The following is a 55,273-nucleotide window of genomic DNA, read 5'->3' as shown; positions in this document are numbered from 1 at the left end:
CGGTATCCACCTCTGTGTAAATTTTATTTAGTGGAAATCTTCCCATTGGCATTTCAATGGGAAGATTTCTGGCTTCTATAGTGTGATTTTCACTACGTTTGGCGCAGACGGTGTTGCAGGAAGCTAGTCGAAGGAGGCCACATCGCAAATCAATGAGTTAGACCGCATAATACGCCCGGTTCCAAGTAATGGCATACACAATCACTTGAACGAGAGGAATGAGCATGACGATCAACACAGGAAAATATGTAGCTCGTCATCACGAGTGGATATAGCGTAATGAGCGCACCAGCGAGTGGTACGGCATAGTACATGCTTACGTAAGAGGCTCGGCTCGCTTTTTGTGTAATGGTTTTCTCTCGTTCGTCGGTTTCTTCAATCTCTGCCGGGAGCCATACCGACTTACGGTATGGGATTTTTTTCGCCCTTGCGATGAAAAACTGGACGGCTGCGAAAATTGCAATCAAAACAATAGGCATCAAGTCTAATGAAGCGGAAGCTGCGAGTGATGGTTGTTGAATGGAGCCTACAAATTCGTGGACAAAGTTAAAGATGGCAACCAAGCTCCAGCCGAACAAAAATAACGTTACAAATGAACAAACGAGTCCCCAAACAATCTTCATGTCGTTTCCTCCTCTTTTTCCAATGTAAATATTTGTTCAACGGGTAATTCGAACACTTCTGCAATTCGCATCGCCAAGATGAGCGAAGGGGTGTAATTGTCTTTTTCTAAAGCGACGATCGTTTGGCGTGTCACGCCAACGGCCTGTGCTAAATCTCCTTGCGTGAATTGGTCTCTGGCACGGAGCTCTTTCACTCGATTTCGAATTTTCATCGTATCACCTAATTATTAATGTATGGTTAACTTTACTTTTTGTCAAGTTCATTATACATTTATTTTTTAAAAATGATATACTAGGAATACGTGAAAGGGTGGGGCCGTTGAATCCGTTATTGCTTGATTTTCCGCAACAATTTGAGACCGACCGGCTGTTGCTTCGTCTACCGCTGCCCGGGGATGGTGAAGCTGTTTACGATGCGATACGTGCTTCAAAATCAGAACTAAAACGTTGGCTACCGTTTGCACAAAAGGAGTGTACGCTGGAGGATGTTGAGCTTGATCTCCGAGAAGCGCACATCAATTTTTTGAAAAGGGAAGACTTGCGATTTCTACTATTTAGAAAAGATACGAGCCGACTTGTAGGTGTATCAGGACTACATCGGATTGATTGGGCTGTCCGGAAGTTTGAAATCGGCTATTGGGTCGATACAAGGCAACGTGGACAAGGGTACATATCAGAGGCCGTTGCTGGGATTACGCAATTTGCGTTCGACCAACTCCGTGCGAGAAGAGTTGAAATTCGCTGTGACCGAATCAATCAAAGAAGTCGCGCTATTCCGGAGAAGGCAGGGTTTATGCTGGAAGGAATCTTAAGAAATGACGACACTGCCGCCTTTGACCCCCGTGAAATGAGAGATACGTGTGTGTATGCAAAGATTTCGAAAGAGGTGGAAGTTTGAAACCGCAAAAAAGAAACCCTTACCCGTTACAAGGAAAGACCGTACTCATTACAGGTGTGAGTCGTAGAGCTGGCATTGGTTATGCGATTGCAAAGCAGTGTGCCGCTTACGGAGCATCCATTATAATTCAACATTTTCGCACTCACGATGAAGAGCAAGCGTGGGGTGCAGATCATCTCGAGGCAGTGGTTGCAGGAATTCAACAAGAGATGATCCCTAGTGCGCGGTTCGGCCATTATCATAGCAATTTCCTCCAGGAAGACAGCGCAGAAACGCTCATTAAAACGGTCGTCAAAGAGCATGGTGCTATTGACGCGATCGTCTGTAATCATGCACGGTCAGGTGGAGATGGCCCACTCGGCAATCTTACGGCGCAGATGCTAGACAATCACTGGAAAGTGAATACGAGATCATCCGTATTGTTGGCGCAGGCGTTTGCCGAGCAATACGATCCGACGAGAGGCCGAGGGAAGATCATTTTCATGACCTCAGGTCAACGACAAGGACCGATGCCCGGTGAAGTTGCCTATGCACTCGCCAAAGGAGCGCTTGCAGACATTACACTCACGCTCGCTGACCAACTCGCCGACCAGAACATTTGCGTGAACACGGTGAACCCAGGACCGGTCAATACCGGCTATCTGAACGATCAGTTGTGGGAGGAAACACGCACGAAGTTCTCATTTGACCGATTCGGTGAACCCGAAGACCCGGCACGGCTTATCTCCTGGCTTCTCACGGAAGAGGCGTCATGGATCACCGGTCAGATTATGAACACCGAAGGCGGATTTGCTCGGTGGCGGTCATGATGGAGGGGGTACGTTGAACTGGAGAAATACAGTAAAAGGGATGATGATGGGCGTCGTTGAGACCGTTCCAGGAGTGAGTAGCAGCACCATTGCTATGCTGTTAGGCATCTATGAAAACGTGATCCACGCCATTCACACCCTCACAACGAACGAATATAAGAGAGCGATTCGCTTTCTTTTGCCAATCGGGGTCGGCATTCTTGTCGGACTTGGTTTAACGATTTCCGTTATTAGCTATCTATTAGAGCATTTTCCGATACCGATCGGTTTTCTATTTATCGGGCTGATCGTTGGAATGTTGCCATTTATTTGGCGGGACGGGCTCGCTTCAGTGAGGCAGCAAGTGTACAGCTTTCCCCAGGTGATGCTCATGATCGGCTGTATCCTTTTTCTCGTTATGTTGAATGGGGTCGTCGGGGCAGACGCACGAGTCATGATGGAACTTACCTTCAGTGATTACGTGTATTTATTTATTGCCGGTTGGTTTGCGAGTACGGCGCTTGTGTTGCCAGGGATGAGTGGTGCGCTCATTCTCGTCATTTTAGGCGTGTATGAAACGGCACTGTTGGCGCTCACAACGTTTGAGCTACCGGTTGTTATCGCGATCGGTTCGGGGGTCGTCGTTGGCATTCTCATCATGGGCAAAGTGGTCCGATTTATTCTTACTCGGTACCGAAGAACAACCTATGCTGCCATTTTTGGTTTGTTGAGCGGCTCGGTGTTTATCGTTTTTCCGGGACTGCCCGTCACAGTGATGGAGTGGGTCGTGAGTAGCTGTCTGTTCGTAGGTGGATCGGTGTTTACATTTCAAGTAAGTTCAAAAAAGGGTTAATTGTATGAATAAAGGGTATGCGAGTATTACTACTTGCAAAAGGAGACGATACCCGATGCGATGGATAACTCTTCCGTTGCTTACCCTGATGCTCACAGGCTGCGCTACAGCGGGTGAAGACCCAGTAGCTGAAATTAACGAACAAATTGAAGAAAGCGAATTTAACGCAACCATTGCTGAACATGACCAGTTTGAGATTTTATCTGCGTATATCCAAGGGTCTGAAAGCTTTGATACGCTTTCGATCAACTACGGGGAGCCTGATTCCGATGAGCCTGCACCTGAGTTTCCAGAGACGAATGAATTTGAGAGTTTGTATGAAGGGTTCGTTGGGGAAACCGCAATTCAAGTCCAAATTCAAGAGTTTGAAACAGCGCTAACCGAAAGCGAAGAGATAGAGATTGCCGGCCATTCGGTTTCTGTCGGTGAATTTGGGCCCGACAATTATACGAACCACCTTGTAAACATGAATGATCATGGGTGGATCATCTTCTATTTCGACACAGACATCAGCGATGAAGAGATGCTTGGCTTTACTGAACAATTGATCGAAAGGAACGAGTAAAGCTTGTGGTTACGGTGAGAAAGTTAGACCGTGTTTCTCTCTCTATGCTTTCTCTGTTAGTCGATGAAAGCCAACGAGAGGGGTTTCGGTTCATTAGACGGTTACTGCGTGATTATGAAGAAGGAACAAACCGGTTTGACCAGCTCGGCGAATGTTTAGTCGGGGCTTATGCGAGTGACGGTCAGCTCATCGCCATTGCCGGCCTGAATACCGACCCTTATTGCGACGCAACAAGGGTCGGTCGGTTGCGCCGTTTTTACGTGTCTCGGCCGTATCGGAGGAAAGGCACAGGCACACTGATGCTCGAGTCAATCATTCAGTATGCAAAGCCAAACTATGACGTTCTGACGCTGTATACCGATTCAAAAAAAGCCGATCGATTTTACACTTCGTTTGGGTTTTCTCGTCTTGCACAGCATCGCTCCACGAATACGAGCCATTATCTGTATTTGTGATAGGAACACTTCGACATGCCGTTCCCCGCCTGGGGTGGCTCTGCGAGTGTCGCACCGATAGCATTTTCGCACTTCGAAATCGGGGGCATTGGGCAGGGAGACGTGCCCTATTCTGCGCGCGAGTTTACCCATTCTGCGAGCAAGTTTGCTCATTTTAGCGATTTTAGTGCTGATTTTGCGAAACTAGAGCGCAGTTTGTCCCAACTTGCGCGCAGATTTGCTGACGTCTCAACACCCTCTGGTATGCTGTCCCCGCCTGGCCCTGCGCGAGTCGCTCCGATGTCGGAACTTATCTCCGCGCAATAATAAGGTAAGCAGGGTCTCCACCCATTCTGAAGTCGAGGGGTAGTTGCTCAACGATTTCAAAGCCAGCAGCCATGATGGCAGATGACATTTGCTCAGACGATACCCGTGGTCCAGAGGATGAAGAGGTGTGTTCCAGCTCTAAGCAGAGGAACTGTCCGTCATTTTGTAGAACACGGTGAATCTCTTTCAATACGTCGGGCAATTGTTGGGTCTCATGAAGCGAGATGGAAGCGAGCGTTGTATCCACCGTTTCATCTCCAAGAGGGATGGATGTGAAATCGCCCGTTATTGGGGTAATATTATGATGGTTTTGTTCCTTTGCCTTTTGCGAAAGGTAGGCTAGAATGTTTTCATCACGGTCAAGGGCATATACTGTACCAGCTGTACGATCCGCAACCGGTAGTGTTAAGTAGCCAGTGCCCGCTCCGAGGTCAAGGATGTTTGCCGCAGGCTTGATGTGCAAACGGTCCAATAACTGGTCGGCAGGCAGCTTTTGTGTTCTGTCTTGATTTTCAAGTGCTTCAATCTTTCTTTGTAAACGTTCATGATGTGAATGCAATTGTCGGTCTCCTTTATTGTAGATATATAGAGTCTTTAATATCTTTGATGTAACTGAAGAAAAATAAAGTGTCAAACTACAAATTTGGTATAATGAGTACAATGACGCTATGTTGGAGGTTCATGTATGGAAACAGATGTGGCACTAAAGTTTTATTCTAATCAACATGAGAAAAAATTAAACGAATTTGAACTTCCGTCTGAGCAAGAGAAGTTTACATCTTTACCTTCTGCAATGGGTGAGGTTCAGAAAGGTCAGTATCGTATTGTCATTTTACAAGATAATGAACCTGTCGGTTTCTTCTTATTGCACGCCACAAAGAGAGTGCAAGAATACACCGATAATCCTCATGCGATGTTACTTACAGCTTTGTCCATTGATTACAAACAGCAAGGCAAAGGTATCGCGAAGAAGAGCATGAACCAATTGCCAGCGTTTGTTCGAGAAGAGTTCCCAGGGTGTGACCAAGTAGTACTAGCTGTAAATCATCGAAATATTGCAGCACAAATGGTATACAAACGCGTTGGATTTACAGATTCTGAACGTCGGATCGAAGGACCGATCGGAGAACAATATGTGTACGTCAAAAACATATAAACGATTCGGTTTGATTATACTCTGTAGAGTGAAGTTATCGAAACGGGGGAATGGATGTGAATCAGTTACAAGGGAGAACAGCGCTAATTACAGGGGCAGCAAATGGCTTAGGTTGGGAGATCGCCAATCGGTTCGCTGATGCGGGTGCGAACGTCGTGTTGACTGACCGCAATGAGTCGTTACTTCATGATCGAGCTAAGCAGTTGCGAGGGAGAGGCAAGGACGTGCTTGCATTAGTATGTGATGTGCAGGATGAATCGGAGATTGAGCAGACGGTTCAGCAAACAGTAGAGCGGTTCGGACGGTTGGATATACTGCTGAATAATGCAGGCATGCAACACGTATCTCCGGTTGAAACGTTTCCAACGAAAACATTTGAAACGATGATTGATGTGATGCTTACGGGTCCGTTTCGATTGACGAAGGCAGTACTGCCAATGATGAAGCAGCAACAGTACGGCCGCATCATTAACATGGCGAGCATTAATGGTCTCATAGGGTATGCGGGCAAATCAGCATACAATAGTGCAAAGCACGGGCTCGTCGGTTTGACGAAAGTGACGGCGCTAGAGTGTGCGGCAGAAGGAATTACCGTGAACGCCTTTGCCCTGGGTATGTTCGAACCGATCTCGTACAAAAGCAACTCGATGACCTTGCTAGTGAAATGAACGTTTCAGAAGAAGAAGTACTCGAGAAAAAGTTTTACCCGTTAATTCCGCAGCAACGATTACTCCAACCCAAAGAGATCGCCCATTACGCACTGTTCTTAGCGGATGAAGCGTCACAAGGAATTACAGGTCAAACGAATGTGATGGATGGCGGCTACACCTAAAATGAGAAATTTCTATTTTACGGTGTTTTTTAGCGCAATTGGGACGGTTCGTGTCTTGTGACGCCTCACGACGAGGAAGCGGAGCACTTTGGAAGGTGTTTACTACCCGTACTTTTTTTGGTGTTCGTGCTTCAACTGCAAATACTCTTCGTCTTCCCGCACTGAGACCCATTTTTTCTCAAAAATAGCCGCTGCGGCTGCTTTTTCCTCATCAATTTTTCTCTCGTTCACTTCGCCATTCTTGCTATACTTCTTGCCTCCTGGATAATTGGCGTACCGTCGGGCGCGTGTGTAGCCATTTGTAAAAACTTTCTCGCCATATCCATTCCGACAAAATCGCCTGCTTTTTTGTACTGGGCGTATTGCTCATATATCTTCTCCGACGACTCCTCGGCAATGGGCACGCTTTTAAATCGCCAATTTGGCAAGATTTCACTTTTATAAGGCTCGACAAGAAGCACACCTTGCTCGCCCCTGCCGACCCGGTAACGTTCCGGATGTTTACGGAAATCGGTATTGTGGAAATCGATGTCATCATAAAATTTACTCATCCTGCAACCCTCCTATGATTTTACATTACCTCAAGCCGTGCTTGTCCAAACCTACGGTTGCACGCAATCGTAAACGTTTGCGCGCAACAATAAAGTTACCAAGAGGGTTTGCCGGTCATCTTGTCGTAAGGGGGCTGCTTCGGACGTTTCTCGATCACGAGAATGCTGTCGTAATAGCTCATCGACCACGCAGATCTAGAAAAATCAGTCACAGCTAAACGTGAGTCCCTTGAGTACCACGCATGCAATTGATCAATGAACGGCTTTGAATATTCAATGAAATTGTTTGGGTTTTCATATCCTCCGCCGTATTCCTCCATGTAACTTGTGTGCAAGTCTTCGATGAGGAAGACGCCATTTGCAGACAACAATGGATACATTTCTTCAAAGGTGATGATCTGTTGGTGCATGAAGTGCCCGCCGTCATCAATAATGATGTCCATTTCCGGTAAGGTAGGCTTAATGGATTGCCAAAAGGTGCGATTGCCTTGGTCGCCAATAATAATGTTCACTTGCTCTTCTTCAAAGGATTTGCACACGGGGTTAATGTCTAGTCCGTAGATGGTGGCACCTTTTCCGAAGTATTCTTTCCACATTTGAAGCGACCCCCCGTGTGACACACCGACTTCCAAAATGTTAACGTCTGTTCCGACAAAACGATCAAAATGGCGCTCATAAATGTCAAAGTAATGGATCCATTTATGAATTAATCGTCCGTCATTCGATTCAAAGTACTTGTGTAGCTTATTCATTCGAACCTCCTTATGACGAGGATTTCTTTTATTTATACGCTAAGAAAATTGGAAAATGTGTTCGGGGCATGGCCGAATTTATGAACGTAAAAAACCGCCCACGTACGGGCGGCCGGTCATTACGTTTGCAGCGGCTGGAGTTTTGCTTCAATTTCCTTTCGGTTGGGTTCAAGAAAGTCAGGGAGAGAAAGAGATTTTCCTAATTGATCAACGGGTTCGTCGATTGCAAAGCCTGGTCCATCCGTCGCCAGTTCGTACAGAATACCGTTGGGTTCTCTGAAATAGAGAGAACGGAAATAATACCTGTCGACAAAGCCTGACGTTTGAAAGCCTTCATCTTCAATTCGTTTTACCCACTGCTGGAGTTCTTCTTCGGTTTCTACTCGAAATGCGACGTGGTGCACACTGCCTCTTCCTTCTCTTGCTTTTGGTGAGGTCTTATCTTCTTCGACATGTACTTGTCCTGATAAACCTGCCTGGTCTGCTTCAAATACAAAAACTCGATGCTCACCGTTTTTATATTCGCCTTTTTTCGTGAAGCCGAGCACGTCAGTTAATACGTCGCTCGTCGGCTCTACGTATTGAACTTTCAAGCGCACAGGACCTAGCCTAAGATGTTGTAGTCATCCGGGATCTCTTCAGGTGAAGACGATTCCCGTTTGTCGTCCAAGTCGCTGTCGGCAACGAGAAGCATCTTGTGCCTTCAGGGTCTTGAAAAGGAAGTACAGCGGTGTCGTTCATCGTTTGGACTTCATTGTGCGTCACTTGGTACCTTTCAAAGCGAGTTTTCCAAAATGAAAGCGCAGCGACGGAAGACACGCGTAAAGATATGTCGTTAATGGTGTTTGTGCCGTCATGTTTTTGGGCGAGGTTTGGAATCTCAAAAAATGTAACCTCAGTGCCTGGGGTACCTTGTTCATCAGCATAAAATAAGTGATAAAACGACGTGTTGTCTTGGTTGACGGTTTTCTTTACGAGTTTCATTCCGAGTACATTCCGATAAAAGGCAAGATTCTTTTTCGCATCTTTTGTTAACGATGAAATATGGTGTTGACCGCGTAATTTCATACCTTTCACCTCACAGTTGATTTATTGTCAGTTTAAATGTAAACTGATAGAAAGTCAAACGGGAAGGAGCGATAACGATGAAGCATTTTTTTCATAAGAGTACGGATCACCCACACACATTTGTGCTACTTCACGGAAGTGGGGGGAGAGAAAGCGACTTACTCAGCGTTGTAGGGGAAATTGACGTAAGGCAGTCAGTGTTAGGAATACGCGGGTCAGTGCGTGACCACGGTGGGTTTCGTCATTTTGAGCGGCAGACAGACGGAAAGTTTGATAGAGAAGAAATCAATCAACGTACCGAAGAGGTACTACACGTCATTGAAGATTACGTCCAGCATAACCAAGTGAACCGCAAACATATTCATCTGTTAGGCTATTCAAATGGTGCGAACTTGGCCGTAAACATGATTCTTCAGCAACCCGAGCTCTTTTCATCGGCTCTCCTTTTTCACCCGAGCCATCTGTACCCTGAAGCCGAGCGAAGTGATCTTAGCGGGATGCCAATTTTCATGACGAGTGGATCTCGAGATGCAATTACCCCGCCAGGAGAGGCATATGCCCTTAGACAGCAATTAGAAACCTTCGGTGCGGATGTAACTGTGGAACTCACCGATCACGGTCATGAGTTAACGAATAAAGAAGTAGATATTGCAGCAAGTTGGTGGAATAAAGGGTTGGCTAGCCACTAAGAACAGGGACGTTCCTGTGCAAGGTGCGGAGCGAGAGGGTGCGCGGTGGGAAGCGTGCACTGTGGTGTCGAAAGTGAGCACATCGGTGTCGAAAGCGTGCATATCCATGTCGAAAGCGAGCACATGCCGTTTGCGCGTCGCCCCACAGCTACGCGTGTCACAAATACAACCAGTATGGGTCTACCTCTTAGGTACAATACCAACTCCCGTGTCGAAAGTGAGCACATCGGTGTCGAAAAGGTGCACTTCTTTGTCGAAAGTGAGCACATCGGTGTCGGAAAGGTGCACTTCTTTGTCGAAAAGGTGCGCTCTCGTGTCTAAAACGTGCACATCCATGTAAAAAGCATTCACACCCCAATAAAACCAGCTCGTACAACATTGCATGAGCTGGTTTTATTCACGTTTCTAAGCGGTAGGAACCGTAAATTCCACCTGGTCACATGCTGCGCTGCCTACACGTTCAAATTTGCAGGTGTACCGTGTAAATAAAAACGGGTATAGCTAGATGATGACGACGAGTGACAAATTTTAAAACTGTGTCTAGACATTCATAAAATAGTCAAACCATACACATGTCATCCTACATATACAGCTGGTATAATAAAACTAAAAGATTGTGAAGTTGTGCACAATCTTTTTCGGGTCGTATCGAAAAAGGAGGCAGCAGATGTTTATTGATGATCCGGTTTTGATGAGTCGACTGTTAACGTTATTGACACTGTCTTTTCATATATTTTATGCGACTGTGGGTGTCGGGCTGCCACTCATGATTATGCTCTTTCATTGGCTAGGAATCCGTAAAGATGATATTCACTACATCCTTATGGCTAGAAGGCTTGCCAAAGGGTTCGTCGTCACCGTTGCGGTCGGCGTCGTCACGGGTACTGCGATTGGTTTGCAACTCGCGCTTTTATGGCCGAACTTTATGCAGCTTGCTGGACATATTATTGCCCTTCCACTATTTATGGAAGTGTTCGCGTTTTTCTTTGAAGCTATATTTCTAGGAATCTATTTATATACTTGGGACCGCTTTGATGATCAAAGAAAGCATTTGTTGTTACTTGTGCCTGTTGCGATCGGTGGGGCAATGAGTGCGTTCTTTATTACAGTTGTGAACTCGTTTATGAATTCACCTGGCGGTTTTGAACTCGTAAACGGAGAAATGGTTGACATTAACCCGTTGCTGGCGATGTTCACGCTCTCTATGCCAACGAAGGTTACCCACGTTCTTGCAACCGCATATATGACGGTCGCCTTTATGTTGGCAGCAATTGCGGCGTTTCGCCTGCTGAAGGGAAGCCATACAACGTATTACAAAAAATCATTAAATGTCATGATGAAGGTTGGTTTCGTCTTTGCGATTGCAACAGCACTTATTGGTGACCTTTCCGGTAAGTATTTGGCAGAGCACCAACCGGAAAAGCTAGCCGCTGCCGAGTGGCATTTCGAAACAGAAGAAGCGGCGCCACTCATTTTATGGGGGATACTCGATGACAACCAAGAAGTTCAGTACGGCATTGAAATTCCCTATGCGCTAAGTATACTTGCGTACAGCGATCCAATGGCGGAAGTGACCGGGCTGGAAGAGTTCCCAGAAGAATTGCAGCCGCCACTTATTATCCACTACTTCTTCGATACGATGGTGACGATTGGGATGTTCATGCTTGCGCTATCCTTCGTATATGTGGTCGCAAAGTGGAGAAACTGGCAGTTTGTCGATCGAAAGTGGTATCGCTGGCTCATTGTGCTCGGAGGTCCGCTCTCATTTTTAGCGATTCAAGCAGGTTGGTGGATGTCTGAAGTCGGTCGTCAGCCGTGGATTTTAAGAGGTATTATGACGGTAGACGAAGCGGCAACGACCGCCAGTTATGTAGACCTTGTGTTCATCGGCTTCGTGTTGCTCTATTTCATCCTCGGTGTGGGTACAATCGTCGTCTTACGCAAAATGTTCCGCGGTAAGCCGGTGGAAAAAGAACTCGAGGAGTTTACAGGAGGGGATGAGCGATGAGTTTAGAAGTTGTAGGGATTTCCGTACTATGGCTCTTCCTTTTCTTTTATATCATCGTCGCTCCATTGATTATGGAGCGGGGTGTTTAATACGCATAGTATTATGACAGGCAAACAGCACATTTTAAGCAAAGTCATTCAGCGGTATTTGTCGCCGGTGTGGGAAGTTACGAACGTGTTTTTCGTGTTCTTCTTTGTCGGGATCATTGGTTTCTTCCCCGACAGTGCGTATTATTTCGGAACGATACTGCTTATTCCAGCAAGTGTTTCGATTATCCTTCTTGCGATCCGCGGCTCGTATTATGCGTTTGAATCATACGGTGCCAAAGGTCATAAAGGGTATGCGTTTATGTATGGGGTGTCCGGGATTCTCATTCCTGCGTCTCTATCGGTCGTGCTCACGATTTCGGAAGGCGGGTTTGTCTATTTCGAAGATGGCAACCCGGTGCTCGATTACACAGGACTATTTACGAGTCCGCTCACGTGGCGATCGTCGTGTTGAGTATCGTGCTGTCTTATATATTTCATCGGTATTTCTCACATGGTATGCCAATAAAACCGGCGACGGCAAAGCCACATCACTCATGCGAAAGTACGCGATGATTTGGTCTGTGCCACTCATTGTCGCCGCAAGCGGAATCATTGTGGAGCTTCGAAATCACAACATCCATCACTTCGAAAGCATTCTAAATCTATGGTGGATGTTCGCCATTTCATTCGTATTGTGGGTAGCGACGCTCGTGCTCATTGTGCGCGCGAAACAGTTTGGTCTCGCGGTCTGGCTCATGATTGGACAATTTGCGTTCGCCTTCTTCGGGTACGGCATCTCCCATTACCCATATATTTTGTATCCGTATTTAACGATCTACGACGGTTTTACAAATGATGCGATGGCCATCTCGCTCATCGTCGTGTTTGGCCTCGGCATGTTGTTGTTATTGCCGTCACTCTACTTGCTTGTCCGTCTCTTCTTATTTGATGACAAGTATGTAAAAGGAAAGAGGGGTTGAGCCGATGCTAGATGACTTTCTCATTCTCGTTGCTCCGTTCCTTGTGCTCATCGCAGCGATCGTGATTGCCTTCTTTGTAGCCTCAAAAGATAAAACGTGACAGAAAAGAACGCCCCATCCAATGTGATGGGGCGTTCTTTTTGAGCCGCTTCACGACCGTTCTTGGACTCTTCATAACCGAACGGCCACCTTCGAGTTTTGACTGGGTCTTATTTGTGTATATAGAGGGTGAACAGAAAAACAACGATGGAGGAACGATCATGAAAAAATGGATAGCTGGAATGGGAATACTCGTACTTTTGACCGCTTGTGCAACGGATGAAGAGGAACAAACCGAAGAAGCAGAAGCAGATGCCCCTGAATCAGAAGAAGAACAGACCGTAGAAGGGGAGGGCGGCGGTTTTCTTTGGAAGATCGAGGAAGGGGATACGACGGTCTACTTGCAAGGCACGATTCATACTGCGTTTGCTGACATGTACCTCTCAACGCAGAACTAGAAGCCGCTTATGATGAAGCGGATGTGCTGCTTCCTGAAATTGACTGGCCCCGTATGGACGTCAGGGGGCTTAAATGAAGAAGAGATGATGGATTTGATTACCTTTGATGACGACACGTTGCTCGAAGATGTGATTGACGAGGAAATGTATGAAGAGATCGTCACCATCATGGAAGCTCAAGGAATGCCAGAAGAGATGGTCAACAGCTTGGAACCGTGGTACATTACGAGCGGACTTCAAGAAGAGGAAGAAGGAAATGCGACGTTTGATGCTGGCGTCGATTGGCATTACCTCGAACGTGCCGTTGAAGACGGAAAAGAAATTGAGGAGCTTGAAGGACAAATAATTAGCTTGCTCGCATTGAATGAGCAGTCCCTCGAACTTCAACTTGAACAACTTGAAGATGTGATGAACCCCGAGGACGTCGATATGCCAGATGTAGATGGGGATGACTTGGTTGAAATGTGGCTAGCAGGAGAAGAAGAACCGTTAATTGAATATTGGGAAGAAGTGACGTATGGGGAAGAGTATGACCGAGTGTATTTGTGGGATCGAAACGAGCGCAATGCGGATATTATTGATGAAATCTTGCAAGAAGATGACGGGCAAACCTACTTGGCGCTCATCGGCGCATTCCACTTTTTTATCGAGCCAGGCGTTCAAGACTTTCTTGAAGAGCGAGGATATACGGTGGAACGCATCAATTAGTAGTTATACACCCTACTCTGACCATAGAACGTGAAATCACCGGGGTCGGGTGTTTCCATAGCGCTGTATTAAGGAAATTACGAATCGTGAACGACGTTGCTGAAAATCAGACAACCAATGCATGTCGTTCAGCTTCTGCTAGTGAACCGGTCGTGGTATATAATGGAAAATAAGTAGAAGGAAAATAAATTCACTGAATCGGATGACCGAGATCGGTCTTTACGGGTGAGTGCTTGCATATTGTGTGTTGAAATTCATCTCGCTGCACATCGACAACGTCGCTGCCGATCGTTGTTTGTCACTGCAAGGTTGGGGCAACACGGAAAACATTTGCTGAAGGGTAAAAGTCATGACCTAGGGTCGCCACTTGGTGCAAGGGTGAGTTGTCCGGTCACGTATGTGACGATCCAGCCCGCAAACTGGGCGCTTTCGGCACGCAACTGTCACAAATCCTGCAATTTGTGACAGTTGACTTCGTTTATGTGCGCATTCACGTTTAAATCATGATTTTTCTTTCTCAAATGTCACATAAATGAATTTATGGGGCATTTGGACTTTTTTCCACACACCTTATCCAGGAGGGGTGCACCGAACCGATGCCGCACTTATGCTCTGGAGTGTCAAGAAAACCCAGTGGGCGTTTTTTGGCCACCGATGCCGCACTTATGCTCCAGAGTACAACCATCCTCCTGCAGTGGAAAGCAACAACAAACTGCGCAGAAAATGGCACCTAGCACCGGGGCTACCCCTCCAACCGTGCAAATCAAGAAACTGTTACGTTCATTCTATATAGATGTAAAATGATCGTGAGAGAGGCGAGTTTCCTAATGCCAAAAGGCGCGGCCGTAGCAACCTGCAACATAAACGGAGTTGTAGTGAGCCGGAGCCGAAAAGTTTACGTCCACGGAAAAACGTATACCAGTCTTTAGCTTGTTATAAATAGAAAATCCCACATAGACCATGTCTTTGATGGGATTTTCTTCAATAGAGGACGCCTTTTTAGCCGGAATCCCCACGTAGACATGTTATATCCCACATAGACGGTTCTATGAAGGGATAATTGACGCTCGCAACGCTCTATGTTGTTGATTTCCCCACATAGATCGAGCCCGGTCGTTCGAGTTAACGAGTAGCTCATAGAGTGTGCCGCAGCCGACACGTTTATCCGACGAACAACTCACTCTCAAGGTCTTTCATCTGCTTTAGATAGCCGTTCTGCGCAATGAGTTCGTCATACGACCCTGCCTCTATGATCTGTCCGTGATCGACGACGATTATTTGGTCCATTTGTTCGAGACCGGTGAGTCGGTGACTAATGAGCACGACGGTGGCGTCTTCAGTACGGCTAAACACTTGGTCGAGCATGCGCTGTTCGGTAAGGGCATCTAATGATGACGTCGGTTCATCGAGCACCCACAGTGACGCGTCCCGCAAGAAGAGGCGAGCGAGTGCGAGCCGTTGTTTTTCTCCACCAGATAGGTTTGCGGCGTTTTCATGCAAGGCGTCGCTCAAGTTCAAATGGTCGAGTTCGACGCTCTTGAGCGCATCGGTCATTTCGGCTTCTGTTGCTTGATCGTTGCCCATTGCCAAGTTCTCGTTTACGCTACCTACAAAGAATTGGTTGGACTGAAGCGACACGTTGCTTGATTGCCATACGTCTTGCTCATCAATATGGTCAAGCTGGGTGTTGTTCAAGTAGATCGGTTGATCGTCAACAGGTTGCAACTTGAGGAGCAACGATGCAATCGTCGATTTTCCTGAGCCGCTTGCTCCGATGATGGCGGTATGGCTCCCAGGGGCGATGGCAAACGAAACGGACTCGAGCACTGGACGTGGGAAATCTGGAAACGAAAAGCTCACCCGATCAAACTGAATACTCGGGGGTGAATCACCGTCATACGGAGTAAATGACGGTTCTGTACGCGCATCCTCATCAATGTCTTCCAGCCGTTTGGCGGCTTGACTGCTCTCCTGCACGTAGTACGGGAAAAGCGCCATCGGTGTGACTTGTTCAAAAACGGTGAGTGAAATCATGAGAAGCATGGCAAGCAATGTGCCGGCGAGATTTCCTTCTGCGACTTGAAACCCAGCGAACGCGAGCACGCCAACAGAGACGATGAGTGAGAGAAATCCAATGGCGAACTCACTCCAAATGTGCATTCGCTCGGACTGCTCTTTCTCCCGTTCATACGCATTAATTTTTTCGTGAACAACATGTTTGTGTTGCTCGGAAGCGCCGTGAATGACGAGTTCTTTGAAGCCAGAAAGAAACTCGGCTGTTTCGGATGAAAGCTCGCCTCTCGTTTGGCGAAGCTTAGAATCGACACGACGGTGACCGATAAAAAATAGTGTTGGAATGACGACGAGCACGAGTACAAAGCCTGCCAAAATAACAACCGCAGAACCGAAAGAAAGCGTGAATGTAAACGTAATCGTTGCGATAAATACAGTAAGCATGACGACGGGTGGATAAATGACGCGCAACAACACGTGTTGTAACGACTCAACGTCCCCAACAATTCGGGACATAAGGTCACCGCTTTGAATTTTTGACAATACGCGAGATGCGACGGGTTCCAACTTTTCGTATACCCTGAGGCGGATGTTACTCAACATTGTGAATGTCGCACGGTGTGAAAAATAGCGTTCACCATAGCGGCTGATGGCGGCGGTCACACCGAGCAGTTTCACGATCGCAACGATCACCATGAGTGTGTAGATCGGGGGCGTGAGTGCGGCTCGAGAGATGAGCAAACCGCTTGCCGAAAAGAGACTTACCGCTGCGATTCCGGCAATAAATCCAGTCAAAATTGATAAGAGCATATCACGCCTTTCGGCAAACGCCATCTTCACATAAGGAATGAGAGCTTTCATGACGATTCTCCTCCTTGTTGTGTCTGGATCATCTGTTGGTAAAGGGGATCGCTCTGCCACAGCTCTTCATGAGTGCCGACGGAACGAACGGTTCCTTCGTCCATGAAAACAATCCGATCTGCTTGTCGAATCGTATAAAGGCGATGAGCGACGACGATCACAGTCGAGTTCTGATTGAGTCGTAACAACGATGATTGGAGCACTTGCTCTGTTTTTAAATCGAGCCCGGTCGTCGGCTCATCAAACAGAACGACCGCGGGTTTCTTATAGAAAGCTCGTGCAATGAACACACGTTGACGTTCACCACCGGATAGTCCGCGGCCTCCGTCACCAATTACAGTATCAAACCCGTCTGGAAGCTGTGTGATCCACTCGTACACACCGGCCTCAGTTGCTGCTTCAAACACTGCTTCATGCCGGATCGGATCGTTGTCACCGAGCGCGATGTTCTCCGCAATTGTGCCAGCGAATAAATAGCCATCCTGACTGATTACGCTCAGTTGCTTAAACCAAGACGCAACAGACAGCTGCTCACGGTCGACCCCGTTAATGAAATAAGCGCCGGAGTGAATTGGTAACAAGCCGCCAAGCATATGAAGAAGCGTAGATTTACCTGATCCAGTGGCGCCGATAATCGCAATTCGTTCAAACGGACGAGCATGAAAGTCAACCGCTTCAATTGCGAACCGATCATCGTAGCGAAACGCCGCTTCTTTTAGCGTGAGTGTTGGGGGTTGTTCGGTTGCGACGGGTTGCTCTCCCCAAACGACCGGCTCCCCGCGATCATTGTTCACAAGTTCTTCCACTTTATCAAGTGCACCTGAACTCGTTTTCCCTTGATGAAACGCTGTGCCTAGTTCTTTCAGTTTATTGAAAAGCTCGGGCGCGAGAATGAGCATAAGAAAACCTGAAACAAATGAAGTGTCTTGCACGATGATCATGCGAATCGCAACTTCGAGCGCAATAATACCGATGCTTAGCATCGAGATGAACTCTAGCGCCAAAGAGTTGCTAAACGCCACTTTCAGCACGTTCATCGTCGCATCACGAAACGCTAAGCTCTTCTCTTTAATGCGTTGGCGTTGCTTTTCAGATTGCCCGAAAAGCTTGATCGTGTTCAAACCGCGTAACGTGTCGAGGAAAACCCCAGAAAAACTGGCCATCTGATCGAGCTGTTCTTGCGACTTATCGCCAGTTTTCATGCCGATAATGATCATATAAATAAAAATAAACGGAGCCGTAATAAGGATAATCAGTCCGCTCGCCCAATGTTCAAAGAAGATGACGGCAAGAATCATGAGTGGAATTACTAGCGATTGCACCATTTGTGGAATGTACTTGCTATAGTAGTTTTGTGTCTCATCAATCGTATCGAGGAAATAGCTCGTCTTTTGACCGGTATGCGCCTCTTTGCTCCCAACGATCGCGCCATTCGTATAATGCTCAATTAAACGACCCCGAAGTCGAACTTTCGCATCTGAGGCAATCCTGCTCCCCATTCGTTGAATGAGAAAGCGACTAAACGTGCGCAGGAATAACGCAGCAACGAGTAGAACAAGTAGATGGGCAATCTGTTGAAACGTCGAAGATTGCAGAAATAAGCCATCAATAATAAAAACAATGCTATATGCTTGCGTAATGATTGCTACACCTGTAACAACAGTGATGAGCAACATCATGTACATCTTTCGTCGGTAAGGATTCAGTCGTGCGTTCACAAAAGCCTCCTTATCGTACCTCTTACATCCTATTTTATAGCTCATCAGTTAGCTTTCATACAATTACGCCTTACAATCACCAAATGTTGCGATTTCTATCACAGAACAGTAACGGATTTGTCATGATTACAGAAAACGGAAGGGGGAAACTCATGAGTATACGTGCGTATGCCCAAATCATCATACAGATCGGGATTCGGGTAAAACCGGGCGAACTGGTGCGCGTCAACTGTCACACGGAGCACCTAGCGCTCGTGCAAGAAATTGTGAAAGAGGCGTATCGTAGAGGTGCCCAACATGTGGAGCTCGACGTACGCGACCCTAGCATTGAGGATGCGAGAACCGAGCACGTGCACGAAGAATTTCTTCATACATACCCAGAGGTTGCCGTCACGAATGAAAAAAACAATATGCAGGCAGGGTATTCCACGATTACGATCACGTCACCGACATTTTCACAGTACGCCGATGAGAATTTACAGAAGAGAGCATTGGCCGTCCGTCAGGCGAAAGCACGGGCGATGCGACCGGTGCGGCAATTCGGAATGGAAAATCATAACAAATGGGTCGTCGTTTGTGCGCCAACAACGGAGTGGGCGGTGCAGCTGTTCCCTGATCTAAGCGAAGCGCAGTCACTTGAGCAATTGTGGTCGCTCATCCTAAATGTGTGTGGCGCATATGAAACAGACCCGGTGTTCGCTTGGAAGCGTCGTGATGAAGCGCTTAAACAAAAGGTCGCATTGCTCAATGATGCACTGTTTGACGCGTTGCGATTTGTGAGCCCAGTAACGGATTTGACCGTGACGTTAATTGATGGGCATCGGTGGACCGGCGGGTCTGAACGAACGAAAGACGGGCGCGTGTTTCTTTCTAACATTCCTGTAGAAGAAGTGTGGACGATGCCTGACAAACGAGGAGTAACCGGCTTTTGTACGCTGACGAAACCGGTGCATCTGCTAGGGCAAACGTTTGAGGATTTGCAGTTGTTCTTTGAAACAGGCCGCCTCGTGCGCATTGAACCTCCCAATGCTCGCTTGTTTGCCTATTTGCAAACCGATGACGGGGCGAGTAGGCTCGGAGAGGTTGCGCTCGTTGCTGCAGATGCAGCCGTCGCAAAAACAGGCGTAACATTTTTGAATGTGTTGCTCGATGAAAATGCGGCTTCACACATCGCTTTTGGAGGAGCGTATGTAGACAACTTATATGACGGTGAGCAGATGAGTGTGGAAGAACGAATGGCAGTAGGGATGAACGAATCAGCCATTCATGAAGACGTAATGATCGGTAGTGAACAGATGAACGTGTACGGGTTGAAAGCAGAACGGACGGTTCTGATCATGGAGCATGGACGGTGGCAAATTTAGTATGCTACGCTACACACATGTGTAAAGAGGAGGTGATCACGATTCTGATTTGTGAAAATTGCCAACAATTATGGAGCTATCGATGGAGTTTGAAGCAATTTTTTACGCGTATTCATCATATGAATTGTTCTCATTGTCACGTACCTCAATACTTAACGAAGCGCGCTAAGAAGCGAGGTGTGATCACTGCGATATTGCCGCTCATGATCCCAGTACTTAGCTTGTTTACAAGTCTGTCTTTTTTAGGGATTATGAGCGTGTTTATCGTGTTAGCTGTAGCAGTGATTGCGGTCTTTCCACTGCTCATGGAAGTAGGAAATGAAGAATACTTGCCATTCTAATGATGGCTGGAGGGAGAAATTTGGTTACACTCGTTCGCATGAACAGTGAAGATGTAGAGCGTTACGTGGAAACGGCTATTAGAAAGTACGCCCGAGAAAATGTGAAATCCGGAACGTGGAAAGAAGAGGGGGCAGAAGAGCGGGCGCGAGCGACGTACGAGCGGTTGTTGCCACACCTTGATAAAACGACCGGACACTTTCTGTACGACGTGTACGATGAACAAACCCCGCTAGGTCTCGTTTGGTTTGCCAAAGTATCAGACGACGAAGTTTATCTACGATATTTCCCTATCCCCTGAACATCAAGGAAAAGGATGGGGGAAACAAACGATGCAAGAAGTCGAGCGGCTGGCAACGAAGATGGGCATTTCTCGACTCGGGTTGCAAGTGTTTGGCCATAACGATGTTGCAAGGCGTCTTTACGAGAAACTCGACTACGAAGAGACGAATATTATAATGAAAAAAGACATAAGGAGGAGTCGGGCATGATTACAGAACAAGACATCCACTATCTTGAACGTGCGGTTTCTCTTGCCGAAAAAGGGTTGGCCGAGGGCAATGACCCGTTTGGCTCGGTCCTCGTATCCGCAGACGGTACAATTCTTGCCGAGGATTATAACCGTGTATCCTCAGGGGACGTGACGAAACATCCAGAAATTGAGCTCGTTCGCTTTGCATCTGTTCATCTCAATCAAGAAGAGAGACACCAATCTACCGTGTATACGTCAGGTGAGCATTGTCCGATGTGTGCATCGCTCATGCGATGGCAGGGATGGGGCGAATTGTGTACGCCACGTCATCAAGCCAATTACGTGAATGGAAGCGAGAATTCGGGAGTACGAGCACAGTCGTCCACCCGTTGCCGATTCATAAAGTGATCGTTGATGCACGGGTTGATGGCCCAGTGGACGCGTTTTTTGATCAAGTAAAAGCGTTACATAATAGAAGACACAAATCAAAGTGAAAGTTCCCTTAGGCAACGGCGAAATTCTTTCAATTTCGTTAACAAGGATTATCGGCGGCGGAAACGGTGTATAGTAGAAAAAGGAACATGTGTAACGTAAGGGAGAAAAACAGCGTTCATTTTTATGAGGCGAGTTTGGTATACAGAAGGAGCGTATCCAATTTGAAAAGATCCCTGTATGTGTTTATGTTTGCGATTACCTTTTTCTATATAAATCCGGGAGCTGCCGATGCAGCTGAAGAATCAACGCTATGGGATACGATTAATCAGTCAAGGGAAGAGATTGCAGATGATTTTCAACTGAGAGAGCTATTCCAAGATATTAACCGTATGATTCATTCGGTCATCAATGCCATTACAGGCAACACAGATGAACCACCTGAAGATGTCGAAGATCCAGATTTGCACGAGCCAACGGATCAATTGTTCTCCATCCATAATATTGAAATGGGCGACGATCGGTCGGATGTTGAAGCTGAAGTAGGTTCACCTGAACGGTCTTCACTGAGTGAATACGGCTTGGAATGGGTCACGTACCACGATCAATATCACAACTATGTGCAGGTGATGTATGACGAGGAAGAGCAAGTGCGTGGCTTATATACGAACCAAGACTTAATTTCATCGACGAGCGATCTTTCATTTGGCAGTCTTCAAGAAGATGTGCGAGGGGAACTTGGTGAGCCTGAATCTTACTTAAGAAAAGGGCTCATTCGATATCAGCTCGATGGAGACGGCGAACATGATGTGTTCGCTGAAGAAAATCAATACGTTACCGTCTTTTATGACGTGCATGAGGAAAGTCGGGTAACCGCGCTGCAAATCATTGATGAAGAAATTGAACAAAGTAGAAGTGCGATGTATCGTGCCCAAGACGAGTCACTAAGAGACGGGTTTGAATATCAGCTGTTTGACTTGACGAATGCGGAGCGCGTGAAACGGGGTCTCGCACCGTTAACGTGGGACGAAGCCGTTCGTTCAACAGCGAGAGACCATAGCCAAGATATGGCAGACCAACAGTTCTTCAGCCATACGAATCCAGAAGGTGAATCACCGTTCGATCGCATGGATGACGACGGCATCTCCTACCGAACCGCAGGTGAAAACCTTGCGTACGGACAATGGAGCAGCATCTTTGCCCACGAAGGACTTATGAATTCTGCAGGGCACCGCGAGAACATTTTGCAAGGTCACTTCGACGCCCTCGGAGTCGGTGTCGCATTTAATGAAGAAGATCAACCGTATTATACGGAGAAATTCTTTAGTCCTTAACCAATGAAAGATTGTAACGAAAAAACGATGAACACCATGTAAAGATGGTGTTCATCGTTTTTGTCGATGTCATTCAGTGAGCGGTGATGTGGCTATCAATTATGGGAAAGCAGATGCCTACCCGTGCTGCATCTGCTTCCAAACTGATTTATAAGGAAGCAGATGGACTTCACCGTGATAAGAGGAGGCGGCGCTTTTAGAATTCTTTAGCTGCGTCAAGTTCTCGTTTAAACAGCTGGCGGTAATGCGTGCCGCTATGAACGAGTGTTTCATGGGCGCCATCTTCAACGATCTGTCCGCCTTGCATGACGAGAATGCGATCAGCATTTTGGATGGTGTGCAGACGGTGGGCAATGGTTACGGTCGTTCGGCCTTGTTTTAGTTGTTGAAGTCCTTTTTGAATTTGTAATTCAGTCCGACTGTCCACATTGCTTGTTGCTTCATCTAAGATGAGAATGCGGGGATCACTGAGCATGACACGAGCGATCGAAAGTAGTTGTTTTTCACCTTCAGACAACCCGGAAGCTTGTTCATCAAGGTGTGTATCGTACCCATTTGGAAGCTTGCGTATAAATGCATCCGCTCTAGCCTGGACGGCGGCTGTAATCATGTCATCTTCAGAAGACAGGGGCCGCCCGAACGTAATGTTCTCGCGAATCGTACCACTAAATAGCCACGGATCTTGCATGACGATGCTCGTTTGCCTTCGGAGCGCATCTTCTTCAATGGTGCGAATATCTAAACCATCAATAGAAACTGATCCTTCGTTTGCTTCATAGAACCGTAATAGCAAAAGAGCGAGCGTCGTTTTTCCCGCACCGGATGCACCGACAATCGCTACATCCTCACCAGCCTCTAGGTTTACGTTAATGTCTTTTAGAACGGGTTTGTTTGCGTCGTACTGAAACGACACATGTTCAAATGAGATTTCTCCATGGCCTTCTGGAACGGCTGTTCCGTTCGCATGATTAGGCATAGCGAGATCGATAATTTGAAATACCCGCTCGGCAGAAGCGATCGTCGCCTGGATTGTATTCGTAATGTTTGCGACTCGGTTGATCGGCTGGGTGAAGATGCGAATATACATAATGAGTGCTTGAACATCACCGATGGCAATCGTACGTTGAACGACGAAGATTCCACCTATGATCGCAATAACGACGTAGATGATATTGTTCAAGAGGTTGAGCAAGGGCACGATGAGCCCTGAAAGAAATTGCGATCGCCAATTGGCCTCATATAAGGAAGTATTGTGATGTTGGAACTTAGATTTCATCGACTCATCTTGATGATACGCTTGGATGAGTGAGTGATTCGTGTAGCTCTCTTCAACGTACCCATTAAGTGTGCCTAACGCTTGTTGTTGCTTCCTGAATTGCACTTGGGAGTACCCAATAACTCGCTTCGTAATCAGGATGCTTATCGGCAAGGTGATACATACAATAAGAGTAAGAAGGGGACTAATGATAAGCATCATGACGACGACGCCGATCATCGTAATTACAGCCGTAATCGTTTGGGTTATCGTCTGTTGTAACGTACTACTGATCTTATCAAGATCATTCACCCCTCGACTCATCAAGTCCCCTGTGCTGACACGATCAAAAAAAGTAATGGGTAGCTTCATGAGCTGATCATGCAATTCATGACGAAGGGTATAGGTGACGCGCTGTGCAACACCAATCATCAAGTATTCTTGGATATAGGAGAAATACACGCTAAATAAATAGAGTGCAGCTAGCCCTAACAACACTTGACCTACTTGAAAGAAGTCAATGCCTGAACCGCTAACGGTCCCTTCAAACAATGTTGTAATGGCTAGGCCGAGAACAAATGGACCGAGTATGAGAAATAACGTGCTCAGCACAGATGTTGCAGCGACAGTTAACAACCGGAAACGATACGGCCTTAGGTAGCCAAGAAGTCGTTTTAATGTACCCCATTGTTTTTTAAAATCTTGGTTTTTCATCGGGTACCCTCCTCCGATTGCGTGGCCGCTAGTTCGTGATAGATCCCACTCGATTGCAACAGTTCGTCATGGGTGCCATCAGCGATGATTTCTCCTTCATCTAAAACGACAATGTGATCCGCTCGTTTGGCAATCTCAACGTCTTGTGTTGCGATGATTACAGTAGATGAGTCTAACGCTTCGAACAGTTCATCAAATAATTCACCCTTCGTTCCTGCATCGATGGCAGAAAAGCTTTCGTCAAAAAGATACATGTGTGTGTTGCGAATGAGCGCGCGTGCGATGGCTAAACGTTGACGCTGTCCACCTGACAAATTCTTCCCATTTTGCGTTAACATCGTCTGGAGGCCATCAGGAAGTTCACGAACAAAAGATGTGCACTGGGCAATCGTCAGCGCTCGGTCGATCTCATCCTTTGAAACGTCCTCTGAGCCAAAGCGAAGATTCTCTTCAATCGTCCCTGAGAAAAGCTGAGTGTTTTGCGGCGAGAACGTCGTAACAGAACGCAACATTTCTGGGTCCATATTTCGTACATCGATGCCACCGAACACAATGTTCCCGGAAGTCACATCGAACAGTCTTGGGATCAATTGTAGAAACGTCGATTTTCCTGCACCCGTTCCTCCAACGATGACGGTACGTTTATGATCAGGAATCGTACAAGTGATGTTTGTGAGCACAGGTTTTTCTGCAGTCGGATACTGATAGGAAACGTTTGAAAAGCGTAGACTAGACGGTTGTTCGGGTGTTAACGACTGTGCTGGCTTTTTGATGTTCGACTCCGTATTTAACACTTCTAGAATCCGTTTTGCAGATACCGATGCCGTGGGAAACTGACAAATAATACGGACGTTAGCATGATCGAGAACAGGATGTACATCGCATATTGAATAAAGGCCATAAGGTCCCCGACTTGCAGCTCGCCTGCATTTAGTTGCAGTGAACCGAACCACAAAAGCGCTATAATTGAAAAGTTCAAGATGAACATCATGATCGGTGTGAGGTAGATCATGAGCTGGTGAACATGAATTGCGGCATCTCGGTAGGAATGATTGGCTTCTGAAAAGCGCTCTCGTTCCCGATCGACTTGGTTAAACGAACGAATGTCACGAATTCCGGTGATGCCTTCACGCAATGTCCGGTTTAATTGGTCCACCTTTTTTTGTAAAGCGGTAAACAATACGCCACCTTTTTTTGCAAAGCCAATGACAATAACAATAATAATGGGAAGCGGCGCGATAAGAATGAATGAGAGCATTACGTTTTTTGTTACTGAAAGAATAAATGCGCCGATGAACATCATTGGAGCGAGCAGCATTGTTTTTAATAGAAGAGATAAGATTGTCTGGACTTGTTGAACATCATTTGTCGTTCGGATGAGCAATGTTGAATGACCGAATTGACGATATTCTTGAAGCGAAAAACCTTGGACGCTGGCGTATAACCTCTCTCTTATAGTCACAGCAACTGAAGATGTTAATTTCGAAGTCTGATAGCCAGACAAAATCGTCACTGCTACGGTTATGAGCGTGATCAATAACATCCAAAGGCCAATTTGGATAATGTAAGACATATCAGCATTGGCAATCCCTACATCAACAAGCTCAGCGAGAAGTGTAGGTAAGGTCAGTTGCAGGATTGCTTGTAGAAATACTAAAAAAGCAATTAGCACTAATTTGGCTCGATAAGGTTTTAAGTAAATTCTCATTAGCTCCAGCATCGGGTTTCACCACTTCAATCGAATTTAAAAACCTGCCGAGAGAGGACTCCCGACAGGTTGGTTAGATCATTTAAAGGAGATTAAAATCAATATCTGTGTTCAATGAGTCAGTCCCACTGTCATTAAGCACATCGTTAAGAACTTGTGTAAGATCTAACATGTTACACACCTCCGGAGTAGAAGAATTGTTTCCATTCGCAAGATGAACGGGAGTAAACCGGCGTTCACCTTGCTGTTTTTGTTATTCTTATTTTCATAGAGGTTTCACAGACTTAAAGAATGTTCAAGTCAAGACCGATGTTTCCGGAGTCGTTTCCGCTCCCGTTGAGCACATCGTTTAGGATTTGCGTAATGTCGTTCATGGAAAACACCTCCTTTATAGGATTAGATAACGTTTAAAGAATGTTCAAGTCAAGTCCTGTATTGAGCGAGTCGTTCCCACTATCGTTCAACACGTCATTAAGGATTTGTGTGATATCCAAGAGAAACACCTCCTAAAAGGTTTGAAAAGATTTAAAGAATGTTCAAGTCAAGACCTGTGTTAAGCGAGTCGTTTCCGCTCCCGTTAAGCACATCGTTTAAGATTTGCGTGATGTCGTTCATGAAAACACCTCCCTGTTTGTATTCAAATGAATTTATAGGATGTTTAAGTTAAGGTCTGAATTAAGTGATTCATTGCCGCTATCGTTCAACACGCCATTAAGAATTTGTGTAAGATCTAACATGTATACTCACCTCCGAAGTTAAAGGATTGTTTCGGCTCACAAGATGAACGTGAGTAGACCTGCGCTCACCTTGTTGCTGTCGTTGTTAGTGTTATTTTCGTAGAGGTTTCACAGACTTAAAGAATGTTCAAGTCAAGCCCTGTGTTAAGCGAGTCGTTTCCGCTCCCGTTAAGCACATCGTTTAAGATTTGCGTGATGTCGTTCATGGAAAACACCTCCCTGTTTGTATTCAAATGAATTTATAGGATATTCAAGTCAAGGTCTGAATTAAGCGAGTCATTTCCGCTATCGTTCAACACGCCATTAAGAATTTGTGTAAGATCTAACATGTATACTCACCTCCGAAGTTAAAGGATTGTTTCGGCTCACAAGATGAACAGAAGTAGACCTGCGCTCACCTTGTTGTTTTTGTTATTCTTATTTTCGTAGAGGTTTCACAGACTTAAAGAATATTCAAGTCAAGACCGATGTTCCCGGAGTCGTTTCCGCTCCCGTTGAGTACATCATTAAGAATTTGTGTGATGTCGTTCATGGAAAACACCTCCCTATCTGTATTCGTTTTAATTTATAGGACATTCAAGTCAATGCCCGTATTAAGCGAGTCGTTCCCGCTATCGTTCAACACGTCATTAAGAATTTGTGTAAGATCCAAGTGAAACACCTCCTAAAAGGTTGAAAAGAATTAAAGAATGTTTAAGTCAAGGCCTGTGTTAAGCGAGTCGTTTCCGCTCCCGTTAAGCACATCATTAAGAATTTGCGTAATGTCGTTCATGGAAAACACCTCCTTTATAAGATTAAAAGTTGCTCCAACTAGAATACTTTGAAATCAAGATCGAAAGTTGCTGAGTCGGTGCCACTCTCAGTAAGAACATCGTTCAAGATTTGCGTGATATCGAACATGAGAATCACCTCCTACGAATACTTATCTTTTCTTATAGAACATTTAGTGAAATGGTAATATTTCCTGATTCGTTTCCACTCTCAGTTAGGACATCATTTAGCAGTTGGGTTACATCTAACATGGAAAACACCTCCTCAGTCAGAGTATCGATTTTGACATGTAAGTTGTTCTTGGTGTTCGCTTTTCTGACGATGTCTCAAAGCCTAGTTGCCTAAGCTAACGTAATCGAAAATGATTTGGATCACTTTTTCTTAAATTTTTTTTAAAAAATTATTGAGAGACTTTGTTAGAAGGCTCAGATTCGGTGCCGTCTTCCGCGATCGTCGTCACGTAATAATCCAATTGGTCAATGTCATCATCGGTATACGTTTTTCTTTCACTTTGTGTAACTGTTGCCACAGGTTCAAAGTTAGAGCCACTGCCTTTGTAGATTCGATAACCGCGAATGTCGTCTTCACGAACGGCGTGCCAAGTGAGAAATGTACCCGTAATCTCCACGTTTTCGGGTGCTGGTGGACGGGGTTGGCTCACTTCTTGCGCGGTTTCAGAGTGTGAGTCGGTCGTTTCATCTTCAACGGATCGTTCAGGAGCGACCGGACGGCTAGTTACGTCCTCATCTTCTGCATCGGGGGCGTTCATCGTGACGAACGTAAACGCTGCAAGAATGACAAGAAAACCAGTGAGCGTAAACAGTGTCATTACTTTCATACATATCGCCTCAATGAATTTGTGAAATAATCTCGTCAATCATTTGAAAAGTACGTATACCATAGCTAACGATGCGGATGCCCATTTGGATCACTTATCGGATCATTTTTTGAGAAACAAAAAACCGCCCCAGCAGGGGCGGTGAGATCGTCTGTTATTCGTCGCTATCTGTGTCTTCTTCGTCCACATCTAGCTCATCATCTTCAATGTCTTCGTCAAACTCAGGCATTTCTTGCTCAATCTCACCCATATCAATGGCGTTATCTAGAGCTTCTTGTGGAATTTCAATGGACTCTACTTCATCGAAGTCATAAAAGGTTGCGTGCGTCTCTTGAACCATTGTCATTGTTTCGCCTTCTTCTTCAATCTCCATTTCAAGATTCATGGTCATTTCTTCTTGATAGTACGTATCTTTATTAATGTAGATCACGTAATCAAACACATTAATGTCCATCTGTTGGAAGATTTGATCCATTTCAGCAGCCATTTGTTGGTCACCTTGTTGCATTTGCGTAAGTTCGCGGGTCAGTTCCATAAGATCGTCACCTGAACCTTCGATCGTAAGGGCGTAGCGATCACCTTCATCTTCTACGGACAGTTCATTTGCGTATTCGAGCAACATTTCAAGCTGGTCTTGAGGAGCCATTTGGAAGTCTTCTAAGTTCTCCATACCCATCATTTCACCGCTCATTTTCAACCATTCACCGCTCATTTCATCGTACATATAGAGCGTGCCATCTTCATCCATGTATTGTTCCATTTCCATTTCTTCTTCAGACATAGGGTCTGGCATCGTCATCGTTTGTGAGAACATCATCGGGTCAACGATCACTTCCATTACCGCGCTTGAATCCATCACCATGTCTTCACCGTCAAAACTGATCGTTTGGTCCATATCCATTTCCGAGCGGAAGCTGTTCACTTGCTCCATTGCTTCCATAGACTGCATTAGAATTTCCTCTGCTTCACTGCTGTCTGATGTTTCTGTATCTACTTCTTCGTCTTCGACAGGTTCAGCGTCTGTTTCCTCTTCTTGAGTCGCTTCTTCATTTACATCTGCATCCGTTTCTGTGTCTTCATCACCACAAGCTGCTAACACGAGCATTAGCGCAGAAGTTGAAAGCAGCATATTCATTTTTTTCATGTCGAGTCCTCCGTATTTGCGACTTGTTTAAGTCATCGCAATAGTAAGTATGCGTTACCTCTATCCCCTTACACGTGCAAAAATAAACGCTTTTTCGATAGATTAGGTGGAAAGTCCTTTCGGGAAAACCGTAAGCACACCTATGCAGTATATGAGGGAAGAACAAACACATGACTAAAAATATATAGCAGTTCGCGTAAAGATGAAAGAGATTTAATGAAATTGTAATCCACAGCCTGACTGATTTTCTTCTCAATTATTCGACGGCGTTCGTGTTGAAGCTTGGCGAACGCCCCCGCATCCAATCAAATGTGAACTGTCGTAAGTCACGAATGGGTCGAATGATTGGGGAATATGACCGAAAAAAAGCGTGCGCTAATTTTACAACACATGAGGCAAATGCTAATCTTTTACTGATAATTAGTAAGAAAATTGAGAAAAAGGAGATCTGGTAATGTGGACAAAATTCATCCGATCGTTTCTCATCCTAATGGTCATCGCCTCGGTCGTTATGCCTTCCTCTAAAGCGGTGGGAGCAGAACCAATGGATATTGACGTGAAAACCATCATCAATGACATGACGCTCGAAGAGAAAGTCGGCCAACTCTTCATCGTGCACGTGTATGGGCAAACACCGACAGACCCCGTCTATGAACAAATCAACATGAACAATAATCGAGGGGGCAAGAATTTCAAAGAAGTGATCGAAAACTATCACATCGGTGGCATTATCTATTTCAACTGGACAGACAACATCGGCACCCCTCTTGACGCCACGCAAGTGAACGCACTATCCAACGGTATACAAGAAATTTCCGTTGAAAATGGTGGCATTCCGCTTTTCGTCTCGACGGACCAAGAAGGAGGGACAGTTGCTAGAGTCACGCATCCTGCAACTGAATTACCTGGGAATATGGCGGTTGGCGCGACACGCGCTATTGAGTATGCCCACCAATCTGCAGAAATCTTAGGGAAAGAATTGCATGCGCTAGCATCAACATGAATTTCGCCCCGACGTTAGATGTGAACGTGAACCCTGCTAACCCGGTCATAGGCATCCGGTCATTTTCCGAAGATCCAGAGCTAGTTACAGATCTTGGGGTTGCGCAAATTCAAGGATACCAAGATCAACAAGTGATGGCGACGGCAAAGCATTTCCCCGGTCATGGGGACACGGATGTAGATTCGCATTATGGCCTGCCAATTATTGAAAAAGATCTAGAAACTTTATTTGAAGAAGATATCGCCCCTTTCAAAGAAGCGATTTCTGCAGGTGTGGACGCAATTATGCCTGCGCATATTGTCGTGCCCGCCCTCGACGACTCTGGATTGCCAGCAACGTTGTCAAAACCAATTTTGACAGACCTTTTGCGTGATGAACTCGGTTTTACTGGGCTCATCGTGACAGACAGTCTTGGCATGTCAGGGGCGAACGTCGTACCGCCAGAACGAGTGCCTGTGGAGGCAATCAAGGCTGGAGTTGATTTATTGTTAAACCCTCCAAATGTTGAACTCGCATATGAATCTGTGCTGGAAGCGGTGAACTCCGGTGAGATTAGCGAGAGTCGTTTAGATGAATCTGTCAGTCGAATTGTTCAACAAAAACAAGACCAAGGTTTGTTTGACGATCCGTATCAACATCCTGACGGCTTGGATGTGATTGGCAACGACGATCACTTAAGTCAGGCGACAACCATTGCCGACAAGAGCATTACCCTCGTGAAAAATGACAATGTTCTTCCGTTACAAATGAAAGATGATGTTCTCGTCGTAGGTCCAAACATTGCCAATGCCAACATGTTAGAAGAACATCTCAATGTGCGTGGGTTTAATACGTCCATTGCTCACACAGCAGATGCGCCGACAGAGGAAGACATCAATGCTGCCGCAGATGAAGCTGCCGCTCACGATGTTGTTGTCATTGTTACCCATTCTGCGCATTTAAGTGAGCAGCAACAACAGCTCGTGACCGCTTTACATTCCGTAGGAAAACCTGTCATTGTCACTGCCGCTCGTAATCCTTACGACGTTGCCGAATTCCCTGGCGTGGATGCCTATATAGCCGCTTACGGAAACCGGGCGATTTCGCATGAAGCGGTTGCCAAAATTCTAACTGGAGAAGTGAATCCACAAGGGTTACTTCCGGTGACTATCCCTGATCATTATGAGTTTGGACATGGACTCTCTTATCACATTGACGCAACGTATATGAAAACTTTCGTTTCGCAACTCGAGAAGAGCGGAAGGCTAACGGATCGCACGGTAATTCGGACAATGAACGTTCATTTGTCAGCGGTCGACCACTTTGAACAGCAAGAACGTTCTGATAAGGTCGTTCAACATATGAACAGTTTTCTGCAAATGATTGATATGTTTACACGTTCGGGACAAATCAACGAAGATGTGGCGCAGGTTCTTGAAGCGCACGCGAGTGAAGTGATCGAATCTTGGGAGGAGGGTTGAGTGTGAAAAGTAGTAAACGATGGGTGTTACCGGCTGTGTTCGTCGTTGTATCCGCTCTTTATTTCGATGCGCGCGGGGTTTCGGCTGAAAACGATGTGACTGTGGCGACGTACAACATTGCAGCTGGAACTGAAGGACTAGGTCTTGAGGCGATTGCAGAAACCATTGCAGCGTCTGAAGCGGAAGTCGTCGGTTTGCAGGAAGTGGACGTACATTGGGGCAGTCGTAGTGATTTTGAGGATCAGGCGACTCGTCTTGCTGAATTGTTGGATATGGAAGTGTTTTTTGCGCCTATATACACGTATGACGCTGACATCCCTGGTGAACCGGACCGACAGTTTGGATTGGCAGTCTTGAGTGACTATCCATTTCTTCACACATACAACCATTCAATCGCTAGGCTGTCTACCCAAGACGCCAATCCGGAACCTACGCTCACGCCAGGGTTCCCAGAAGCTGGTATTCGAGTCGGAGATGCCAATCTTTGGTTCTATTCAACACACCTTGATTATCGAGGCGATCCGACAGTTCGTGAAATGCAAGTGACCGATATGCAAGACGTTTTGGCTGCCCACCCGAACACGGTGTTGACCGGTGACCTAAATGCAATGCCGTATGCCCCCGAGCTCGGCCCGCTGTTTGAACAATTTGTTGATGTGTGGGACGTGGCAGGGGTTGGGGAAGGGTACACATTTCCTGCTGGGGCGCCAGATCGGAGAATTGATTACGTGCTAACATCTCCAGGAATGGAGATTTCTGAGGTCGAAACGATCGATTCACATGCCTCAGATCATCTACTTGTATCTGCTCAGGTTCAACTGAACCCCGCAAGTATTCAAACGATCCAGACGCTCGTAACTGAATACGAAAAGGCAGGAGACATCGATCCAATCGCTACACATTTGCTACAACTTCACCTAAAAACACTCGATTATTTTGCAGAAAGAGGGGATGAGGAAAAGGTTCGTCAGCATCTTGGTGGATTTGAACAGTTGGTCGCTCAATTCCACGAACAAGGTCGACTCACAAACCGCGCTTTAGGAACGATTCGACCCGAAGTTGAAACGATCCAACGAACGATGGACTAGACAATTGCACTTCTTGTGTTTCATGATAAAATGAAATCAAAAAGACACAAGAGATGGAGTCTATTACATGATAAAGTCACAAGAATTGCTATCGCCGATTATGGACGAGATTCTTCGTAGAAAGTTCGAGCTCTCCGAGATGCCTGAGCAGCATAGTAGCATTAGCGACTCGACGCAAGAGATGCAACTAACGCCTTGGCGTGTAAAACTCATTGAAGTATATGCCGAATCGATTGTTAGTGAGCCTGAGGAGTCGAAAGAAGCGATTCAATCATGGGGTACACAAGTGGCCAACGTCCTCGTTCAACTACAGTTGCCATTAGACGTGGGCTTACATGAGATTGCGTATTACCGGAACGTCATCAGTGAAATCATTCGCGATGAAGCAAAGAAGCAAGCCATTACACTTGATGACTTTTATGATATCGTCTTTCAATTTAGTCAAGTGATGGATAGTGCGGTGCTCATCGTTAGTCGAGCGTACATGCGAGACTACCATAGGAGCATCGAATCAGCGAAATATGCGATTGATGAGCTTTCCGTCCCGGTCGTGCAATTAACGAAAGACACAGGTGTCATTCCGATCATCGGTGAAATTGACACGAATCGTGCCCAGTATTTAATGACGAATGCACTGGAGAAAGGTTCGGAAATGCAGCTGCGCAGAATTATTCTCGACTTGTCCGGTGTGAGCATTATCGACACGATGGTTGCAGGTCAAATGTTCAAAGTCATGAATTCCTTGAAACTAATCGGCGTTGAGGCGGTGCTCAGCGGCGTTCGACCAGAAGTTGCCCAAACGATGGTCAACCTCGGCATCACCGTTGAACAAAAAGTATACTCGTCTTTACGCGCAGTGATTGAAGACAAACAACTCATGATCTAAACCGTTTCCCGATCTGCCCGGCCTTCGGCCGTGGCAGATCTTTTTAAGTTCAGCTACCCTCGAAAAGCAGGGTAGACCCGATGTAGCCACGTATTTAGTAAGTGCTATGAATAAACTGAGTGGCGTTTGGTCTAGAAACGAAGATTTATAGATTAGCTAGTGTCGGGGTGGGGGTGCGTAAAGCGGTCCAGATTGTTTCGGTGAGTTAGGTGGCGGGCGTGATCTAGATCACCAATCTCCTAAATATCCCTAAAAACAAGCGACCGTCGCCACCTGCGGTGCCGAAATCAAGAAAAAACGATCTAGATCATTTCGGGTGTGATCTAGATCACCAATCTCCTAGAAATTACCAGGTGATGCGAAGCTAAAGATTTAGCATCGCCTCCATACATGAGTTCTGAGCATTGGCGCCGGACGCGGGACGAACATCCACCCATAGAACGATCTATGGGTGGATGTTGCTTTCTATACGAAGTATCTTGTCGGAAATCTGTCCATAGAAACGAAGAATCGAATCATAGAACCGCCTATAGTGCGATTTAGATAAGTTGAACGAAAGAATTTGTTCAAGAACCAGTAGTAAGCCTTGTAAAGTCGAAACTGTGCTCGAGTTACGAACGAACTGTTCCCAAGTTGGGGGAAAGCGTAGGAAAAGCGGTATATTCTCTTAAACTAGGGAACAGAATGAGCAAACTCGGTAACAGATTACCGGGTGACGTGTACATCTCCGCCTCGAAGTACCCAAATGACGTCGCGCGAGCCGCGCCGAACCGAGTCCGGTTTGGCGTCGGCCCCGATGGGTCCGACGTATCGTTGGCACTTCATGCTGGAATCTGCGCTCCAGTTGGAACAAACTGCGCGCAAGTTTGGTGAAATCGGCGCTAAATTCGGTCAAAAGCGCAAACTTGCGCGCAGAACGTGTAAACTAGCGCGCAAAATGGCACCCCGCTACCCCTCCATTCCCACAGAGCAAATCAGGAAAATCTTACGCTCATTCTATATCATTCACGATCAAATTCGAGAAAATCTGCCCATCGTAGGTGACCACCCATTTGAAATTACTTCATAAATCATGCTCCTCGTTCATGTGAACGAGGAGCTAATTTTCAGTGATCTCGGTCGACAAAAGGGTGAACCAACGTCACCCTTGAATAAAAGCATTCGCCTGCAGTGAAAATCAAGCTCCTATAGGAAAATCAAAAGCTCAACCTATATAAAACATTCGTCTAGATCATAAGGGTTCAGCCGCTTAACAACTGAGAGGTCCATTAGCCCCCCTACAAAACTGTTCATCAGTAAAAATAGCACGATATACTATAAAAACTTGTAAATAAATGTTTACAAATGTAAGTATTTAGGTATATATAGTAATTATTAGGGATAAAGACTTAGGAAGAAGGTTGTTTAGTGAAACGTAAAGAAAACACAGTAATGTTGGCTTTTACTGCATTTGTACTTGGGATTATGGGTTTGGTGTCATTCTTGCATGGTTATGTCGGTTGGCTTGATACGTACTTACTCTTAACAGGCAGGGCTGGCACAGGACAGTACACGGGCATTATCGCTGTACTTTTCTTTTTGCCGATTGTACTATTTGTTTTGGCGTTGATTGTGCACCTCAGAAGCCATGCGTATAAGTGGGTCCAATGGCTCGTTATGCTGTCGCTAACGTTTAGTAGCATTGCCATCATTGCCATTGGAGATGGCCTCGTAGAATATCATTTCTCCATCTTTATGGTGTTGGCAGCTCTTGCCTATTATGCACACTTACACCTCATCATTGTAAGCACGATTATTTTTGCCCTCCAGCATTTTGTCGGCTATTTCACATTCCCAGAACTCATTTGCGGTACAGACCAATATCCATTTTCTTTGCTTATGATCCATGCTGTTTTTCTTTTGGCAACTTCGGGTGCACTAATGATTCAAATTGTCGTCCGTAATCGTCATGCAAAGGAAGTGAACGAACAGACAATACGTCATCAGTCTGTGATTAAAGCGTTGCTTGGCAACATCGCATCAACGACAGATGCGGTGACATCGAATGTGGCACAGCTTCAACATACATCTGCAGATGCTAAGCTATCAGCGAATCGCACCGTTGAGACCTTTTCCCATATTGATCTAGGGGCTGTTACTCAAGTGGAGAACGCTTATGCGAGTAAAGGCTCTCTCATAAAAGTGGTAGAAGTTGCAGAAGCCATTATCCAAAGAAATAAGGAGACTGAGGAAAGAGCAAGTGTGGCGAGTCATTCGTCGCAAGAAGGTGCCCATGAGATGAATCGCACAATGGAAGGCATTCGAGAGATTGCGACGAGCACAGAAGAGATGACGAGCAGCATGACCGAGTTGAACGAAAAGACGAAAGAGATTAATAAGATTTCATCATTCATTACGTCGATTGCGGAGCAAACGAATCTTTTGTCACTAAACGCCGCAATTGAAGCTGCGCGAGCCGGTGAGGCGGGAGCAGGATTTTCAGTTGTTGCGAAAGAAATTCGGACTTTATCGGAGCAATCCGACCAAAATGCAAGATCGATTATTACACTCATTCAACAAATTCAGTCTGAAACGGATGCATTAAGTACACGAATGAGCAAAAATTTAAAAACAACACGCGAAGGTTTTGAACAATCGGAGCGTACACAACAATATTTCGAAGCCATCTCTAAGCAATTAATCGAGCTACATGACGATTTGCGTACATCACTCGCACACACATCAGAAATTAACATCGAAGCAAATTCTGCTTTAGAAAAGGTCAATAATATGACTGATGTGTCTGAACAATACCGTGAAACGGTAAAAGAAAGCAATGAACAAACGGATCGTCAGTTAAGGAATACGCAAGTGATTGAGCGTGCTGTAAATGAATTAAAGCAAGTGCTCCATGAGCTTAATGACAACGTATCTGAGCTCCAGTTAAAAGAAGCCTGAGTCATTAAGACTCAATCGTCACACGGGTACCATTAGGCACAATGCTTGCCAATTCGTTAACGTCGGCATTGTGCATCCGGATGCAACCGTGGGAGACGGAGTGACCAATTGAGGCTGGATCGTTTGTTCCGTGTATGCCGTAGTGAAGCTTAGAAAGCGAGAGCCACATCGTACCGAATGGACCACCAGGGTTTGGTTGGCGATTTACGATTACAAAAGACCCTACCGGAGTCATCGTAACCATGCGACCGACAGTGATCGGATACACACGGATCGATGCGCCGTTTTGAAATAATGTGAGTGTGTGATTCTGTATGGAAACACGAATCGTATACGGAATCGTTCTAGGGTCGGGCAGTCCAGGAATACGTATGGTTTGCCCGGCTTGTAGTTGCGTCGGATTGACCCCAGCATTTTGTTGGAGTAATTGTGTGAGCGACACACGGTAATCAGCAGCAATGGATGAGAGCGTCTCGCCTGCCTGTACAGTATGAAGATACATAAAACCCCTCCTCATCTTCCAACATATGTGTAACAATGCTTATTCTAGTACTGTATTTTTGATCCTTGTAATGAAAATGTCATTTAAAGTTCCATGTGTTTTGCGGTAAAATGCTATGCAGAACATGTCGTTTACAGGGTGGTTATGACTATTAAACGAAGCGTAGCATTACTTAGTGCCTTAGGTTTGTTGTTTTTTCCTGCGATCGGACAAGCAACCGAAATCGAGTCTCCAACGATTACAAGTGAAACCGCCATCGTCATCGATGCCAAGTCGGGAGACGTAATCTACGATAAACAAGCTGAGCAGCAAATGTTTCCTGCCAGCATAACGAAAATATTAACAGCAATTATTGCTCTTGAATATGGAGAATGGACCGACTCTGTCGAAATTAGTGAAGCAGCCACCGAAGCTGTTGGCACAACGGTATTCCTCATGGAAGGTGAAGTTATTGAGCTCGGTCAGCTCATCAAAGGATTGCTCATTAACTCCGGTAACGATGCGGGTGTCGCGATTGCTGAACACCTCGCCGGTAGCGAAGAAGCGTTTCAGCGTGTCATGAATGAGTATTTAACAGAACGAATTGGTGTGGAGAATACACACTTTACGAATGCCCATGGACTGTTTGATGAGGATCATTATACGACCGCAGAAGATATGGCCATCATTACCCAATATGCGATGAATAACGACGCATTTCGGGAGTTGGCGGCCATTGAAGAATTTGAGTGGGAAAGTGAGAGCTGGGAGACGACGATCTACAATCACCATCAATTAGTCAGAGATCATGACGAGGTGATTGGCGTCAAAAATGGTTTCGTCTCCCAATCAGGATTCACGTTAGCAACAATGGCAGAAATAGAAGATGATGAATACATCGTCGTAACCATGAATGCCTTAACGGCGAACGATTCATACGAAGATACACGGGCGTTACTCCGCTATGCAGGTCATAACTACGAAACGCAAACTCTTGAAGAAGGGGACTTCTTTGAGGGAGACGATGGAAAAGAATACGAAGTCGTTCAAGGAGCGTATTATACAGTAGCGCGTGGTGACGAGGTATCCCATGAAGTTGATGAAGGTCAGTTAGTCATCCGTGATGCTGAAGATGACGTACTCGTTAGACAGACGCTTAGACCGATGCTCGACTCATTTCAAGTTCAGGCAGCCTCAGAAACGGTTACTGAAGAAGAAGATCAGCAATTTTCATTTGTACAATGGGTACAAGACCTTATTGGAAGATGGTTTTAACGATTCGTTTTCGTTCGCTTCCATTTGTGAGATTCGAAGTCCCAACCTTCCATAAATGTGCGTGCACTCTCATAACCTGAATGATATAGAAATTGCATTTCTTCTTGGTTCAATTCAAAGTCGGTAGCGGTAATTTCCCCGGTATCGATTTTGATCGTCCGTTCACTCGTATTCTCATTGAAATGCCGAAGGTCATGGGCTTGCATCATCGTTCTGAATATATTTTGGAAAAGATGAAACGGCGTTGGGATCGTTGCATTTGCCCGAATTTCTTCTTTAATGAAATGAAAGCCAAATGTCGGGAATTCAGGATCTTCGACATCAAACAACCAAACCGGGAAGTTGCTCAACAGACCTCCATCGATAATGTAGGACTTTTTTTGGTTTTTCGTTTTCCAAACGACCGGGCGATAAAAGAAAGGCATGGACGTACTCATCATAATGGCTTTTGAAATATTCAGATCTTTAGGTGTCATGTTGTAGCGCGGCAGATCATCGGGGAATACGAGCATCTGCCATTCGTAATGTCAGAAGCGATGATTTTTAACCGTTCATTAGGGAGGTCGGCGAACGTTTGAATCCCTTTTTCTCGCAGGCGCTCATGGACCCACGATTCGAGGTAGTTGTTTTTGTAGATGCCGAGGTGAAAGAGTAAGTTGTATAGTGTGCCGATAATCGGGATACGATTCACCCACGTTCGACCGCGTAATTGTTCATAATCAAGCGTTTCAAGCATCGCACGAATTTCTTTACTCGTATAACCGGCTGCGAGCAGTGCCGCAACGACGGAACCGACCGAGGTCCCTGCGAGCCTGACCCATTCTACGCCTTGTTCCTCCATGCAGAAATGCCCCGGCGAATGCAATTCCTCGAATGCCACCGCCTTCAAATACAGCATCAGCTTTCAAAGCAATCACTCCTTTCTACTACGTAAAGAGAGAAACACGGGTCAAAAATCAACATAAAAACGAAAATATTTTTTCGTTTTATCTTATGTATGACTTAAGTAAAGTAGAAGAAGTGCCAGGGAGCGTTAGTGTCCCTGGCACTATATCGTTTACAATGCTTTCTTTAGCAGATCATAAGCGGTTGCTTCATCCATTTCAAAGTAGTTTCCAAACGGTCCGTTCGCAGCAGCAATGCCGGCCATTTGTTCAATCTGATCGGCGCCAATCTCGTAATCAGCGAGTCGTGTCGGTGCCCCGAGCTTAGCCAAAACGAAGCGAGGCGATCAATGCCTTCTAGTGCCGTCTCTCGATCCGTTTTGCCTGACCCGTCAACACCGAACACACGGACGGCGAGTTGCGCGCCCCTTGCTGGATTCACATCGACGCTTTTTCTCATCCAATGAGGGAACAAAATGGCCAACCCTCCGGCATGAGGAATGTCGGATACGGCCGATACCGCATGCTCAAGGTTATGTGTGCCCAATCACCTCTTGCTCCCATTTGCGTAATGCCGTTAAGCGCCATCGTTCCTGAATAGAGAATCGTTTCTCGTTGATCAAGGTTTGTCAGGTCTTCTAACAGCTCGGGTCCAGCTCCATGACCGTTTGCAAAATCGATTCACAAATCCGGTCTTGCAATGGTGTATGTTCAGCTGGGTGGAAGTAGGCTTCCAATACGTGGGTCATCATATCAATGATTCCATACATCGTATGGTCACGAGGTGCAGAAACTGTATTTATCGGATCGAGTATTGAAAATGTCGGATAGCTGGAAGGGCTGGACCAGCCGATCTTTTGTTGTGTTTCCCAATTTGTAATGACAGACCCCGCGTTCATTTCTGATCCCGTTGCGGCGAGGGTAAGAATTGTGCCAAATGGCATTGCAGATTGTGCGGTTTCTTTTTTTGTAATGACGTTCCAAATATCACCTTCGTGTTTGGCGCCAACGGCAATCGCTTTCGTTGCGTCGATTACACTTCCACCACCAACGGCAAGGATGAAATCAACATGATGTTCATCAATGAGCTCAATCCCTTTTCGTACCGTCGTCAACCTCGGGTTCGGTTCCACACCGGCAAGCTCTATGACTGTTTTGCCAGCACGGTTTAGTTGCTCGATGACACGGTCATACAAGCCGTTGGCTTTAATGCTTCCTCCTCCGTATACAAGAAGAACATTTTTACCGAATGACGAAAGCTCCTCAGTGAGAGCGTTCGTTTGATCTTGACCGAAGATAAGTTTCGTTGGGTTTCGGAACACAAATGCATCCATAAAGTATCGTCTCCTTCGTTTTCTTTATATTTACCTATAGTAGCGGGAAGTATCAGTGAACAGCAACGAAAATGCTCGGTATTGACATGAAATAAGAGCGTTTTGGGTAAAGGTTATAAGAAAGGTGGTTCCCATGAGCACTTGTGAACTGTGTGGTCGACATCCGGTGAAATGCACGACGCACCATCTACTTCCTAAAGTTGAAGGTGGAACGTTTGGGGAGACGGCCAATCTATGCATTCCTTGTCATAAACAGATTCATGCACTGTACACAAATCAAGAAATTGCAGCGCGTTTAACGACCATCCGCGCCTTAAAAGAAGATGCTAAGTTACGCTCGTTTATTCGCTGGATTCGAAAACAAAGTCCGAATACGATTCCGCGTACGAAAAAATCCAATGAACGGCGGAAAAAAGAGAGATGATCGCTATAGAGGGTAAAGGGGAGGATCATATGACGTCTTCTACAGAAAACACAGCGGATTACTTACACCGAATGATTTTTCGTGTCGCATTTTACTTGATGTTTATTGGAATGCTCGTCAACTCAGCAACGTTAATAAATCCGGCGTTCACAGCTGTGGATTCGTTATTATATTTCATTGGAATTCCGCTCGTCGTGACTGGAGCTGTTGTGTTGTGGACGACGAGTCCTGAAGAAAAAAGGGACTTAAGTGAACTCGCTATTCTCAAGTACGGCATGGTCGTTGGTGCCCTTCTTCCCGTTACTATGATGATTATACATGTGAGTACACTTACGACTTCGATCGGCGCTTACACATGGACGATGGCGAGCGTGCTCGTACTGGTGTGGTCGGCTGGTTTTGCGTATATACATGCGTATATAAATAAAACGATCGGCTCTTCTGAGCAAAACGTAGAGAAACGTTCACACCATTTATGATAAAGTATGAGTATGAATAATTTTTTACTTCGATTTTCAGTGTCTACCGTTAGAATTGTAAACGTATCCGTTTGTCTCGTCGTGTTTGGTTTTGCTTTTGCGGGAATTGTTGTAGGAGTGACCGAACTACGAGATACTGCACTTATTCTCTTGCCTTTTGTTCTCGTGACGAGTTATTTATCACATAAGCGCAGGCAGTTAGAAGAAGGATCAGAAAATGAATGATAACGACCGTTTGCCAGCGGCGTTATCATTTTTAACGACAACCGTTAGGAGGAATATTCCGTGAAGGAAGAAGACTTTGACGTCGTTCAAATGAATGATGAGCCAAAAGAAAAGAATGAACGTTTGAAATATAATAATGAAACGATGAAGAGAGCAGATTTCTCCAACGTTGCCACGATTGGTGGGAAATACAACAATAGCAATCTCAACCACTCAGAATTCAGCAACGCTGATTTGGATAAAAGCAAAATCGGTTACACGTCGATGGACCACGTCGTCTTTTTAGAGACGAACTTAAACCGCACGAAGTTTAATTACAGTTCCTTGAAATCAGCTTCGTTTGAGAATTGTTCCTATGAAGATGCCCGGTTCCTATATTGCAACCTTTCATTTGCAGATTTCAGTTATGAAACGTTCAGGCGGACAGAGTTTAAGCAATGTACACTAAAACAAACGTCCTTTTACGGTGCGACATTTCGAAACGTCACCTTTAAAGATTGCACGGTGAAACATTGTGACTTTACCGGAGCGAAAATGGACAGCACAACGGTTGCATATTTGCGGAGCACCGATGCCAACCTAACAGATGTAGAAATTCTATAAAGAGAAGAGGGGAAATTCATGAAACAAATGCTGCCGTTTTTCATGTTTCAAGAAGGAGTCGCTGAGGAAGCATGAACCATTACGTATCCGTATTTGAGGATGCAAAAATCCAAGCCATTGAGCGTTACGGTCCTGATGGTCCTGGAGAAGAAGGAACCGTGCTGCGCGCCCGTTTTATGGTGAAAGACCAGGAATTTATGTGCATCGACAGCCATATTCAGTATGACTTCACTTTTACCCCATCGATTTCGATGTACATCACTTGTGAAAACGAGAAAGAAATGGATCACTTGTATACCGAACTGAAAGAAGGCGGTAACGAGCTCATGCCGATCGGGGATTACGGGTTTAGTCAGAAGTTTGCTTGGGTGAACGACCGCTTTGGCGTATCTTGCAGCTCAACCTAGAGTAGACGATCGCGCACAATCAATGCGCGATCGTCTTATTTTAGAGCAGTTCTTTAATGGAAGCTTCAATGTCTTTCGGTTTATCTTTCGGCGCAAATCGTTTGACGACTTGTCCTTCACGATCGACAAGAAACTTCGTGAAATTCCACTTAATTTCGTCTCCGAATACGCCGCCTTGTTGTTCTTTTAAATGTTTATATAAAGGGTCTGCTTGTTTCCCTTTCACATCAATCTTTTTAAACAGTGGAAACGTCACTCCGAAGTTCAAGCGGCATGATTCTTCCATCTGATCGTCAGGAACCGGTTCTTGGCTCATAAATTGATTGCTCGGGAATCCGAGAACGCGCAGTCCGTCGTCTTTGTACGACTGGTGCAACTCCTCCAAGCCGTCAAATTGATTGGCGAACCCGCATTTTGTTGCCGTATTCACAATTAATAAAACCTCGCCCTTATATTCAGAGAGCGGAAATTCTTCGCCATTACTTTTGTCCACAGTATAATCAAATACGCTCATTGGTTTTCAACCACCTTTACTCGTATCGTGTTTCGTCTTCAGCATCAGCCAAATATTGGTCCGCCTGCGTCGCATCACGGCGGTGCACCTCAAGCCGAGTCGTCGAAATGCCAAGAGAAGTCGAACCAGCACCAAGCTTTGGCGTAATGGTGCGAAGTCGGCACTTTACCCCTCGCCCTGTGAGAATGCTATGCTTTCGGATGACATGCGTTGCTCGTTCTGAAGGCGCCTCAGCAATCGTCTTCCAAGCCAAGTGATCCGCGTAAACGATAAACAAAAGTAAGAAGATGAAGATCACAATAATCAACGTCGTTGACATGCTATGACCACGATCCTTTCTTTTGTTTACATTCGCTACCTCTTCTTTGGATCCTGCTAGAACGCGAGTGTGAAAATTAGATGCTTATAGTTATATGTTCACGGGATTCGTCATTTTGAAACCCTTACTTCCATTTAAATTTACAAACAAGTATGAGAAAATGGGGAGAGGTGAGGTGAATAGCGATGAGTTTTGCCCCAAAACGAGATAAGAGCGTCGTCCTGTTGCTATTTCTTGGATGGGCCATTTTTGTCTCAATATTCGTTTTGCTTATGTTTCAGAATCAGCAACCCGCGTTCGTGTTCATCATTTCTACGCTTCTCATCATTTACGTCGCGCTCGCTATTTTTCGGGTCGTTCGTCTCCGATATGAGCTGCATGATGAATTCCTCTACGCCCGATCTGGTCATTACAACACGGTGATCGATTATAATGACATTCGGACTGTGGACACGTATGAACAAATGTATCCGTTAGGGTTCAGTTTAGCGATGGCAAAACGTGGACTTGTTATCCATTACGACAAAGGAATTTACCGATCAGTGAAAATTGCTCCCGCCGATGAAACAGAATTCCTCGCAACGCTCCATCAAAAAAATGCAAACATTAAAATCGACGCTAACCGCTGATCGTCGTTAGCGTCGAAAGAATTCTGCAATCATCCCTGCACCGAGGCCGACAAGAGCCCCTCCAACAACGTTATCGATAAAAAAGCCAATGCCAAGCCCTAAGAGTAAACAACCTCCCATTAGCATACGACCACCTCCTAAATAACAAAATTGTATCATAAGTTTAGCGAAATTGTTTTTTTCGTTTTTTCTTATCTTCTTGGTCACTCAAGAAGTAAAAGGCAAATCCGAAGATGATGAGAAAGACAGGTGCCCATGTGACAAGCGCCCAGTCAACGAGGAACGAAACGAAGAAAATCATAGGAGCAAGTACAAAAAAGACGATGCCTGTATGCTTTTCTAACGTTCTTGTATCTCGGTACTTGCGCATTCTAAGCAATACATTTGCCGCAAGTAAAAAGGCAAGTTCTAGTAACACATACATGTATATCGCAAACACGATAATGCCTACAGTGACGGTCACCCACCCACTGTCCACCTGGATGCTAATGGCGTGAAGAAGAGCAGCAGCGGCAGGCACGAGTAAAGTAATGCTGATCGTATATCGGGGGTGAGACGTGTACGTTTTCCACGTTTTCTTTTGTTGCCCGTGTAAAGAAGAGTAGTTTGATTTCCCAATCAAATGATTTAATAAATATTGCGCGATGAAAAGAGCGAGGAGTGACACATAAGTGATGAGCCAAGCATCCTCAGCGAGAAACATAGAGGTCAACAGGATCGTTCCTTTCATTGTTTGCGATTTTGTTTATGATGGTTTAAGTGATAGAAACCTAAAAGCAAATAAACGAGTGTAAGTGTACCGAAAAGAATAATTGGAGGCAGTGGATTCACAAGCAAAACAATTAAGACGATCATCGTAACAAAAGCGGCCGGGGCCGCAAACGTAAAGTAAAAGCGGTGTTTCAAACGTTTGTTCATAATAGCCTCCTTCAAACTCCTCCAGTATACCATCGCTTACGAGCAAGTAGAAAACGAATCGATACGACGCTACTATATAAGTTGAACGAAAGAATTTCATTGAATCGGATGACCGAGTTGGGCCTTTGCAGGTGAGTGCTTGCATATTGTCTGTCGACATTCACCTCATTGCACATCGACAACTTCGTTGTCGATCGTTGTTCGTCACTGGAAGGGTTGCGGGCAACACGAGAAACGTTTGCCGAAGGGTAAAAAGTCGTGACCGAGGCTCACCACCTGGCACAAGCATGTGACAGTTGACACCGTTTATGTGCGCATTCACGTGTAAAATCATGATTTTCTTTCTCAAATGTCACAAATATGGATATATGGGGCATTTGGACTTCTTTCCACACACCGTACCCAGGGGTCACTACCGAACCGATGTTGCCCTTATAGTCCAGACTACAAGCATCCGCCTGCAGTGGAAGGCAACAACAAACTGCGCAATCAGGAAAATGTTAAGTTCTTTCTATATAGAAATGAACCTGTTTCGGTCGTTTACGTTCTAGTGACTGACCAGTCATTTTAACATGATTGTCACTCTTTTACGCTAAGTGGCTAGTCAGTCAATGATAGAATGGTAGATGAGGTGTAGAAGATGAGTGAAAAAAGAGAAGCCATTCTTAAAAAAGCCATCCATTTGTTTGCGACGGATGGGTTCCACCCGACGTCGATTCAAGATATTTGCACGATTAGTGGGATTTCTAAAGGAGCATTCTATTTGCATTTCCGCTCAAAAGACGAGCTGTTGTTTAAAATCTATGAGTACTATTATGAAGGGTTAAATCATAAGATTGATGAGGTGCGTAGACAAGCATTGCATCCACGGGAATCATTTGAGCAACAGATGACGGTACATTTTCAGGAAGTGCTTCGTCATCGAGACTTTATCGTGATGCAATTGCAAGAACAAGAATTATCCACCAATCCGACTATTGCCCAATTTGTTCGGGAAATGAAAGAACAGCGGCAAAAGTGGTACATCGAGACATTTGCTGCCATTTATGGAGAGGAATTTCAACCTCATATATACGATTTGAGTATCATGTTAGATGGGATTACGAAATCATATTTGCAAACATTACTCGATTTGGATAGTAACTTGGACCCGAGCACACTCGCACAATTCATCCGTCGACGAATCGATGAATTGGCTGCTGGATGAAAGAAGAGCCCCAACCTCTTTTGCAAATGAACGACCGTATGGTGGGGACGAGCAATCGTGACAGCGCTGTTCATCTTCTAGAAGAGATCAGACAGTTGCTCTCACACATCACACTTACTGAACAAAAGCGGGAACAATTGCTCGAGGCGATCAGCGTCATTGAGGCCGAATTCGAGCACGACCAACCAAGAAAAATCATTATTGATGGGATGCTGCGGACGATGGATGATGTCGAAGGCATCGAATTCTACTGCAAACGCTTAAAAAAAGTGATGCGGGTTTGATTACAGTTTTCTTAAACGTCCGCATTGGCTTAGAAACTTTGAAATAATGAATAGCAAGAGCTGTCACAACGGGAAGGGACATGTTTTTCATGTTGCACGTATTGTCAATCTCGATGAGTATGTTGCTTTTTGCCGTCGCTTATCTCATTGGTGTGAAGAAGAAACGCACACTTATTGGACTGGCGTTGCCACACGTATCGCCATCCGCACTGGTTACGAATAAAGAAGAGTACGCAAGAATTCTCGGGTTGTATACATTTCTCACAGGTATAATCATGCTACTCTTGCCAACACTCGTTTTATTTTTTGGCGGGCTTGTAGGTGCACTCATTTGTGTCGCTCTTGTCATCGTACTCGTGTTCGTGCTACTGGCTAAGATTCGGCGGGTCTCAACGTAGCACGGGGCGACGGCAACGCGCTTCATCACGGACCATTTTTGGAATAGATGTGGAAGTCCCTTCGCACATTGTCTTCTTCTGCGAACTTTTCCCGGATACATTCGAAAGCAAAACCCGCTCGTTTTGCTACCTTTATCGATCGTTGATTCTCTTCAACAATATGCGCTTCTAACCTCCGAAAGCCTTTTGCAGAAAAGAAGTATTCACACGCCGCATGCACCATCTCAACCCCGTATCCCTTTCCCTGAAACTGTGATGAAGCGAATAACCAATCATTCCCCAATCATAGCTCATACGAAGAATCGTATACACTTCAACTTTTCCGATTAGCTGTTCGTCTGAATTTCTGAACACCCCGATCTGGTACATTTCATCTCTTTGAGCGGCCTGCTCGTAAACCGCGATACGGTCGGCGAATGTGCGCGCTGATTCTTCGCTTTCATAAAGATCTCTCCATATTGCATAGTCGCTCTTCTCGTACGGTCGAACAGATAAGCGTTGTGTTGCAATCATCCCCGTCGCACCTTTACATTCTATATTTTTCTGCAGAACAGTGTCATAATAAAGTCATCATTATTCTATATTTTCTCACCATTCTAACATGAAAGGGGAGCGCCGTAATGGAGTTTTGGCAAGGAGCGAGTGCGGTGTGTGTAAATGATCAACGCCAGTTATTGATGGTCAAACAAGGAACGCCAGAAGAAGTGAAAACGTGGGCCCTTCCTGGTGGTGGAAAGAACAAAGATGAAACCATTGAAGAATGTTGTGTGCGTGAGGTGTGGGAAGAGACGGGATACATAGCCCGAGCGATAAGAGAACTGCACGTTAAACACACACAAATTGAACCGTTTCGTGTACAGGTTCACTATATCCTTATAGAAATTGTTGGGGGTAACATAAACATTCAAGATCCCGATGACTTATTGAGCGAGTGGAATGGATAGATGTGTCCACATTACGTGACCTTTCGTTATCTTATGAGGAAGACCGCAAAGGGTTAGTGTCTTTCTTGAAGTCAGGGGGGAACATCGTTGCCGAGTGACTTGAATGTGAAATTTTGGACGATTTGTCTGATTAGAGACGGGGACTACGTTCTATTGCTAGACCGCACGCATGATGAGTTTAAAGGCTTTATACCTCCAGGTGGAAAGGTAGCCTTTCCGGAAAGCTTCACATCAGCTGCAATAAGAGAAGTGTATGAAGAAACAGGGCTACATGTGTGGGATCTTACATATAAAGGCATCTATGAATTTGTGAATCCGGTAAAGAAAGACCGTTATATGATTTTTAATTATATGACTGAGCATTTTTCAGGTGAACTAACGACCCATGCCAGCGAGGGCAAGCCGAATTGGATACATATTGAGGATGTTGAGCATCTACCGATGCAACCGTCGATTCGCCGCCGCTTTCCTTATTTCTTTAAAGAGGGTACCTTTGAAATCCATGTCGTTTGGGATGAGGAGAACGATCAGGAAGGAGACATCTATATTGAACGAACATAGTGCGAAAGCTGAGATTCGGTCGTTGCCTGACGTCTCGATCCCAGAAGTATTTCAACCTTACGCGACGGTTTTAGGACTTTACGAATATGACAGATGGCAAAAGTTGCGGGCGTGGGAGTTGTCAGAAGTTTGGCGAGCGTCAGCTGGACAACAGTCTCATATTCTTAAAATAGGCATCGCTAGAAATGCGCGAGAAATTACGATCTATGACGAGTTTTTACAAGGGATTGAAGCCGTGCCTAAAGTTATTGACTATGTAAAAGATCACGATTTAGGGATAATAAAGCTCCAAGATTTACAAGCGCCGAATCTCGAACAAGCCCCGAATGAAGACGGATACGAAATGGCTGCAGTGCAGCTATCGAAGCTCCGCCAGGCGACAGTTCAAACGAAGGGGCAAGGCACTTCGGTAAGCGATCACTTGCGAGACTTTGATCGGATTGCTTTGTATGAAAGGCGGTTAAAACGACACCGCCCTGTCGTTCTCCACCACCTTGTTGAACTTTATGACGGGTTTTCCCCTGTGTTAACCCATAACGACTATCATACGAAAAATCTCATTTACACTGGTGGAGACGTCCGTATATTAGACTGGTCAGAGGGGTATGTGAGTCCCCATCTTGGCGATTTGTATTGTTTAATTAGCTCAGCTGAAGGATCACGGAAGCAGATTGTGAGCGCATACGAACAAGCAAGTGGTGAACCGAATGTGCATTGGCAACTGACCATCGGTGCGGTCTGCTGGTTAATGGAGCGCATTCGCTACTTTTTGGATGGGGGTACAGAAGAAATCCCGATCGCAAAGGAATGGACTCCTGATCTCGTGAATGATCTTCTTATGCACTGTGAAATGTTAAAAGAATGGACGAAAGGGTGAATCGCATGTGGTATGAAACGAGCATAAGTGAACGTTTCGGGATTAACTATCCAATCGTACAAGCAGGAATGGCAGGAGGTTCAACGACAGCTGAACTTGTTGCGTCAGTCTCAAATGCTGGTGGATTAGGTACGCTTGGGCTGGTATATGACGCCTGAACAAATACGTGAAGCCATTCATTTGATACGAAAAAAAACCGATCGGCCGTTTGCGGTGAATTTATTTGTATCAACGGAGCTTGCTGAAGACGTGAGCGCCATATTCAACATGGGCTAGAAGTGACGAGACCTTTTCGCGATACACTAGGCATAGAAGAGCCCGTCATCGAGCGTATACAAGAAAGTTTCGACGAACAACTTCATGTCATTATTGAAGAACGAGTGCCTGTATTTAGTTTCACCTTTGGCATTCCAACGCAAGCACAGATGGAAAAACTAAAAGAACAGCACATCATCACTTCAGGTACGGCAACAACCGTACAAGAAGCGATTCAACTAGAAGCGGCAGGGGTTGATACGATTGTTGCTCAAGGAAGTGAAGCCGGAGGCACCGGGGAACGTTTGAACCATACCCGCACTTGCCGATGGTTGGAACGATGGCACTCATCCCGCAAATCGTCGATCACGTCAACATCCCTGTGATCGCTGCTGGAGGAATTATGGACGGAAGAGGGGTCGCTGCGTCCTTGATGCTCGGCGCGTCTGGTGTGCAGTTAGGGACGGCATTTTTAACAGCAGAAGAAAGTGGTGCACACGCTTTGCATAAACAGGCGCTACTTGAAAGTGATGAATCGAGCACTGTGATTACGAAGCATTCTCAGGGAAAGAGGCAAGAGGGGTACTTAATAAGTTCATTGCTCATTTTCGTACTGACACCCCCTTTGCCCCGTACCCGATACAACATGCAGTAACAAAAGGCATCCGTAAAGCATCTGGTGATCAAGGCAGCTCTGAATACATGTCGCTTTGGGCAGGACAAGCGACGCGACTGAATCGCCGGGAAACAGCCGCAAACCTCATGAAGGATATCGTGAATGAGACGACGAAGCGTATGGGCGAGTGACTATGAATTGGGTAGTTGTTCATAGGCAAGCTTTCGTATAATCGGTTCATGTTGTGGATATTCCGCCAGTAACTGTTTTTGGGTGAATAATTCAAAATCCTCATAATCAAACCCAGGGGATACGAGACAGCTGACAAGCGCATAGTCTCGGCGGACGGTTGAACCGAAGATCACACCTGCACGTACCGGGTAACTCAGCGTTTCACCGGCGTGGACGTTCGTACCGAGCCGGATGGCTTCGTACGTACCGTCTGGATGAATCATATGAATGGTCAACGGTTCACCGTCGTGATAGTACCACACTTCATCACTTTTTAACCGATGGAAATGAGAAGGAGATGATGGGTCAAGGAGAAAGTAAATACTCGAATATTCGCTTCTTAGCCGACCGTCTCTCGTTTTAATCTTTCCATCGGCTTGAAATGTCTCAGCGAAATACCCCCCTTCACTATGAGATTGCATGTTCAACTCTTGGATCCAGTACGCTTTCGATGTCATAGATTCCTCCCAATGTAATTCGCTGAAACAGGCGACTGATTGAGTTGTCTCGCCCACACACTCAGCTGTCCGATATGATGAACTTCATGAACGATCGCATGGGCAATAACGTCCTTCTTGTCAAACGACTCATCAAGCAAGAGGCGTATACTTTTTTCTTTTCCACCAAGAAAAAATCATCATCAAAGTAGGAAATGATTTCTGGCCGCAATTGTTGTGAGAGTGTTCTGATTTCTTCGAGTGTACGATATTCGGTTGAATCGATGGGTACATCTGGTTTGCCCATGACAGCGCGAATCCAACTCACTTCTACGTCAATAATATGTAGAAGGGTTTGCAGTATGCTTCCAACCCCTCCGTCTCGTTGACGTGTCAATTCTTCAAGAGTCTGCTCAGCACACCAGTTGAACCACTCGTCTCGGACTTGCCAGTTATAAGTAAATAGTTCTCTCATATCCGTCTCCTTTACATGATTACGGAAAGGGTTGGGGGTGCGATAAGCATGGCGAACGCCGTTGTGACTAGCCATCGTGACATTCGCTTTGAGAGGACAGCCATCTCGGCCCCTTCATACCAACCGTTCCATTGGAATTTGTTGCGATATAGAACGAAAAACAAAACAGCGAGCCCGGTGTAGACGAAGAATGAGGCACTTTCTCCAACTTCCAATATGTTGTATACGGGTTCGATGATCAGGTTGCCTACGAACATGAATACGAAAAATAAAACGATTAATCGCGCCAATTCAGCTACAGCGCCAAACATTTCCGATCACCTCAAGTCGTACATTTCGTGTGAGTATAACATAATGAGTACAATTATTCGTCAATTGCTGGAAAAAAGCATAAAAGTTAGAATATAATGAAAGCGTAATCAGGAAATTGATGGAGGTGTCGTCAATCGTTAATCATGAAGAGCTTACACGCACAAGAGAAAGATTATACGAAGAGATTCGTAGTTTAAGCAAAGGCGAGTTGAACAGAAAGCCAGCGGAGCGAGAAGCCTGGAGTATCGGGCAAATTTGTCACCATCTTATTTTGTCAGAAGGGTCGTTTGCTGATGCCATTGATTATGGGCTGGAAAGGGGAAAGAAGATTCCAGCAGAAGCGAAGCCGATTGAGCGGGCGTTGGACCGTTCGATCAAGACTGAAGCCCCTTCTACGTCCATTCCTGACCCTGGTCCTTTTCAAGTGACCCAACTGATGGAAGGTTTAGAAACGTCAAGGGTATACTTTAACAATGTGGTTAACAAAGTCGATGATGAACAGCAGCTCACAGACATATCAGTAAAGCATCCGAAGTTCGGGAGACTGTCTTTAAAACAATGGATAGAGCTATTGCCGATGCACGAAACCCGGCATATTGAACAAATTCAAGAGCTTAAAACAAATCGGTCATAATCACCGCTATATCACCCTCTCCACCTTGAATTATCGTATAATGGAGGAGGGGGTTTTACTATGATAACGTCGTACGAACAACTACTGGAAACGTTAGATGAATTGATGGGGACGAAACCACGGCTAGATTGGGATGAATTTTATACTGATCGAGAACGAAATGTGCCTTTTTTCACATCTAACCCCGATGAAAACCTCGTCTCTTATGTAGAGGACGACAAGTTAACATTTGAACGTGTGTTGGAGCTAGGTTGTGGAAATGGGAGAAATGCACACTTCTTAGCGGAAAATGGGAGTCAAGTTTTAGCAGTAGACCAGTCAAGAGAAGCAATACGGTGGGCAAAAGAAACCGTCTCGTCAGTGGACTTTATTCAAGCAGATGTACTGAAGCTTGATGTGGACCGACACGCATTTGATCTCATCTATGATTCTGGCTGCTTTCATCACCTTGCCCTCATCAACGTATCCAGTACTTAACGCTTGTTCACCATGCACTTAAACCTGGTGGGTACTATGCTGTTTCATGTTTTAAAGCGAATGGTCCGTTAGGAGGCGCTGTTTTAACAGATGTCGAAATATACCGACAAAGAAGTCTTCAAGGTGGATTAGGTTTTACAAAAGACGATTTAGAGGCGTGCTTTACACCGTGGAAGCCAATTGAAATTCGTGACATGCGGGAAACAGACGAGGAGGAGCAGCGGTTTGGAAAAGACGGTTTGCTCGTCGCACGATTTCAAAAAGGAGAATGATGATGAAACCATTACCATTTACTTTACGAACGAAAGACGGTACTAATCTATTTGTTCGAAAATTCGAACCTGATCATTTCCCTAAAAAAATTGTTCTTATTGCTCATGGTCTCGCTGAGCATTCCGGGCGGTATGAACGGTTTGCGAGCGTACTAAACAAGGCTAGTGCTGTCGTGTATGCGCACGACCAAAGAGAGCACGGTGAAACCGGCGGTGCGTTCCCTGAATCAGATGTAATCGATCTCATGGCTGATGATGTTCACACGCTTTTTGAAAAAGCGACGAGTGAGTATCCTGATATTCCGGTGTATGTGTTCGGTCATAGTATGGGAACTGTCGTTGTACGTCGCTTTACGCAAGTGTATAAAGGCATTACAGGCGCAATTCTTTGTGCTCCAGTTCATCTATTAGATGAAGCGGCGAACGTTCGTGATTTTGCGAAAGAACAAGCGAGCATTCAAGGGCGAGGAGAACGTAATGAAGCGGTCATTGGTCAAACGTTTGGGTCGTTTAATACCCCGTTTGAACCAGCAAGAACAGCTTTTGACTGGTTATCAAGAGATGATAAAGAAGTAGACAAGTATATTGAAGATCCGTTATGTGGCGGTGCAGCAACGCTCGGCTTAATGCATGATATGATGAACGCCGCTTTGGAAAACGATAAGCTTGCAAACGTCGAAAAGATGGATCGTGATTTGCCTGTTCTCATCTTGAGTGGAGATAAGGATCCTGTTACCGACTTTAGTGATGGCGCAGTGCATATGAAACGACGATTTGAAGATGTTGGCTTGCAAGTGGAGTTGCGTGATTACACGGAGCGCGCCATGAGCTTTTAAACGAAACGAATCGGGAGCAAGTGATGGATGATGTGGTGGACTGGCTCCACCGTTTTTAATAGAGGAGTCGCCACAAATAGAACACCGCATAAGCCGTAAAGCCTTCCCAATGACGAGCAAGTACGTGTAGCTCTTCTTTGGAAGGCTTTTCTTCGCGTTGTAAAGCAATACGTACAGCATTTTGGAATCCGACATCATCGATTGGGAATGCATCGGGGTCGCGGAGGCAACGCATGCGGACGTAATTGGCTGTCCAAGGGCCAATGCCTCTAATACTCGTCAGTGTGTGATGCGCTTTCGTTAGGTCCTTTTTGAGTTCAGACTTTTGCAGTTGTCCATCTGCGATAAGGCGAGCAACGTGGATAACGTATTCACTTTTTCGCCGGCTTAATTGCAAACGGACAAGCTCTTCGGGTGCGCACGCCGCGATCCGTTCGGGCTTTGGAAATAAATAGAGCGTATGCGCTCCATAATCGACATGTTCACCGTAATTTTCAACAATCCGTTTTTTTATTGTATACGCAAAGTTTAAACGAATCTGCTGGCCGATGATCGCCCAGCTTAGCGCTTCAAACAGATCAGGGACGCCCATTAATCGCAACCCGTAAAACCGTTCTGCCGGAACGGCTAACAAATGGTCAACCGCCGCCATCTCATAAAATGGCGTCAAGTCATTAGATAGATCAAACCAGTCATCAATAAACGCGTGTACTTCGTGTTTGTCCCCTTGACATCCTTCAATAGCAAGGCCCCCATCTCTGCCTTCGCGAATTTCAATCACTTGTTTTTGACCCGCGATCTCAAGAGCTTTAATCACCCGGTCTCCTGCAATTAAATGGGTGATCTCTTCGTCGTTTCGCCGAAGATAATCGATGTTTGCTGAAAACGAAAAGTGTTTCATCAGTGTACCGCTCCTCCTCACTTTTTTGTGTTCATTAGCTTACCATATTTCACTTCGGTTGCTGTGTATGTAAATTGAGATTTATATTTTCCTGAGTTGATTTACGCTGAAGGCGGAGATTTGCAGTCCAGACTACAAGTGCAACATCGGCGGCCAAAAGACGCCCGCCGTGTTTTCTATGCACTCCAGAGCAAAGTGCAACATCGGCGACCAAAAGACGCCCCCCGTGTTT

General features: G+C 45.6%; 64 protein-coding genes and 8 pseudogenes. 44 read left to right on the top strand and 28 right to left on the bottom strand.

From position 1 onward, the window contains the following. Positions 1-149: 149 nt before the first annotated feature. Positions 150-623: a hypothetical protein gene (locus tag JCM19037_RS10365; protein ID WP_052363781.1), complete on the bottom strand. Its 474-nt coding sequence runs from the start codon at positions 621-623 to the stop codon at positions 150-152. Further along, positions 620-835 carry a helix-turn-helix transcriptional regulator gene (locus tag JCM19037_RS10360; protein ID WP_042400720.1) on the bottom strand — a complete coding sequence of 72 codons (216 nt, stop codon included), beginning with the start codon at positions 833-835 and terminating at the stop codon, positions 620-622. Before JCM19037_RS10360 ends, JCM19037_RS10365 begins: the two co-directional genes overlap by 4 nt. Before the next feature lie 107 nt (positions 836-942). On the opposite strand from JCM19037_RS10360, the gene JCM19037_RS10355 reads away from it, so the two are divergent. The 5 genes from JCM19037_RS10355 to JCM19037_RS10335 are packed head-to-tail and all read left to right on the top strand — an operon-like array spanning position 943 to position 4,182. Next, positions 943-1,521 (top strand): GNAT family N-acetyltransferase, encoded by a 579-nt coding sequence (locus tag JCM19037_RS10355; RefSeq protein ID WP_042400718.1) that lies wholly within the window; start codon positions 943-945, stop codon positions 1,519-1,521. Then, on the top strand, positions 1,518-2,330 hold the full coding sequence (locus tag JCM19037_RS10350) for an SDR family oxidoreductase (RefSeq protein WP_042400714.1): 813 nt from the start codon (positions 1,518-1,520) through the stop codon (positions 2,328-2,330). The genes JCM19037_RS10355 and JCM19037_RS10350 overlap by 4 nt, the downstream gene beginning before the upstream one ends. Positions 2,331-2,343: 13 nt before the next feature. Next, positions 2,344-3,162: a DUF368 domain-containing protein gene (locus JCM19037_RS10345; protein WP_238544662.1), complete on the top strand. Its 819-nt coding sequence runs from the start codon at positions 2,344-2,346 to the stop codon at positions 3,160-3,162. A 55-nt stretch (positions 3,163-3,217) separates the two neighbouring features. Continuing rightward, entirely contained in the window at positions 3,218-3,727 is a 510-nt protein-coding gene (locus JCM19037_RS10340; protein WP_042400711.1) for a hypothetical protein, read from the top strand. A 5-nt stretch (positions 3,728-3,732) separates the two neighbouring features. Further along, positions 3,733-4,182, top strand: a complete 450-nt coding sequence (locus JCM19037_RS10335; protein ID WP_052363779.1) for a GNAT family N-acetyltransferase — start codon at positions 3,733-3,735, stop codon at positions 4,180-4,182. A 289-nt stretch (positions 4,183-4,471) separates the two neighbouring features. Here the strand turns inward: JCM19037_RS10335 and JCM19037_RS10325 are convergent, their stop codons facing one another. Then, on the bottom strand, positions 4,472-5,047 hold the full coding sequence (locus tag JCM19037_RS10325; RefSeq protein ID WP_042400704.1) for a class I SAM-dependent methyltransferase: 576 nt from the start codon (positions 5,045-5,047) through the stop codon (positions 4,472-4,474). 126 nt (positions 5,048-5,173) lie between these two features. On the opposite strand from JCM19037_RS10325, the gene JCM19037_RS10320 reads away from it, so the two are divergent. Together JCM19037_RS10320 and JCM19037_RS10315 are read left to right on the top strand one after the other, a co-directional pair. Further along, positions 5,174-5,644, top strand: coding sequence for a GNAT family N-acetyltransferase (locus JCM19037_RS10320; RefSeq protein ID WP_042400701.1), 471 nt, complete (start codon positions 5,174-5,176; stop codon positions 5,642-5,644). 50 nt (positions 5,645-5,694) lie between these two features. Beyond that, positions 5,695-6,476: pseudogene (locus JCM19037_RS10315) on the top strand (3-hydroxybutyrate dehydrogenase). Between the two features lie 102 nt (positions 6,477-6,578). Here JCM19037_RS10315 and JCM19037_RS10310 read toward each other — a convergent pair. The 3 genes and pseudogenes from JCM19037_RS10310 to JCM19037_RS10300 all read right to left on the bottom strand — a co-directional run bounded on the left by JCM19037_RS10310 (position 6,579) and on the right by JCM19037_RS10300 (position 8,847). Continuing rightward, positions 6,579-7,027 (bottom strand): annotated as a pseudogene (locus tag JCM19037_RS10310) (DUF4385 domain-containing protein). A 95-nt stretch (positions 7,028-7,122) separates the two neighbouring features. Beyond that, positions 7,123-7,779, bottom strand: coding sequence for a class I SAM-dependent methyltransferase (locus tag JCM19037_RS10305; protein WP_042400697.1), 657 nt, complete (start codon positions 7,777-7,779; stop codon positions 7,123-7,125). Between the two features lie 119 nt (positions 7,780-7,898). Next, a pseudogene (locus tag JCM19037_RS10300) lies at positions 7,899-8,847 on the bottom strand (ring-cleaving dioxygenase). A 77-nt stretch (positions 8,848-8,924) separates the two neighbouring features. On the opposite strand from JCM19037_RS10300, the gene JCM19037_RS10295 reads away from it, so the two are divergent. The 7 genes and pseudogenes from JCM19037_RS10295 (at position 8,925) to JCM19037_RS10270 (ending at position 13,758) form a co-directional block, all read left to right on the top strand. After that, complete coding sequence (locus JCM19037_RS10295; protein ID WP_042400694.1) at positions 8,925-9,536, top strand: alpha/beta hydrolase; 612 nt, start codon at positions 8,925-8,927, stop codon at positions 9,534-9,536. 45 nt (positions 9,537-9,581) lie between these two features. Continuing rightward, positions 9,582-9,857: a hypothetical protein gene (locus JCM19037_RS10290; RefSeq protein ID WP_042400691.1), complete on the top strand. Its 276-nt coding sequence runs from the start codon at positions 9,582-9,584 to the stop codon at positions 9,855-9,857. Positions 9,858-10,203: 346 nt separating this feature from the next. Beyond that, on the top strand, positions 10,204-11,544 hold the full coding sequence (locus tag JCM19037_RS10285) for a cytochrome ubiquinol oxidase subunit I (RefSeq protein ID WP_042400687.1): 1,341 nt from the start codon (positions 10,204-10,206) through the stop codon (positions 11,542-11,544). Beyond that, positions 11,541-12,553, top strand: a pseudogene (locus JCM19037_RS10280) (cytochrome d ubiquinol oxidase subunit II). Before JCM19037_RS10285 ends, JCM19037_RS10280 begins: the two are co-directional and overlap by 4 nt. A 4-nt stretch (positions 12,554-12,557) precedes the next feature. Further along, positions 12,558-12,653 carry a hypothetical protein gene (locus JCM19037_RS30055; RefSeq protein WP_373900729.1) on the top strand — a complete coding sequence of 32 codons (96 nt, stop codon included), beginning with the start codon at positions 12,558-12,560 and terminating at the stop codon, positions 12,651-12,653. Positions 12,654-12,813: 160 nt separating this feature from the next. Next, complete coding sequence (locus JCM19037_RS10275; protein WP_152549028.1) at positions 12,814-13,050, top strand: hypothetical protein; 237 nt, start codon at positions 12,814-12,816, stop codon at positions 13,048-13,050. A gap of 9 nt (positions 13,051-13,059) precedes the next feature. Beyond that, a complete protein-coding gene (locus JCM19037_RS10270; protein WP_081829218.1) occupies positions 13,060-13,758 on the top strand; it encodes a TraB/GumN family protein in 699 nt (232 codons plus the stop codon). A 1,161-nt stretch (positions 13,759-14,919) separates the two neighbouring features. Here the strand turns inward: JCM19037_RS10270 and cydC are convergent. Together cydC and cydD are read right to left on the bottom strand one after the other, a co-directional pair. Then, positions 14,920-16,632, bottom strand: coding sequence for a thiol reductant ABC exporter subunit CydC (gene cydC, locus JCM19037_RS10265; RefSeq protein ID WP_042400679.1), 1,713 nt, complete (start codon positions 16,630-16,632; stop codon positions 14,920-14,922). Continuing rightward, positions 16,629-18,350: a thiol reductant ABC exporter subunit CydD gene (cydD, locus tag JCM19037_RS10260; protein ID WP_238544661.1), complete on the bottom strand. Its 1,722-nt coding sequence runs from the start codon at positions 18,348-18,350 to the stop codon at positions 16,629-16,631. The genes cydC and cydD overlap by 4 nt, the downstream gene beginning before the upstream one ends. A gap of 152 nt (positions 18,351-18,502) precedes the next feature. On the opposite strand from cydD, the gene JCM19037_RS10255 reads away from it, so the two are divergent. From JCM19037_RS10255 to JCM19037_RS10235, 6 genes are all read left to right on the top strand, one after another. Further along, entirely contained in the window at positions 18,503-19,714 is a 1,212-nt protein-coding gene (locus JCM19037_RS10255) for an aminopeptidase (protein ID WP_042400677.1), read from the top strand. A 17-nt stretch (positions 19,715-19,731) separates the two neighbouring features. Next, positions 19,732-20,055, top strand: coding sequence for a TIGR04104 family putative zinc finger protein (locus JCM19037_RS10250; RefSeq protein WP_255357893.1), 324 nt, complete (start codon positions 19,732-19,734; stop codon positions 20,053-20,055). 20 nt (positions 20,056-20,075) lie between these two features. Beyond that, the gene (locus tag JCM19037_RS22670) at positions 20,076-20,354 is read left to right on the top strand and encodes a hypothetical protein (protein ID WP_052363778.1); all 279 of its coding nucleotides are present in this window, start codon (positions 20,076-20,078) and stop codon (positions 20,352-20,354) included. After that, positions 20,302-20,544, top strand: coding sequence for an N-acetyltransferase (locus tag JCM19037_RS24270; protein ID WP_081829215.1), 243 nt, complete (start codon positions 20,302-20,304; stop codon positions 20,542-20,544). Before JCM19037_RS22670 ends, JCM19037_RS24270 begins: the two co-directional genes overlap by 53 nt. Then, a complete protein-coding gene (locus JCM19037_RS10240; protein ID WP_307189782.1) occupies positions 20,541-20,933 on the top strand; it encodes a nucleoside deaminase in 393 nt (130 codons plus the stop codon). The genes JCM19037_RS24270 and JCM19037_RS10240 overlap by 4 nt, the downstream gene beginning before the upstream one ends. Positions 20,934-21,181: 248 nt before the next feature. Then, positions 21,182-22,291 carry a CAP domain-containing protein gene (locus JCM19037_RS10235; RefSeq protein ID WP_238544659.1) on the top strand — a complete coding sequence of 370 codons (1,110 nt, stop codon included), beginning with the start codon at positions 21,182-21,184 and terminating at the stop codon, positions 22,289-22,291. A 196-nt stretch (positions 22,292-22,487) separates the two neighbouring features. Here the strand turns inward: JCM19037_RS10235 and JCM19037_RS10230 are convergent, their stop codons facing one another. The 5 genes from JCM19037_RS10230 to JCM19037_RS10215 form a co-directional block, all read right to left on the bottom strand. Beyond that, positions 22,488-24,260 carry an ABC transporter ATP-binding protein gene (locus JCM19037_RS10230; protein ID WP_042400669.1) on the bottom strand — a complete coding sequence of 591 codons (1,773 nt, stop codon included), beginning with the start codon at positions 24,258-24,260 and terminating at the stop codon, positions 22,488-22,490. After that, entirely contained in the window at positions 24,257-25,054 is a 798-nt protein-coding gene (locus JCM19037_RS22665; RefSeq protein ID WP_052363776.1) for an ABC transporter ATP-binding protein, read from the bottom strand. The genes JCM19037_RS10230 and JCM19037_RS22665 overlap by 4 nt, the downstream gene beginning before the upstream one ends. Positions 25,055-25,056: 2 nt before the next feature. Next, positions 25,057-25,980 (bottom strand): ABC transporter permease, encoded by a 924-nt coding sequence (locus JCM19037_RS22660; protein ID WP_052363775.1) that lies wholly within the window; start codon positions 25,978-25,980, stop codon positions 25,057-25,059. Between the two features lie 1,896 nt (positions 25,981-27,876). Then, positions 27,877-28,314 (bottom strand): hypothetical protein, encoded by a 438-nt coding sequence (locus JCM19037_RS10220; protein WP_042400666.1) that lies wholly within the window; start codon positions 28,312-28,314, stop codon positions 27,877-27,879. A gap of 154 nt (positions 28,315-28,468) precedes the next feature. Continuing rightward, on the bottom strand, positions 28,469-29,458 hold the full coding sequence (locus JCM19037_RS10215) for a DUF6612 family protein (protein ID WP_042400663.1): 990 nt from the start codon (positions 29,456-29,458) through the stop codon (positions 28,469-28,471). Between the two features lie 454 nt (positions 29,459-29,912). Here JCM19037_RS10215 and JCM19037_RS30050 point away from each other — a divergent pair. From JCM19037_RS30050 to JCM19037_RS10190, 5 genes and pseudogenes are all read left to right on the top strand, one after another. Next, positions 29,913-30,994, top strand: a pseudogene (locus JCM19037_RS30050) (glycoside hydrolase family 3 protein); the annotation flags it as partial. Positions 30,995-31,207: 213 nt separating this feature from the next. Continuing rightward, on the top strand, positions 31,208-31,921 hold the full coding sequence (locus tag JCM19037_RS30045; RefSeq protein WP_373900743.1) for a glycoside hydrolase family 3 C-terminal domain-containing protein: 714 nt from the start codon (positions 31,208-31,210) through the stop codon (positions 31,919-31,921). Positions 31,922-31,923: 2 nt separating this feature from the next. Next, a complete protein-coding gene (locus tag JCM19037_RS10205; RefSeq protein WP_238544656.1) occupies positions 31,924-33,009 on the top strand; it encodes an endonuclease/exonuclease/phosphatase family protein in 1,086 nt (361 codons plus the stop codon). 67 nt (positions 33,010-33,076) lie between these two features. Next, positions 33,077-33,895, top strand: coding sequence for an STAS domain-containing protein (locus JCM19037_RS10200; RefSeq protein ID WP_042400661.1), 819 nt, complete (start codon positions 33,077-33,079; stop codon positions 33,893-33,895). Positions 33,896-35,302: 1,407 nt separating this feature from the next. Then, positions 35,303-36,832 (top strand): methyl-accepting chemotaxis protein, encoded by a 1,530-nt coding sequence (locus tag JCM19037_RS10190; protein WP_042400655.1) that lies wholly within the window; start codon positions 35,303-35,305, stop codon positions 36,830-36,832. A gap of 4 nt (positions 36,833-36,836) precedes the next feature. Here JCM19037_RS10190 and JCM19037_RS10185 read toward each other — a convergent pair whose 3' ends face one another. Then, positions 36,837-37,334 (bottom strand): L,D-transpeptidase family protein, encoded by a 498-nt coding sequence (locus JCM19037_RS10185; protein WP_042400652.1) that lies wholly within the window; start codon positions 37,332-37,334, stop codon positions 36,837-36,839. 144 nt (positions 37,335-37,478) lie between these two features. Here JCM19037_RS10185 and JCM19037_RS10180 point away from each other — a divergent pair, with 144 nt between their 5' ends. Continuing rightward, positions 37,479-38,588, top strand: a complete 1,110-nt coding sequence (locus JCM19037_RS10180) for a D-alanyl-D-alanine carboxypeptidase family protein (RefSeq protein ID WP_052363774.1) — start codon at positions 37,479-37,481, stop codon at positions 38,586-38,588. Here JCM19037_RS10180 and JCM19037_RS28455 read toward each other — a convergent pair. The 3 genes and pseudogenes from JCM19037_RS28455 to JCM19037_RS10170 all read right to left on the bottom strand — a co-directional run bounded on the left by JCM19037_RS28455 (position 38,585) and on the right by JCM19037_RS10170 (position 40,806). After that, positions 38,585-39,064 carry a patatin-like phospholipase family protein gene (locus JCM19037_RS28455; RefSeq protein WP_255357891.1) on the bottom strand — a complete coding sequence of 160 codons (480 nt, stop codon included), beginning with the start codon at positions 39,062-39,064 and terminating at the stop codon, positions 38,585-38,587. The two genes, JCM19037_RS10180 and JCM19037_RS28455, sit on opposite strands and share 4 nt — an antisense overlap. Then, positions 39,061-39,429, bottom strand: a complete 369-nt coding sequence (locus tag JCM19037_RS28450; protein ID WP_255357890.1) for a patatin-like phospholipase family protein — start codon at positions 39,427-39,429, stop codon at positions 39,061-39,063. Before JCM19037_RS28450 ends, JCM19037_RS28455 begins: the two co-directional genes overlap by 4 nt. 216 nt (positions 39,430-39,645) lie before the next feature. Continuing rightward, positions 39,646-40,806, bottom strand: a pseudogene (locus tag JCM19037_RS10170) (iron-containing alcohol dehydrogenase). A gap of 133 nt (positions 40,807-40,939) precedes the next feature. Here JCM19037_RS10170 and JCM19037_RS10165 point away from each other — a divergent pair. The 5 genes from JCM19037_RS10165 (at position 40,940) to JCM19037_RS10145 (ending at position 42,944) form a co-directional block, all read left to right on the top strand. After that, positions 40,940-41,230, top strand: a complete 291-nt coding sequence (locus JCM19037_RS10165) for a restriction endonuclease (protein ID WP_042400649.1) — start codon at positions 40,940-40,942, stop codon at positions 41,228-41,230. A gap of 29 nt (positions 41,231-41,259) precedes the next feature. Continuing rightward, positions 41,260-41,709: a hypothetical protein gene (locus JCM19037_RS10160; protein ID WP_042400647.1), complete on the top strand. Its 450-nt coding sequence runs from the start codon at positions 41,260-41,262 to the stop codon at positions 41,707-41,709. A 12-nt stretch (positions 41,710-41,721) separates the two neighbouring features. Then, complete coding sequence (locus JCM19037_RS10155; RefSeq protein WP_042400644.1) at positions 41,722-41,934, top strand: hypothetical protein; 213 nt, start codon at positions 41,722-41,724, stop codon at positions 41,932-41,934. A gap of 60 nt (positions 41,935-41,994) precedes the next feature. After that, positions 41,995-42,537, top strand: coding sequence for a pentapeptide repeat-containing protein (locus tag JCM19037_RS10150; protein WP_042400641.1), 543 nt, complete (start codon positions 41,995-41,997; stop codon positions 42,535-42,537). A 71-nt stretch (positions 42,538-42,608) separates the two neighbouring features. Beyond that, entirely contained in the window at positions 42,609-42,944 is a 336-nt protein-coding gene (locus JCM19037_RS10145; RefSeq protein ID WP_307189780.1) for a VOC family protein, read from the top strand. Between the two features lie 40 nt (positions 42,945-42,984). Here JCM19037_RS10145 and JCM19037_RS10140 read toward each other — a convergent pair whose 3' ends face one another. After that, positions 42,985-43,458 carry a glutathione peroxidase gene (locus tag JCM19037_RS10140; RefSeq protein ID WP_042400639.1) on the bottom strand — a complete coding sequence of 158 codons (474 nt, stop codon included), beginning with the start codon at positions 43,456-43,458 and terminating at the stop codon, positions 42,985-42,987. Between the two features lie 16 nt (positions 43,459-43,474). Then, positions 43,475-43,777 (bottom strand): hypothetical protein, encoded by a 303-nt coding sequence (locus JCM19037_RS10135; RefSeq protein WP_042400635.1) that lies wholly within the window; start codon positions 43,775-43,777, stop codon positions 43,475-43,477. 185 nt (positions 43,778-43,962) lie between these two features. Here JCM19037_RS10135 and JCM19037_RS10130 point away from each other — a divergent pair, with 185 nt between their 5' ends. Next, a complete protein-coding gene (locus tag JCM19037_RS10130; RefSeq protein ID WP_042400632.1) occupies positions 43,963-44,406 on the top strand; it encodes a PH domain-containing protein in 444 nt (147 codons plus the stop codon). A gap of 163 nt (positions 44,407-44,569) precedes the next feature. Here JCM19037_RS10130 and JCM19037_RS10125 read toward each other — a convergent pair whose 3' ends face one another. Together JCM19037_RS10125 and JCM19037_RS10120 are read right to left on the bottom strand one after the other, a co-directional pair. Continuing rightward, on the bottom strand, positions 44,570-45,118 hold the full coding sequence (locus JCM19037_RS10125) for a hypothetical protein (RefSeq protein WP_152549027.1): 549 nt from the start codon (positions 45,116-45,118) through the stop codon (positions 44,570-44,572). A gap of 14 nt (positions 45,119-45,132) precedes the next feature. Beyond that, positions 45,133-45,324, bottom strand: a complete 192-nt coding sequence (locus tag JCM19037_RS10120) for a hypothetical protein (RefSeq protein WP_042400626.1) — start codon at positions 45,322-45,324, stop codon at positions 45,133-45,135. Positions 45,325-45,964: 640 nt separating this feature from the next. Between JCM19037_RS10120 and JCM19037_RS10115 the strand changes: the two genes are divergently transcribed. The 3 genes from JCM19037_RS10115 (at position 45,965) to JCM19037_RS10105 (ending at position 47,213) form a co-directional block, all read left to right on the top strand. Further along, on the top strand, positions 45,965-46,531 hold the full coding sequence (locus tag JCM19037_RS10115) for a TetR/AcrR family transcriptional regulator (protein ID WP_042400795.1): 567 nt from the start codon (positions 45,965-45,967) through the stop codon (positions 46,529-46,531). Further along, positions 46,528-46,815: a hypothetical protein gene (locus JCM19037_RS10110; protein ID WP_042400623.1), complete on the top strand. Its 288-nt coding sequence runs from the start codon at positions 46,528-46,530 to the stop codon at positions 46,813-46,815. The genes JCM19037_RS10115 and JCM19037_RS10110 overlap by 4 nt, the downstream gene beginning before the upstream one ends. Positions 46,816-46,904: 89 nt before the next feature. Continuing rightward, positions 46,905-47,213 carry a hypothetical protein gene (locus JCM19037_RS10105; RefSeq protein WP_152549026.1) on the top strand — a complete coding sequence of 103 codons (309 nt, stop codon included), beginning with the start codon at positions 46,905-46,907 and terminating at the stop codon, positions 47,211-47,213. Positions 47,214-47,238: 25 nt separating this feature from the next. Here JCM19037_RS10105 and JCM19037_RS30040 read toward each other — a convergent pair whose 3' ends face one another. Both JCM19037_RS30040 and JCM19037_RS25740 read right to left on the bottom strand, forming a co-directional pair. Beyond that, positions 47,239-47,436: a GNAT family N-acetyltransferase gene (locus JCM19037_RS30040; RefSeq protein WP_193744726.1), complete on the bottom strand. Its 198-nt coding sequence runs from the start codon at positions 47,434-47,436 to the stop codon at positions 47,239-47,241. Further along, positions 47,382-47,726 (bottom strand): GNAT family N-acetyltransferase, encoded by a 345-nt coding sequence (locus JCM19037_RS25740; protein ID WP_052363773.1) that lies wholly within the window; start codon positions 47,724-47,726, stop codon positions 47,382-47,384. Before JCM19037_RS25740 ends, JCM19037_RS30040 begins: the two co-directional genes overlap by 55 nt. 107 nt (positions 47,727-47,833) lie before the next feature. On the opposite strand from JCM19037_RS25740, the gene JCM19037_RS10095 reads away from it, so the two are divergent. The 6 genes and pseudogenes from JCM19037_RS10095 to JCM19037_RS10080 all read left to right on the top strand — a co-directional run bounded on the left by JCM19037_RS10095 (position 47,834) and on the right by JCM19037_RS10080 (position 50,657). Then, positions 47,834-48,157, top strand: a complete 324-nt coding sequence (locus JCM19037_RS10095; protein ID WP_052363772.1) for an NUDIX hydrolase — start codon at positions 47,834-47,836, stop codon at positions 48,155-48,157. An 87-nt stretch (positions 48,158-48,244) separates the two neighbouring features. Beyond that, positions 48,245-48,718 carry an 8-oxo-dGTP diphosphatase gene (locus tag JCM19037_RS10090; RefSeq protein WP_193744725.1) on the top strand — a complete coding sequence of 158 codons (474 nt, stop codon included), beginning with the start codon at positions 48,245-48,247 and terminating at the stop codon, positions 48,716-48,718. After that, on the top strand, positions 48,705-49,595 hold the full coding sequence (locus tag JCM19037_RS10085) for an aminoglycoside phosphotransferase family protein (RefSeq protein WP_042400619.1): 891 nt from the start codon (positions 48,705-48,707) through the stop codon (positions 49,593-49,595). Before JCM19037_RS10090 ends, JCM19037_RS10085 begins: the two co-directional genes overlap by 14 nt. Before the next feature lie 5 nt (positions 49,596-49,600). Continuing rightward, positions 49,601-49,753, top strand: coding sequence for a nitronate monooxygenase (locus JCM19037_RS30035; RefSeq protein ID WP_373900715.1), 153 nt, complete (start codon positions 49,601-49,603; stop codon positions 49,751-49,753). Further along, on the top strand, positions 49,743-49,871 hold the full coding sequence (locus JCM19037_RS30030; protein ID WP_373900713.1) for a hypothetical protein: 129 nt from the start codon (positions 49,743-49,745) through the stop codon (positions 49,869-49,871). The genes JCM19037_RS30035 and JCM19037_RS30030 overlap by 11 nt, the downstream gene beginning before the upstream one ends. A 2-nt stretch (positions 49,872-49,873) precedes the next feature. After that, positions 49,874-50,657, top strand: a pseudogene (locus JCM19037_RS10080) (NAD(P)H-dependent flavin oxidoreductase). Here the strand turns inward: JCM19037_RS10080 and JCM19037_RS10075 are convergent. The 3 genes and pseudogenes from JCM19037_RS10075 to JCM19037_RS10065 form a co-directional block, all read right to left on the bottom strand. Continuing rightward, positions 50,658-51,155, bottom strand: a complete 498-nt coding sequence (locus JCM19037_RS10075; protein WP_042400618.1) for a cupin domain-containing protein — start codon at positions 51,153-51,155, stop codon at positions 50,658-50,660. Then, positions 51,152-51,609 (bottom strand): annotated as a pseudogene (locus JCM19037_RS10070) (DinB family protein). Before JCM19037_RS10070 ends, JCM19037_RS10075 begins: the two are co-directional and overlap by 4 nt. Before the next feature lie 11 nt (positions 51,610-51,620). Beyond that, complete coding sequence (locus JCM19037_RS10065) at positions 51,621-51,920, bottom strand: hypothetical protein (RefSeq protein WP_042400616.1); 300 nt, start codon at positions 51,918-51,920, stop codon at positions 51,621-51,623. 125 nt (positions 51,921-52,045) lie between these two features. Here JCM19037_RS10065 and JCM19037_RS10060 point away from each other — a divergent pair, with 125 nt between their 5' ends. The 3 genes from JCM19037_RS10060 (at position 52,046) to JCM19037_RS10050 (ending at position 54,140) form a co-directional block, all read left to right on the top strand. Further along, on the top strand, positions 52,046-52,555 hold the full coding sequence (locus tag JCM19037_RS10060) for a DinB family protein (RefSeq protein WP_042400789.1): 510 nt from the start codon (positions 52,046-52,048) through the stop codon (positions 52,553-52,555). A gap of 60 nt (positions 52,556-52,615) precedes the next feature. Further along, a complete protein-coding gene (locus JCM19037_RS27190; protein WP_238544655.1) occupies positions 52,616-53,032 on the top strand; it encodes a bifunctional 2-polyprenyl-6-hydroxyphenol methylase/3-demethylubiquinol 3-O-methyltransferase UbiG in 417 nt (138 codons plus the stop codon). Positions 53,033-53,306: 274 nt separating this feature from the next. Beyond that, positions 53,307-54,140, top strand: coding sequence for an alpha/beta fold hydrolase (locus JCM19037_RS10050; protein ID WP_052363770.1), 834 nt, complete (start codon positions 53,307-53,309; stop codon positions 54,138-54,140). Positions 54,141-54,195: 55 nt separating this feature from the next. Here the strand turns inward: JCM19037_RS10050 and JCM19037_RS10045 are convergent, their stop codons facing one another. Beyond that, positions 54,196-55,041 (bottom strand): DNA-3-methyladenine glycosylase, encoded by an 846-nt coding sequence (locus JCM19037_RS10045; RefSeq protein WP_042400614.1) that lies wholly within the window; start codon positions 55,039-55,041, stop codon positions 54,196-54,198. A 49-nt stretch (positions 55,042-55,090) separates the two neighbouring features. Next, a partial coding sequence (locus JCM19037_RS27185; protein ID WP_042400613.1) for a hypothetical protein occupies positions 55,091-55,273 on the bottom strand: 183 nt, incomplete at its 5' end.

The organism is Geomicrobium sp. JCM 19037, from assembly GCF_000698105.1.
Taxonomy (GTDB): Bacteria; Bacillota; Bacilli; order Bacillales; family Marinococcaceae; genus Geomicrobium_A.
Note: the sequence above shows the minus strand (reverse complement) of the source record. Positions and strands in the feature narration are given on the sequence as shown.

Excerpts from the sequence above, each read along its gene's own strand:
- JCM19037_RS10365 (WP_052363781.1), bottom strand. The coding sequence starts at position 623 with ATGAAGATTGTTTGGGGACTCGTTTGTTCATTTGTAACGTTATTTTTG.
- JCM19037_RS10360 (WP_042400720.1), bottom strand. The coding sequence starts at position 835 with ATGAAAATTCGAAATCGAGTGAAAGAGCTCCGTGCCAGAGACCAATTC.
- JCM19037_RS10340 (WP_042400711.1), top strand. The coding sequence starts at position 3,218 with ATGCGATGGATAACTCTTCCGTTGCTTACCCTGATGCTCACAGGCTGC.
- JCM19037_RS10320 (WP_042400701.1), top strand. The coding sequence starts at position 5,174 with ATGGAAACAGATGTGGCACTAAAGTTTTATTCTAATCAACATGAGAAA.
- JCM19037_RS10305 (WP_042400697.1), bottom strand. The coding sequence starts at position 7,779 with ATGAATAAGCTACACAAGTACTTTGAATCGAATGACGGACGATTAATT.
- JCM19037_RS10295 (WP_042400694.1), top strand. The coding sequence starts at position 8,925 with ATGAAGCATTTTTTTCATAAGAGTACGGATCACCCACACACATTTGTG.
- JCM19037_RS10285 (WP_042400687.1), top strand. The coding sequence starts at position 10,204 with ATGTTTATTGATGATCCGGTTTTGATGAGTCGACTGTTAACGTTATTG.
- JCM19037_RS30055 (WP_373900729.1), top strand. The coding sequence starts at position 12,558 with ATGCTAGATGACTTTCTCATTCTCGTTGCTCCGTTCCTTGTGCTCATC.
- JCM19037_RS10275 (WP_152549028.1), top strand. The coding sequence starts at position 12,814 with ATGAAAAAATGGATAGCTGGAATGGGAATACTCGTACTTTTGACCGCT.
- JCM19037_RS10270 (WP_081829218.1), top strand. The coding sequence starts at position 13,060 with ATGATGAAGCGGATGTGCTGCTTCCTGAAATTGACTGGCCCCGTATGG.
- cydC (WP_042400679.1), bottom strand. The coding sequence starts at position 16,632 with ATGAAAGCTCTCATTCCTTATGTGAAGATGGCGTTTGCCGAAAGGCGT.
- JCM19037_RS10255 (WP_042400677.1), top strand. The coding sequence starts at position 18,503 with ATGAGTATACGTGCGTATGCCCAAATCATCATACAGATCGGGATTCGG.
- JCM19037_RS10250 (WP_255357893.1), top strand. The coding sequence starts at position 19,732 with ATGTGTAAAGAGGAGGTGATCACGATTCTGATTTGTGAAAATTGCCAA.
- JCM19037_RS10240 (WP_307189782.1), top strand. The coding sequence starts at position 20,541 with ATGATTACAGAACAAGACATCCACTATCTTGAACGTGCGGTTTCTCTT.
- JCM19037_RS10230 (WP_042400669.1), bottom strand. The coding sequence starts at position 24,260 with ATGAAAAACCAAGATTTTAAAAAACAATGGGGTACATTAAAACGACTT.
- JCM19037_RS22660 (WP_052363775.1), bottom strand. The coding sequence starts at position 25,980 with ATGCTGGAGCTAATGAGAATTTACTTAAAACCTTATCGAGCCAAATTA.
- JCM19037_RS10220 (WP_042400666.1), bottom strand. The coding sequence starts at position 28,314 with ATGAAAGTAATGACACTGTTTACGCTCACTGGTTTTCTTGTCATTCTT.
- JCM19037_RS10215 (WP_042400663.1), bottom strand. The coding sequence starts at position 29,458 with ATGAAAAAAATGAATATGCTGCTTTCAACTTCTGCGCTAATGCTCGTG.
- JCM19037_RS30045 (WP_373900743.1), top strand. The coding sequence starts at position 31,208 with ATGAAAGATGATGTTCTCGTCGTAGGTCCAAACATTGCCAATGCCAAC.
- JCM19037_RS10200 (WP_042400661.1), top strand. The coding sequence starts at position 33,077 with ATGATAAAGTCACAAGAATTGCTATCGCCGATTATGGACGAGATTCTT.
- JCM19037_RS10185 (WP_042400652.1), bottom strand. The coding sequence starts at position 37,334 with ATGTATCTTCATACTGTACAGGCAGGCGAGACGCTCTCATCCATTGCT.
- JCM19037_RS10180 (WP_052363774.1), top strand. The coding sequence starts at position 37,479 with ATGACTATTAAACGAAGCGTAGCATTACTTAGTGCCTTAGGTTTGTTG.
- JCM19037_RS28455 (WP_255357891.1), bottom strand. The coding sequence starts at position 39,064 with ATGACACCTAAAGATCTGAATATTTCAAAAGCCATTATGATGAGTACG.
- JCM19037_RS28450 (WP_255357890.1), bottom strand. The coding sequence starts at position 39,429 with ATGGAGGAACAAGGCGTAGAATGGGTCAGGCTCGCAGGGACCTCGGTC.
- JCM19037_RS10165 (WP_042400649.1), top strand. The coding sequence starts at position 40,940 with ATGAGCACTTGTGAACTGTGTGGTCGACATCCGGTGAAATGCACGACG.
- JCM19037_RS10160 (WP_042400647.1), top strand. The coding sequence starts at position 41,260 with ATGACGTCTTCTACAGAAAACACAGCGGATTACTTACACCGAATGATT.
- JCM19037_RS10155 (WP_042400644.1), top strand. The coding sequence starts at position 41,722 with ATGAATAATTTTTTACTTCGATTTTCAGTGTCTACCGTTAGAATTGTA.
- JCM19037_RS10145 (WP_307189780.1), top strand. The coding sequence starts at position 42,609 with ATGAACCATTACGTATCCGTATTTGAGGATGCAAAAATCCAAGCCATT.
- JCM19037_RS10140 (WP_042400639.1), bottom strand. The coding sequence starts at position 43,458 with ATGAGCGTATTTGATTATACTGTGGACAAAAGTAATGGCGAAGAATTT.
- JCM19037_RS10135 (WP_042400635.1), bottom strand. The coding sequence starts at position 43,777 with ATGTCAACGACGTTGATTATTGTGATCTTCATCTTCTTACTTTTGTTT.
- JCM19037_RS10130 (WP_042400632.1), top strand. The coding sequence starts at position 43,963 with ATGAGTTTTGCCCCAAAACGAGATAAGAGCGTCGTCCTGTTGCTATTT.
- JCM19037_RS10120 (WP_042400626.1), bottom strand. The coding sequence starts at position 45,324 with ATGAACAAACGTTTGAAACACCGCTTTTACTTTACGTTTGCGGCCCCG.
- JCM19037_RS10115 (WP_042400795.1), top strand. The coding sequence starts at position 45,965 with ATGAGTGAAAAAAGAGAAGCCATTCTTAAAAAAGCCATCCATTTGTTT.
- JCM19037_RS10110 (WP_042400623.1), top strand. The coding sequence starts at position 46,528 with ATGAAAGAAGAGCCCCAACCTCTTTTGCAAATGAACGACCGTATGGTG.
- JCM19037_RS10105 (WP_152549026.1), top strand. The coding sequence starts at position 46,905 with ATGTTGCACGTATTGTCAATCTCGATGAGTATGTTGCTTTTTGCCGTC.
- JCM19037_RS30040 (WP_193744726.1), bottom strand. The coding sequence starts at position 47,436 with ATGGTGCATGCGGCGTGTGAATACTTCTTTTCTGCAAAAGGCTTTCGG.
- JCM19037_RS25740 (WP_052363773.1), bottom strand. The coding sequence starts at position 47,726 with ATGATTGCAACACAACGCTTATCTGTTCGACCGTACGAGAAGAGCGAC.
- JCM19037_RS10095 (WP_052363772.1), top strand. The coding sequence starts at position 47,834 with ATGGAGTTTTGGCAAGGAGCGAGTGCGGTGTGTGTAAATGATCAACGC.
- JCM19037_RS30035 (WP_373900715.1), top strand. The coding sequence starts at position 49,601 with ATGTGGTATGAAACGAGCATAAGTGAACGTTTCGGGATTAACTATCCA.
- JCM19037_RS30030 (WP_373900713.1), top strand. The coding sequence starts at position 49,743 with ATGACGCCTGAACAAATACGTGAAGCCATTCATTTGATACGAAAAAAA.
- JCM19037_RS10075 (WP_042400618.1), bottom strand. The coding sequence starts at position 51,155 with ATGACATCGAAAGCGTACTGGATCCAAGAGTTGAACATGCAATCTCAT.
- JCM19037_RS10065 (WP_042400616.1), bottom strand. The coding sequence starts at position 51,920 with ATGTTTGGCGCTGTAGCTGAATTGGCGCGATTAATCGTTTTATTTTTC.
- JCM19037_RS27190 (WP_238544655.1), top strand. The coding sequence starts at position 52,616 with ATGATAACGTCGTACGAACAACTACTGGAAACGTTAGATGAATTGATG.
- JCM19037_RS10050 (WP_052363770.1), top strand. The coding sequence starts at position 53,307 with ATGAAACCATTACCATTTACTTTACGAACGAAAGACGGTACTAATCTA.
- JCM19037_RS10045 (WP_042400614.1), bottom strand. The coding sequence starts at position 55,041 with ATGAAACACTTTTCGTTTTCAGCAAACATCGATTATCTTCGGCGAAAC.